42 protein-coding genes (1 of these 42 cut by a window edge) are annotated in these 43583 nt (G+C 62.0%); 23 read left to right on the top strand and 19 right to left on the bottom strand.

Annotation, left to right across the window (positions count from 1 at the left end; all coding sequences use genetic code 11):
* From AABE10_RS26995 to AABE10_RS26985, 3 genes are all read left to right on the top strand, one after another.
* A partial coding sequence (locus tag AABE10_RS26995) for a hypothetical protein (RefSeq protein WP_342936256.1) occupies window positions 1–361 on the top strand: 361 nt, incomplete at its 5' end.
* 283 nt (window positions 362–644) lie between these two features.
* Window positions 645–1541 (top strand): hypothetical protein, encoded by an 897-nt coding sequence (locus tag AABE10_RS26990; protein ID WP_342936255.1) that lies wholly within the window; start codon window positions 645–647, stop codon window positions 1539–1541.
* A 191-nt stretch (window positions 1542–1732) separates the two neighbouring features.
* On the top strand, window positions 1733–3127 hold the full coding sequence (locus tag AABE10_RS26985) for an FAD-binding oxidoreductase (protein WP_342936254.1): 1395 nt from the start codon (window positions 1733–1735) through the stop codon (window positions 3125–3127).
* A gap of 39 nt (window positions 3128–3166) precedes the next feature.
* Here AABE10_RS26985 and AABE10_RS26980 read toward each other — a convergent pair whose 3' ends face one another.
* Both AABE10_RS26980 and AABE10_RS26975 read right to left on the bottom strand, forming a co-directional pair.
* Window positions 3167–3601: a response regulator gene (locus AABE10_RS26980; RefSeq protein WP_342936253.1), complete on the bottom strand. Its 435-nt coding sequence runs from the start codon at window positions 3599–3601 to the stop codon at window positions 3167–3169.
* 109 nt (window positions 3602–3710) lie between these two features.
* Window positions 3711–4070, bottom strand: coding sequence for a hypothetical protein (locus AABE10_RS26975; RefSeq protein WP_342936252.1), 360 nt, complete (start codon window positions 4068–4070; stop codon window positions 3711–3713).
* A 10-nt stretch (window positions 4071–4080) separates the two neighbouring features.
* On the opposite strand from AABE10_RS26975, the gene AABE10_RS26970 reads away from it, so the two are divergent.
* Together AABE10_RS26970 and AABE10_RS26965 are read left to right on the top strand one after the other, a co-directional pair.
* Entirely contained in the window at window positions 4081–4341 is a 261-nt protein-coding gene (locus AABE10_RS26970; RefSeq protein WP_342936251.1) for a hypothetical protein, read from the top strand.
* A 228-nt stretch (window positions 4342–4569) separates the two neighbouring features.
* Window positions 4570–5265: a hypothetical protein gene (locus AABE10_RS26965; RefSeq protein WP_342936250.1), complete on the top strand. Its 696-nt coding sequence runs from the start codon at window positions 4570–4572 to the stop codon at window positions 5263–5265.
* 132 nt (window positions 5266–5397) lie between these two features.
* On the opposite strand, the gene AABE10_RS26960 is transcribed toward AABE10_RS26965, so the two are convergent.
* Window positions 5398–5724: a DUF4148 domain-containing protein gene (locus tag AABE10_RS26960; protein ID WP_342936249.1), complete on the bottom strand. Its 327-nt coding sequence runs from the start codon at window positions 5722–5724 to the stop codon at window positions 5398–5400.
* Between the two features lie 351 nt (window positions 5725–6075).
* Here AABE10_RS26960 and AABE10_RS26955 point away from each other — a divergent pair, with 351 nt between their 5' ends.
* Genes AABE10_RS26955 through AABE10_RS26945 form a run of 3 tightly spaced genes read left to right on the top strand, consistent with a single transcriptional unit; the run spans window position 6076 to window position 12040 of the window.
* Window positions 6076–9273: an efflux RND transporter permease subunit gene (locus AABE10_RS26955; RefSeq protein WP_342936248.1), complete on the top strand. Its 3198-nt coding sequence runs from the start codon at window positions 6076–6078 to the stop codon at window positions 9271–9273.
* A 9-nt stretch (window positions 9274–9282) separates the two neighbouring features.
* Window positions 9283–10560, top strand: coding sequence for an efflux RND transporter periplasmic adaptor subunit (locus tag AABE10_RS26950; protein ID WP_342936247.1), 1278 nt, complete (start codon window positions 9283–9285; stop codon window positions 10558–10560).
* Between the two features lie 19 nt (window positions 10561–10579).
* Window positions 10580–12040, top strand: a complete 1461-nt coding sequence (locus tag AABE10_RS26945; RefSeq protein WP_342936246.1) for an efflux transporter outer membrane subunit — start codon at window positions 10580–10582, stop codon at window positions 12038–12040.
* 279 nt (window positions 12041–12319) lie between these two features.
* On the opposite strand, the gene AABE10_RS26940 is transcribed toward AABE10_RS26945, so the two are convergent.
* Window positions 12320–13261: a LysR family transcriptional regulator gene (locus AABE10_RS26940; RefSeq protein ID WP_342936245.1), complete on the bottom strand. Its 942-nt coding sequence runs from the start codon at window positions 13259–13261 to the stop codon at window positions 12320–12322.
* A gap of 231 nt (window positions 13262–13492) precedes the next feature.
* The gene (locus AABE10_RS26935; RefSeq protein WP_342936244.1) at window positions 13493–13909 is read right to left on the bottom strand and encodes a MarR family winged helix-turn-helix transcriptional regulator; all 417 of its coding nucleotides are present in this window, start codon (window positions 13907–13909) and stop codon (window positions 13493–13495) included.
* Between the two features lie 235 nt (window positions 13910–14144).
* Between AABE10_RS26935 and AABE10_RS26930 the strand changes: the two genes are divergently transcribed.
* The 4 genes from AABE10_RS26930 to AABE10_RS26915 all read left to right on the top strand — a co-directional run bounded on the left by AABE10_RS26930 (window position 14145) and on the right by AABE10_RS26915 (window position 19563).
* Window positions 14145–14984: a MipA/OmpV family protein gene (locus AABE10_RS26930; RefSeq protein ID WP_342936243.1), complete on the top strand. Its 840-nt coding sequence runs from the start codon at window positions 14145–14147 to the stop codon at window positions 14982–14984.
* A 1007-nt stretch (window positions 14985–15991) separates the two neighbouring features.
* Window positions 15992–17347, top strand: coding sequence for a replication initiation protein (locus tag AABE10_RS26925; RefSeq protein WP_342936242.1), 1356 nt, complete (start codon window positions 15992–15994; stop codon window positions 17345–17347).
* An 84-nt stretch (window positions 17348–17431) separates the two neighbouring features.
* Entirely contained in the window at window positions 17432–18583 is a 1152-nt protein-coding gene (locus tag AABE10_RS26920; protein WP_087733162.1) for a ParA family protein, read from the top strand.
* An 11-nt stretch (window positions 18584–18594) separates the two neighbouring features.
* Entirely contained in the window at window positions 18595–19563 is a 969-nt protein-coding gene (locus AABE10_RS26915; RefSeq protein WP_342936241.1) for a ParB/RepB/Spo0J family partition protein, read from the top strand.
* Between the two features lie 2089 nt (window positions 19564–21652).
* On the opposite strand, the gene AABE10_RS26910 is transcribed toward AABE10_RS26915, so the two are convergent.
* Complete coding sequence (locus tag AABE10_RS26910) at window positions 21653–22081, bottom strand: DUF3293 domain-containing protein (RefSeq protein WP_342936240.1); 429 nt, start codon at window positions 22079–22081, stop codon at window positions 21653–21655.
* Between the two features lie 218 nt (window positions 22082–22299).
* Between AABE10_RS26910 and AABE10_RS26905 the strand changes: the two genes are divergently transcribed.
* Window positions 22300–23580 carry a DUF445 domain-containing protein gene (locus AABE10_RS26905; RefSeq protein ID WP_342936239.1) on the top strand — a complete coding sequence of 427 codons (1281 nt, stop codon included), beginning with the start codon at window positions 22300–22302 and terminating at the stop codon, window positions 23578–23580.
* A gap of 13 nt (window positions 23581–23593) precedes the next feature.
* On the opposite strand, the gene AABE10_RS26900 is transcribed toward AABE10_RS26905, so the two are convergent.
* Window positions 23594–23914 carry a hypothetical protein gene (locus AABE10_RS26900; RefSeq protein WP_342936238.1) on the bottom strand — a complete coding sequence of 107 codons (321 nt, stop codon included), beginning with the start codon at window positions 23912–23914 and terminating at the stop codon, window positions 23594–23596.
* A gap of 113 nt (window positions 23915–24027) precedes the next feature.
* On the opposite strand from AABE10_RS26900, the gene AABE10_RS26895 reads away from it, so the two are divergent.
* On the top strand, window positions 24028–24543 hold the full coding sequence (locus tag AABE10_RS26895) for an MOSC domain-containing protein (protein WP_342936237.1): 516 nt from the start codon (window positions 24028–24030) through the stop codon (window positions 24541–24543).
* A gap of 83 nt (window positions 24544–24626) precedes the next feature.
* Here AABE10_RS26895 and msrB read toward each other — a convergent pair whose 3' ends face one another.
* Window positions 24627–25079, bottom strand: coding sequence for a peptide-methionine (R)-S-oxide reductase MsrB (msrB, locus tag AABE10_RS26890; protein WP_342936236.1), 453 nt, complete (start codon window positions 25077–25079; stop codon window positions 24627–24629).
* A 291-nt stretch (window positions 25080–25370) separates the two neighbouring features.
* Between msrB and AABE10_RS26885 the strand changes: the two genes are divergently transcribed.
* On the top strand, window positions 25371–26081 hold the full coding sequence (locus tag AABE10_RS26885) for a DNA-3-methyladenine glycosylase I (protein ID WP_342936235.1): 711 nt from the start codon (window positions 25371–25373) through the stop codon (window positions 26079–26081).
* Window positions 26082–26132: 51 nt separating this feature from the next.
* On the opposite strand, the gene AABE10_RS26880 is transcribed toward AABE10_RS26885, so the two are convergent.
* The 5 genes from AABE10_RS26880 to pqqA all read right to left on the bottom strand — a co-directional run bounded on the left by AABE10_RS26880 (window position 26133) and on the right by pqqA (window position 30678).
* Entirely contained in the window at window positions 26133–26573 is a 441-nt protein-coding gene (locus AABE10_RS26880) for a zinc-finger-containing protein (protein ID WP_342936234.1), read from the bottom strand.
* A 305-nt stretch (window positions 26574–26878) separates the two neighbouring features.
* On the bottom strand, window positions 26879–28117 hold the full coding sequence (locus AABE10_RS26875) for a c-type cytochrome (protein ID WP_342936233.1): 1239 nt from the start codon (window positions 28115–28117) through the stop codon (window positions 26879–26881).
* A 68-nt stretch (window positions 28118–28185) separates the two neighbouring features.
* Window positions 28186–29913, bottom strand: coding sequence for a methanol/ethanol family PQQ-dependent dehydrogenase (locus tag AABE10_RS26870; RefSeq protein WP_342936232.1), 1728 nt, complete (start codon window positions 29911–29913; stop codon window positions 28186–28188).
* A 328-nt stretch (window positions 29914–30241) separates the two neighbouring features.
* Window positions 30242–30523, bottom strand: coding sequence for a pyrroloquinoline quinone biosynthesis peptide chaperone PqqD (gene pqqD, locus AABE10_RS26865; RefSeq protein WP_342936231.1), 282 nt, complete (start codon window positions 30521–30523; stop codon window positions 30242–30244).
* An 80-nt stretch (window positions 30524–30603) separates the two neighbouring features.
* A complete protein-coding gene (pqqA, locus tag AABE10_RS26860) occupies window positions 30604–30678 on the bottom strand; it encodes a pyrroloquinoline quinone precursor peptide PqqA (protein WP_143810907.1) in 75 nt (24 codons plus the stop codon).
* A gap of 268 nt (window positions 30679–30946) precedes the next feature.
* On the opposite strand from pqqA, the gene AABE10_RS26855 reads away from it, so the two are divergent.
* Window positions 30947–31363 carry a plastocyanin/azurin family copper-binding protein gene (locus tag AABE10_RS26855; RefSeq protein ID WP_342936230.1) on the top strand — a complete coding sequence of 139 codons (417 nt, stop codon included), beginning with the start codon at window positions 30947–30949 and terminating at the stop codon, window positions 31361–31363.
* Between the two features lie 133 nt (window positions 31364–31496).
* Here the strand turns inward: AABE10_RS26855 and AABE10_RS26850 are convergent, their stop codons facing one another.
* Complete coding sequence (locus AABE10_RS26850; RefSeq protein WP_342936229.1) at window positions 31497–33500, bottom strand: sigma-54-dependent Fis family transcriptional regulator; 2004 nt, start codon at window positions 33498–33500, stop codon at window positions 31497–31499.
* 404 nt (window positions 33501–33904) lie between these two features.
* Here AABE10_RS26850 and AABE10_RS26845 point away from each other — a divergent pair, with 404 nt between their 5' ends.
* Window positions 33905–34870 (top strand): alpha/beta fold hydrolase, encoded by a 966-nt coding sequence (locus tag AABE10_RS26845; protein ID WP_342936228.1) that lies wholly within the window; start codon window positions 33905–33907, stop codon window positions 34868–34870.
* Between the two features lie 12 nt (window positions 34871–34882).
* Here AABE10_RS26845 and AABE10_RS26840 read toward each other — a convergent pair whose 3' ends face one another.
* The 3 genes from AABE10_RS26840 to AABE10_RS26830 form a co-directional block, all read right to left on the bottom strand.
* Window positions 34883–35158, bottom strand: coding sequence for a hypothetical protein (locus AABE10_RS26840; RefSeq protein WP_342936282.1), 276 nt, complete (start codon window positions 35156–35158; stop codon window positions 34883–34885).
* A 186-nt stretch (window positions 35159–35344) separates the two neighbouring features.
* Window positions 35345–35620 (bottom strand): hypothetical protein, encoded by a 276-nt coding sequence (locus tag AABE10_RS26835; RefSeq protein WP_342936227.1) that lies wholly within the window; start codon window positions 35618–35620, stop codon window positions 35345–35347.
* A gap of 158 nt (window positions 35621–35778) precedes the next feature.
* Window positions 35779–36123 (bottom strand): cupin domain-containing protein, encoded by a 345-nt coding sequence (locus tag AABE10_RS26830; protein ID WP_342936226.1) that lies wholly within the window; start codon window positions 36121–36123, stop codon window positions 35779–35781.
* A 285-nt stretch (window positions 36124–36408) separates the two neighbouring features.
* Here AABE10_RS26830 and AABE10_RS26825 point away from each other — a divergent pair, with 285 nt between their 5' ends.
* Window positions 36409–36729: a DUF4148 domain-containing protein gene (locus AABE10_RS26825; RefSeq protein WP_342936225.1), complete on the top strand. Its 321-nt coding sequence runs from the start codon at window positions 36409–36411 to the stop codon at window positions 36727–36729.
* A 208-nt stretch (window positions 36730–36937) separates the two neighbouring features.
* Here AABE10_RS26825 and AABE10_RS26820 read toward each other — a convergent pair whose 3' ends face one another.
* Window positions 36938–37882, bottom strand: coding sequence for a LysR substrate-binding domain-containing protein (locus tag AABE10_RS26820; RefSeq protein ID WP_342936224.1), 945 nt, complete (start codon window positions 37880–37882; stop codon window positions 36938–36940).
* Window positions 37883–38081: 199 nt separating this feature from the next.
* Here AABE10_RS26820 and gtdA point away from each other — a divergent pair, with 199 nt between their 5' ends.
* The 5 genes from gtdA to AABE10_RS26795 all read left to right on the top strand — a co-directional run bounded on the left by gtdA (window position 38082) and on the right by AABE10_RS26795 (window position 43248).
* Window positions 38082–39128 carry a gentisate 1,2-dioxygenase gene (gene gtdA, locus AABE10_RS26815; RefSeq protein WP_342936223.1) on the top strand — a complete coding sequence of 349 codons (1047 nt, stop codon included), beginning with the start codon at window positions 38082–38084 and terminating at the stop codon, window positions 39126–39128.
* Window positions 39129–39216: 88 nt separating this feature from the next.
* Window positions 39217–39915: a fumarylacetoacetate hydrolase family protein gene (locus AABE10_RS26810; RefSeq protein ID WP_342936222.1), complete on the top strand. Its 699-nt coding sequence runs from the start codon at window positions 39217–39219 to the stop codon at window positions 39913–39915.
* A gap of 33 nt (window positions 39916–39948) precedes the next feature.
* Window positions 39949–40590 (top strand): maleylacetoacetate isomerase, encoded by a 642-nt coding sequence (maiA, locus tag AABE10_RS26805; RefSeq protein ID WP_342936281.1) that lies wholly within the window; start codon window positions 39949–39951, stop codon window positions 40588–40590.
* A 54-nt stretch (window positions 40591–40644) separates the two neighbouring features.
* A complete protein-coding gene (locus AABE10_RS26800) occupies window positions 40645–41853 on the top strand; it encodes a 3-hydroxybenzoate 6-monooxygenase (protein WP_342936221.1) in 1209 nt (402 codons plus the stop codon).
* A gap of 30 nt (window positions 41854–41883) precedes the next feature.
* Window positions 41884–43248: an aromatic acid/H+ symport family MFS transporter gene (locus AABE10_RS26795; RefSeq protein ID WP_342936220.1), complete on the top strand. Its 1365-nt coding sequence runs from the start codon at window positions 41884–41886 to the stop codon at window positions 43246–43248.
* Between the two features lie 56 nt (window positions 43249–43304).
* Here AABE10_RS26795 and AABE10_RS26790 read toward each other — a convergent pair whose 3' ends face one another.
* Window positions 43305–43583: the 3' portion of a phosphatase PAP2 family protein gene (locus AABE10_RS26790; protein ID WP_342936219.1), read on the bottom strand. Its footprint extends 324 nt past the window's final position; 279 of the gene's 603 nt are visible here — the last part of the coding sequence; its start codon lies off the right edge, out of view; its stop codon occupies window positions 43305–43307.

Raw genomic sequence — 43583 nt, 5'->3', positions numbered from 1 at the left:
AGGCATGCCGCCAGCGTTCAATCTGAGCCAGGATCAAACTCTTCAGTTCAAACCTGTTACTGTTTTTCGGTCTCTTTCGAAACCGGTCGCTCACTCAAAATCACTGACAGATGGCTTGATTGCTCAAGCCTTCCTCAATTTCTTTCTGTGTGAGACTCGATTACTTTCGCCTCCGGCAGCTCCGAAGAACCACCGCGCGCCATCATCGAGCACCCACATCTGTCGGCTGTTAGTTTTTAAAGAACATCCGCTAAAAGCTGCTGCTTTTTCGCGTCCCCGTCGTTTGGAGAGGCCGAATTATGCGGATCGCCATTCACCGCGTCAAGCATTTCTGCAAATAATTTTTTTCGGGCCAAAATAGGCGGTTATGCACATATAGCAATCGCATCTGTCAAGAGGCACTCAGGAATTCCTTTGTACTCTTCGTGCGCTCGACTTCATTGCGCAATTGGCAAGTCGGTTCGCCGGACCAGGTGCATCCGGCTATCAGGGAACGCTTGCCACGCGGTTGTTTAACGCTCCTCCGTTGACTAGTCTTTTGGCACACACTCGATGAACGCGGGCGCACACGCCGCGCGATCTGAAAGCGGCACGTCGGGTGTCTATCACTGTCGATACGACGAGACCGAGGATCGAGGGCTATCGTGAGCACATATGACGCCACCGCAGGGAACAACGTCTACAGCGAAACACAGCGCTGGATCGAAGAAGATCTGAAACGACGCGCGGAAGAAAATCAGGCGCGCGTCGACGAAATAAGGCAACAGCGCAGTCATCGGTCGGGAGGCCGCACTCCGTTGATCATCGTGGCCGACGGCGACTCATGGTTCGACTATCCGCTTCCGTTGATCGGTCATACAGACATCGCGGACAGCCTAAAAGACCAGGCAACACTGACGCCCGCGATGATGAAACTCGCCCACTATGGCGATGCAACGACCACCCTGATGGGCGTGACGAAACGTCAGCGATTGATCGACTACATCAGTGAACCGACACACGGCCCAATCGATGTCCTCATGTTCTCAGGTGGGGGCAACGATCTGGTTGGTGACCAGTTCCGCTTCTGGCTGGAGAATGCGGCGGACGTGAATAACGACCCGACTCAAGCCCTCAACGACGAACTCTTGCGCGACATACTGGGTGTTATCAACGGCGCCTATCTCGAGTTGATACGAATACGAAATCGATACGCCAACAATGCAACCATACTGCTTCACGCATACGACTTCGCGATTCCAACGGGCATTGGCGCGTGTCCGTTCGCAGGCCCCTGGCTTCGGCCTTCGCTAGTGGAGCAAGGTTGGCCCAATGTCGAGCAAGGCCGGCACATTGTGAAAGCCATTCTCGAAGCCTTTAAAAGCAGGCTGAACGATCTGTGCGCGATCAACAAAGATGTCGTGCTCGTCGAAACGCAAGGTACGCTCTCATCCCGTGACTGGGCAAATGAACTTCATCCCACGCCGGATGGATTCGGCAAGATTGCCGCGCGGTTCCGTTCGACATTGCAGAGCATCCCCAAATTCAGGAACAGAATCTGATTTCCGATTTCCCCGCTTCACGCACGCAAGCGCGCCCGCCACGCGCGATGACGCATCATTTTTTATCATGTATTGCATGCGGATTAATCGATTGCGCGGAACCGGCTAGTCGGCAATAGTGAGCGTCTGCCGGCGACGTGCGCGCTCGCACGTCAGCATCTGGCTGACCCTGCCGCCTCTGGAGCATTCAAGTGGAATTGCGGAACCAAGCCGACATCCTCGCCACATTGATAAAGGAACTGGGAACCGACCTCGTGACGCCGGGTATCGACGTCGCGCCGCGCTACTTCACAGGTTTCGGCAAGGCACCCGGCAGCCGTCCACTGGCGCTCGCGCGTCCACGTACGGTCGAAGAGGTGTCGCAGGTCTTGCGGCTTTGTCATCGTCTCGGCGTGGCAGTGGTGCCTCAGGGAGGCATGACGGGTCTCGCAGGCGGTGCAGTCCCGCTGGGCGGTGAGATCGTGCTGTCGATGGAGCGTTGCAGCGGAATCGAAGAAATCGACGCCGCGGCCAGCACCGTCACCGTGAAGGCCGGAACCGTGCTGCAGACGGTACAGGAAGCAGTACGCGCAGCCGGCCTGGAGTTGGGGTACGACCTCGGTGCGCGCGGCTCCTGCCAGATCGGCGGCAATCTCGCGACCAATGCCGGAGGCAACCGCGCAATCCGCTTCGGCGTCGTGCGCGATCAGGTTCTCGGACTCGAAGCCGTACTCGCCGACGGAACGATCGTCGGCTCGCTCAACAAGATGCTCAAGAACAACACCGGCTACGACTGGAAGCACCTGTTGATCGGCAGCGAAGGCACGCTCGGTGTGATTACCCGCGCAGTGCTCAAACTCTATCCCGAGCTTCCGTCGGCTTCGACGTGCCTATGCCTGGTGCCGGACTATCAGTCGGTGGTCGCGCTCTGGCAGCAGGTCCGCGCGCAATTGCCCGATGCCAGCAGCTTCGAAGTGATGTGGCCGGACTTCTATCGCTACGTGTCGGCGAATACGCCCGGCGTGCAGGCGCCTTTGCCGGCCCAGCAGGCGTTCTATGTTCTGATCGAATGCGCGACGGCCGCTCACGATGCGAAAGCGAGCGCTGCGCGCCTTGAAAACTGCCTCGGCGCCTGGCTCGAAGCGGGTCTTGTCGGCAATGCCGTCCTCGCGTCTTCGTTGCAGCAGGCGCAAGCGCTATGGTTGATCCGCGAAGGCCTCGCGATAGACGAGTTGCCCAATCTGATCAACTACGATGTAAGCCTGCCGATAGCGCTTATCGGCGAATTTGCCGAGCGCTGCGAGAAGGCGCTGATCTCGCACTGGCCGCAGGTTGTCAGTCTTTTCTTTGGACATCTCGCCGACAGCAACGTACACATCGGCGTATCCATCGAGGTACTGCCAGCCGAAGGCGTGCATGCAGTCGATGTCGTCGTATATGAGGTCGTGCGCGCGATGGGAGGCTCGATCTCTGCCGAACACGGAATCGGTACGCACAAGAAGCCGTTTCTCGACTATTCGCGCTCGCCCGCTGAACTCGCACTGATGCGCACGCTCAAGAACGCGCTCGATCCCAAAGGCATCCTCAATCCGGGAAAAGTACTGTAAGCGCCTTCGCTGACGAATGCGACACCAGGCCTGTTTCAATCAGCTGTCTGTTTTGCGTATCGACTTTTGCGCGGGCGCATTGCGGTGAAGGCGCGCTTCACCCAAACCGCGATACACGCGCTCGGTACTGAAACGCAGACGATGCATCGTTTCGAACAGGGCCGCGAGGTCCAGCGGCTTGCGAAAGTAGCCGTCGTAGCGGACGAACGCAGGCGGCGTCAGTTCGCCCGAGACGAGGATGAAAATGGCGTCGGCGATCGTCGCATCGTCGCGCATGCGCTCGCATAACACGCCGCCCGACATGCGGGGCATGCGCAGATCCGCAATGACGTAATCGACGGCCGATGCACACAGCAATTCGAGTGCCTCGACGCCGTCGGCGGCCGTCAGTACCTCATAGCCCGCCTGCAGAAACGCGCTCGCCCATGCATCGAGCGTGGACGGCTCGTCGTCGACGAGAAGGGCGCGTTCCATCGCAGCAAACTCCGCGAATACGGAAAGATTCAATCATATGAATAAAGCCCGATCTGTTCAAGGAATGTGGTCATAGAGTGCGATTCATTGCGCTCTGTGACCTTGCGCGTCAACCGCCGTGATACATCGGATCGAGGGTATCCGACGGTTCGCGATGGCCCGACTGCGAACGCGTGAACTCGTCGCCGCCGACGTCGCCCTGGTTCCGATCGTCCATGCTGCCCTGCTCGTGTTTCATCGTCCTGGTGCGAACGGCTTGAGCATGATGAGATACGGGATGAGATGCGGACTGAGATCCGGATGCATGGGCCGCGGGGTAATCGGAGGAGGATGCTGAGCCATAGCCGCCCGCGAAAGACGGAACAGCCAGCGTAGAAGCGCACGCGGCCAGCAGCGCGGCGAGGGATTTCGCTTTCATGACGACTCCAATAAGCGTGTCGAACATCCCATGCACCCGGTTCAGGTCCATTGCGCGCGCCATGTTCAACGTTGATGGAACGATCGGCCAGGCCGCGCACCAGCAAAGAGGCTCGAACGAACAACTCGCTTTTCGGAATCCGATCGATATTGCCGACGCCGTAGCGGCTGCACGAAACCGGTCGTCGTTGCGCCCGCATCCACAATTGCACGGCTTATGCCAATGCCGGGATGCGTATCGTCTAAACGATCCTGAGTGCCTGAAAATTAAAGGACTTCGCGCGCAATCAGGGCGTTGCGATGCGCGGGTGATGAGCGCGTAGTGTCTGACGATAGCCAACGATTGGCGATCGTCCGTAAGTACGCATCCAACAGAAGAAAGCGTGCGCTTCGTCGAGAAGTCGATGCGTGTCTATCGCCGGTTGCTGTCCGACCGCGACTAATCATTGTCGGACCCGGCGTCGCAAGCGCCGCACACTGACACTTACCATTGAGGGGAAACCGCGCCGCGTAGATCAGATCAATGCTCACATTCTGATGGGATGGCCAGCATGATCAGTCAGACAAAAAGTCTTGCCCTAACGGGGCTGCTGATCGGCGGCGCCGTCGTGGCGGCGTGGCTGATCGACCCCGACAGGCATCATCCGTCTGACGTGAAAACAGCGGCGGCTGCCAGCGCGCGCGACAACACTTACCTGCCGCTTCACGACACAACAGCCGCTGACATAGACGCGATCTCGCCCGGACGCCCGCTCGATCCGCGCTTTGCGTCCACGTTGCAAGCGGCGCGCGACAGCCTGGACCGTCACGACCGCGCATCCGCGAAAGTGCTGGTCGACGCGATCCTGATGCTCGACAGGAACAATCCACAGGCACTGGCACTACAGCGCGAACTGCAATCGCACGATGCCGCGCCCGCTGACAACAATAAAGCCGCCGCGGTCGTGGCGGATGCGCAGCCCGCCACGCAGGCCAGCGCAAAGGCCGCAAAGAAGACGACGGCCCCGCATCGCCATCGCCCCAGGACGCCGCGAGCGAATCCCGCAACGACGCCCGATGACGTGATGCCGATTCGCGGCATGGCACCCACTCTCGGCGAAACGGTCGATACACCCGCGACGGCGGCCGCGGAGCAAGTCAGTACGGGAGCGGAGCGCACAAGCGAGCACGTGAAGCCGGCGCGCACCGGCTCGCAAGGTTCGGATGGCGCGACGGGCGAAGCCGCTCACAGCGGCGACGATCAGTGAACGTGCTGCGACGCTGACGATCTGCTACGAGCGTTCGCCTCGCACTTTGTTTTCCTCTCGGTCCTTGCCGCGGGATTCCGGCGCGGACTTCTCAAGACATGCGGCGAGCGTATTGCGCTCGCCGCGTCGCGCTCATTGCCCGCCGAAGAAAATCGACTTCGGATGTCCGTCCGTCGTGTTGGGCGCACCCATCTGCATCGAGCCATTCGGCGCTACGCCACCGACGGCCGTGCGCTCCATCGGCTGCTGCTCGCCAGACGATGCCTTCGCTTCGGCTGCCTGGATATCGGCAGGATAAGTCGCCTCGTCGCCGCCCGGACGATAGCCCGCCTGTTCGACGCGTTGCAGATCGTCACGCACCTGAGCGCGCGTGACCGGCCCTTGATCGGCCTGAGCAAAAGAGAGTGCCGGCGCAGCCAGCGCGCACGAAACGATTACGGCCTGAATCAGTGCTTTCATGATGGTTCACCTGCATGTGAGTCGTTGACCAGCGCCACCTTCCTGTCGAAGGCGGCCCCAATGCCCTTCGCCGCAGATTCGCGTGGTTCGTCTCTTGTCGGTTTCGGTTCGCAAAGGGTTAACGTCATTGTGTGCAATGAGTGCTGACCTAAGCCTGTCTCTCACATGACAAATGCGTCATCTACTCAATGGGCATGCATCACGGTCCATCAATCGCCGCGCAAGATGTCGGATTTGTAATGTGCCAGTCACTAATGAGTAAGTGCGCCACCGCCACACTGCGACCCCATGACATGCCCGCGCGTGAACCGCGCATGCGCATGCCGACAGTTCATCGTCCAAGGAAACGTCATGTGGATCGTCAAGCTGGCCCTGCGGCGGCCCTACACCTTTGTCGTGCTGGCCGTGCTGCTCTTTATCGTCGGGCCGCTCGCGATCCTGCGCACGCCGACGGATATCTTCCCGAACATCGACATTCCCGTCGTCAGCATCGTCTGGTCGTACAGCGGCTTCTCCGCCGAGGACATGGCGCATCGGATCACATCGAACTACGAGCGCGCGCTCACGAGCGACGTCGACGATATCGAGCACATCGAGTCGCAATCGCTAAATGGCGTGTCCGTCGTGAAGGTGTTCTTTCATCCGGGCGCCGACATCAATCGCGCGATCGCCGAAGCCGCGTCCAACTCCGCATCGATCCTGCGCGTCCTGCCGCCGGGCACGTTGCCTCCGAACATCATCACGTATAACGCGTCGACGGTGCCCGTGCTGCAACTGGGTCTTTCGAGCCCGACGCTGCCCGAACAGACGCTCTACGATCTCGGCAACAGCTTCATCCGCACGCAGCTCGCGACCGTTCAGGGCGCCGCCGTGCCGCTGCCGTACGGCGGCAAGATCCGGCAGATCATGGTGCAGCTCGATCCGAAGGCGCTGCAGGCGAAAGGCCTCGCGCCCAGCGACGTCGTCAATGCCGTCAACGCGCAGAACCTGATCCTGCCGGGCGGCACCGCCAAGATAGGCTCGCGCGAATACAACGTCGAGATGAACGGCAGCACCGACACGGTCGCCGCGCTCAACGATCTGCCCATCAAGACCGTGAACGGCAGCGTGATCTATGTCCGCGACGTCGCCCACGTGATCGACGGCTACGCGCCGCAAACGAATATCGTGCGCAGCGACGGCAAGCGCGCGGCGCTCTTGCAGGTGGAAAAGACGGGTAGCGCATCGACGCTGACGATCATCCAGCAGGTCAAGTCGATGCTGCCGAAGATCGCGGCGGGCCTGCCGAGCGCACTGCACATCACGCCGCTTTCCGATCAATCCGTGTTCGTGAAATCCGCTATTTCGGGCGTCGTGCGCGAAGCGCTGATCGCCGCGTGCCTGACGGCCGCGATGATCCTGCTCTTTCTCGGCAGCTGGCGCGCGACGCTGATCATCGCCGTATCGATTCCGCTTGCCGTGCTCACGTCGCTAATCGCGCTGTCGGCACTCGGGCAAACGATCAACATCATGACGCTCGGTGGGCTGGCGCTGGCGGTCGGCATTCTCGTCGACGATGCGACCGTGGCAATCGAAAACATCACGCATCACCTTGAAAAAGGCGAGCCGCTGCACGACGCGATACTGAACGGCTCCGGAGAAATTGCCGTGCCGACGTTCGTGTCGACGCTCGCGATCTGCATCGTGTTCGTGCCGATGTTTCTGCTCTCGGGCGTCGCGCGCTATCTGTTCGTGCCGATGGCGGAAGCCGTCGTGTTCGCGATGTGCGCGTCGTACTTCTTCTCGCGCACGCTCATTCCGACACTCGCGATGTACCTGATGCGCGCGCCTTCGAAGAACGGTGATGCCGCGCGCGGCCGCCTTGCGATCTTCGCGCGCTTTCAGGCCCGCTTCGAACACCGCTTCGAAGCATTGCGCAACGGCTATCGCCGCGTCTTGCGACGCGCGATTTCGAGCCGCCACCGCTTCATTCCCGTCTATCTTGCGCTGTGCGTGGGATCGCTCGCGCTGATTCCGTTCGCGGGCCGCGATTTCTTTCCCGCTGTCGATACGGGCGAAATCCGTCTGCATCTTCGCGCGCCGACGGGCACGCGCATCGAACAGACGGCCCGCTTCACCGACGAAGTCGAAGCGAAGATACGCACCGTGATTCCGCAGTCGGAACAGGCGGCCGTGCTCGACAACATCGGCGTGCCCGTGAGCGGCATCAACCTGACCTACGACTCGTCGGACCCGATCGGCCCCGAAGACGCCGACATCATGGTGACGCTCAAGCCCGATCACAAGCCCACCGCTCAATACGTCGCGCGGTTGCGCAACGTGCTCGCCGCATCGTTTCCGGGCGTCACGTTCGCGTTCCTGCCCGCCGACATCGTCAGCCAGATACTGAACTTCGGCCTGCCCGCGCCCATCGACGTGCAGATCGTCGGCAACAAGCTCGCGCAGAACCGCGTCGTCGCGGACAAGCTGCTTGCGCGGATGCGCAGCGTGCGCGGCCTCGTCGACGCGCGCATCCAGCAGCCCGGCGACGAGCCGACCATCGACGTCGACGTCGATCGCACGAAGGCCATGCAAGCGGGGCTCACGCAAAAGGATGTCGCGCAGAATCTGCTGATCGCGCTGTCGGGCAGTTCGCAGACCACGCCGAATTTCTGGCTCGATCCGAAGAACGGCGTCAGCTATCCGTTGATGGCGGAAGTCCCGCAGTACGACATTCATTCGCTGCAAACGCTCGCCAACATTCCGCTGACGACGAACCAGGTCAGCGTGAATCCGCAGAATCAGCTGGGCACGCTCGGGACGATGTCGCGCAGCTCGCAACAGGCTGTCGTATCGCACTACAACGTGCAGCCCGTGCTCGACATTTTCGCGTCGACGCAAGGGCGCGATCTGGGCGGCCTCGCTGCGGACGTGACGAAGCTCGTCGATGCGGCGCGCGCGCAGTTACCGCCCGGTTCGTCGATTGTGATTCGCGGTCAGGTGCAGTCGATGAACGAGTCGTTTGCCGGCCTCGGCGCAGGGCTGGTGTTCGCGATCGCGCTCGTCTATCTGCTGATGGTCGTGAATTTCCAGTCGTGGCTCGATCCGCTCATCGTCGTCAGCGGCTTGCCGGGGTCGCTCGCGGGCATCGCGTGGATGCTGTTCGCCACGCATACGACGCTCAGCGTTCCCGCGCTGACGGGCACGATCCTGTGCATCGGCATCGCGACGGCCAACAGCATTCTCGTCATCAACACTGCGCGCGAGTCGCTCGCCGCCGGCATGGAGCCTTTCACCGCCGCGCTCGATGCGGGCTTCAACCGCTTCCGCCCCGTGCTGATGACGGCGCTCGCGATGCTGATCGGCATGTTGCCGATGGCGCTGGGCCTCGGCGATGGCGGCGAACAGAATGCGCCGCTCGGCCGCGCGGTGATTGGCGGCCTCGCGATCGGCACGCTGTCGACGCTGATGTTCGTGCCCGTTGTCTTCGGGATGGTGCATGCGTGGCTCGCGAAGCGCCGCGCCCATGCCGACGCAAAGCGCGCCGACGTGACCACACACGCTCAATAAGGACATGCCATGACCACGCCCAATCTGTCGACGGAGCGCGAACCGTCCTCCGGCACGAACCTCGCGCTTGCCGATTCTGCCGGCACGCAGCAACCCGCCATCGCCAGCAAGCGCATGCGCTTCGTCTTGCCGATTCTCCTCGCGGCCATTGCCGCCGCGCTGCTCGCGATCGGCATCGTGCCGCGCCTGCACGCAAGCACAGCGCTCGCGGATCAGGCGAACGCGCAGCGCTATTTGACCGTCGATGCGGTGACGCCGAAGCGCGCGCCCGCGTCGCAAGAACTGCTGTTGCCGGGCTCCGTGATGCCCTGCGCCGATGCGTCGATCTACGCGCGCACGAGCGGCTATATCCAGCGCTGGTATGCGGACATCGGAGCGAAAGTGAAGGCGGGGCAAACGCTCGCGGACATCGATACGCCTGAGCTCGACGCGCAGCTTCAGCAGGCGCGCGCCGACGAGGCGAACGCCAAAGCGAACTACCGCTTTGCGAGCAGCACTGCGCAGCGCTGGCAGACGATGCTGCAAACGCAGTCCGTCTCGCAGCAGGACGCCGACGCGAAGACGAGCGACAGCGCGGCGAAACTCGCTGCGTGGCAGGCGGCGCAAGCGAATGTCGCGCGGCTTACGGAGCTGGTGTCGTACGAGAAAGTGACAGCGCCTTTCGACGGCGTGATCACCGCGCGCAACGTGAACGTCGGCGCGTTGGTGACGGCGGGAGGATCGCCGGGACTTGCGGCCAACGCGGGCGAACTCTTTCACATCGAGCAGACGGACCGCTTGCGCGTCTATGTCGACGTGCCGCAAGACGATGCGAGCAGCGTGTCGCCGGAAACGAAGGTCTATCTGACGACGCAGCAATATCCCGGCCGCCGCTTCGACGCGACGGTCGCGCGCAGCGCCGGTTCGATCGACCCGGTGAGCCGCACGTTGCGCGTCGAAGTGGACGTCGACAATCGCGAGCGCGCGTTGCTTCCGGGCGCGTATGCGCAGGTTCATCTCGCGCTGCAAACGGCGCATCCGGCGCTCGAACTGCCCGCGAGCGCCCTGCTCTTCCGGCCAGATGGCGTCATCGTCGCAGTGGTCGGCAACGACGACAAGGTGCAGTTGAGGACGGTGACGATCGGCCGCGATTTCGGCACCTACGTCGAAGTCGCGACCGGGCTGGAAGCGAACGACCGCGTGATCGACAATCCCGGCGACGCGATCAGCAGCGGCGACACCGTGCATGTCTCGACGGCGCCGACCACGCCGACGGCGGCTGTGAAGTCTGCGCAGCAGCACAGTTGAGCGCAAGGCGAGGCTGATCATGTTCAATGTCCGCGTATCGTTTTTCCGCAAGGCGCTCGTCATCGGCATCGCATCTGCGTTGAGCGCGTGCTCGACCTTGCCGCATTATTCGCAGCCGCAAGCGGCCGTGCCCGATCGCTATGCAAGCACGCCGCAGGCGGCGTCCGGCTGGACCGTTGCCGCGCCCGCCGACGCGCAGCCGCGCGGCCCGTGGTGGGCGCTTTACGGCGATGACGAGTTGAATCGTCTCGAAGCACAGGTCGACGTGTCGAACCAGACTGTGCGCAAGGCCGTCGCGCAACTGCGAGCGGCGCGCGCGATGGTCGACTATCAGCGCGCGGGCTACGCGCCTGTCGTCACGGCGGCCGCGGCGCAATCGCGGGCGCGCACGTCGCAGAATGTGGCGGGCAAGTCCCTCGCGGGCAAGACCGTGCCCGACTATTCGGTCGGCGTCGCGGCAAGCTGGGAGCCCGATCTGTTCGGCCGCGTGAAGGATGCGACCTTGAATGCGCGCGACAACGCGCAGGCGAGCGAAGCGGATCTGCAATCGGTGCGCCTGTCGGTCGCCACCGATCTCGCGATCGACTATTTCGACTTGCGCTCACTCGACCGCCAGAAGAAGCTGCTCGACGATACCGTGACGGCCTACGCCGCCGCGCTGCAGATCGTGCAGCAGCAACTGAAGGACGGCGCGATCGATGCGTCCGCCGTCGCTCAGGCGCAAACGCAGCTCGAAAGCACGCGCACGCAGGACAGCGATATCGACGTGCAGCGCGCGCAGCTTCAGCACGCAATCGCGACGTTGATCGGCAAGCCGGCTTCGTCGTTTGCGTTGCCGCCGAAAGTGCAGGCAATCGCGTCGCCGCAGATTCCGACGGGCGTGCCGTCGCAACTGCTCGAGCGCCGCCCCGACATTGCCGCCGCCGAGCGGCGCGTCGCGGCGGCGAATGCGCAGATCGGCGAAGCGCATGCGGCGTTCTATCCGGACTTGACGCTGTCGGCGGCGGCCGGTCTCGAAAGCACGTACTTCGCGCCGTGGTTCACCGCGCCCAGCCTTTTCTGGTCGCTCGGCGCGCAGATCGCCGGGACGCTCTTCGACGGCGGCCGACGCACGGCCGTCCTGAAGAATGCAACTGCACAATATGACGGCGCCGTCGCCGATTACCGGCAAGCAGTGCTGGTCGCGTTTCAGCAGGTCGAAGACAACCTGGCCGCGCTCAATACGCTCGCGAACGAAGCGGACAGCCAGCAACGCGCGACATCGGCGGCTGAGCTTTCGCTGAAGCTGACGACCAACCGCTATCAGGCAGGCGCCGTCAGTTATCTCGACGTGGTCACCGCGCAGACCATCGCGCTCACCAACGAGCGCACGGCGGATCAGATCGACGCGCGTCGAGTCGACGCAAGCGTGCAGTTGCTAAAGGCGCTCGGCGGCGGATGGGATCGCGGGACGTTGGCGGATGCGCAAGCGCCCGAATGACGAAGCGCCGCGTTAGCATGCTGCGTGTGATTGTGGTCGCAGTCCAGGCCGTCGTGAATGGATACGCATTTGCGACGAGATCGGGGCGCGCGAGCCGTTGCTATCCGGGCTGCGCCGCTCCTGATCGTCGCGGCGTACTCGGTTTTCACGTATCCAAGCTGCCCCGAGCACAGGACCGCGTGGTGTCACAGTACGGTCGAACGTGCGGCTCTTCGTGCGGCGGCAGAACTGCCGCCTTGTTCGTCTGTGCGGATTCGACCGCCCTTCCCGCTCTTTTCGTTACGCGCCCTCTTCCAGCGCGATATCATCATGCTTGACGTGCGCTGCGAGCGAATCGTATGCGGACTGCGCGGCAAGAAAATCGACGAGCGCTCGCACGTTCGGCGCGAGATTGCGGCGGCTGCCGTATGCAATCGACAGCCCCATCGAAGGCAAATCCGTATCCGGCAGCACCTGCATCAGCGTACGGCCGTCGATATCCTCCGCAACGATTGACGCCGGCAGCAGCGCGATGCCCATGCCCTCGAGCGCCATGCGTCGCAGCATGTCGCTGCTGTTCGCGCGGATGTGCGTCGCGTGCGGCGCGTTTGCATCGAGCCATCGGCGCCCGGGATCGTGCTCCGCCGACGATGCGCCATCTTCATGCGAAAGCATCACGAGGCGGTCGAAGTCCGACAGATGTCTGATGCGGCCGACGCTCGCGAGATAGCGCGGTGACGCGACCAGCATCGTCTGCGAGCGCGCGACCACGCGCACCACGACCGATCCGGGATGCGGATAGTAGTCACTCGTCAGTGCTGCATCGAAGCGCCCTTCCACCAGAGCGATGGGACCGTCCGCATAGATCACTTGCGGCACGACAAGCGGATAGCGCGCCGTGTAGGCGCCCAACAGTCTCGCCAGATAACCCGCGCCGACCGTGCCCTGCACCGCAAGGCGCAGCGTGCCCGAGGGCACGCCTGTCGCCGCCAGCAGCCCGCCTTCGACGTCGTCGATATCCGCGACGATCGCGCGCACGCGGTCCAGAAACAGCCGGCCGGCTTCCGTGAGCGTGACGCTGCGCGTCGTCCGTTGCAGCAGGCGCGCGTCCAGACGCTCTTCGAGAGAAGCCACGCTGCGCGTCGCGACCGCGCTGGAGACGTTCATCTGGTCCGCCGCGCCCGTAAAACTGCCAAGCTCCGCGACCTTTACAAACATCCTGAGTGACTGCAGATAGTCCATCGTTGCCGCCTCTGTGAAGTCGTTTGCCGTGAGGAAAACGAGAGTCAGAGATTCGATGCTGGACTATACAAAGGTAAAGCGCACGGATAAAGCGCCTGCGATTGAATTGACTGTTCAGGCCGCTCCTACAATTTCATGACCTGAAATGTCGGCTGGATGCTAAAGCTCTGTGGTGAATGGCGAATGGGCGCTTGATTAGCAAGACAACTTATTTTGAGCGAAAGCGCTTCGTCATCTGAGGGCCTTGCGTATTTTGCGCATGCCCGTCACCGTGGTTTCGACGACGTCCGGTCCGATCCGCGCGCGTAGGCGCCTTGCGAGGTGCGCGCTTGCGTCGGCGATCGATTTTTCTAGCGCCTTGCCGGAGCGCGTCGGATGGACGCCCCATTCGCGCCCATCCGATATGCCCTGCCGGCGCTCGACCAGCTTCTTTTCGGAAAGGCTGTCGATGAGCCGCGTCGCCGTAGGACGCGCTATGCCCATTTGATCGGCGATTTCGCTGCCCAGACATCCCGGCGATGCCAGCACGACGCGCAAGACGAAACCCTGCGCTGGCGTCAGTCCAAATTCCGCATAAACGGGTGCCCATTCCCGCTCGACAAGACGGGCCAGCGCCGATGCATTGAAATAGAGGCATTGATCGAACATGGCGACCATTCGAGCACGATTTGATTAGCATGACAACTATATAGATGAGTCGCGGGGCCTTTGTCGGATGATCTGTCGCGTGCTTGGCAAGTCAGGCGATGGATGGCGTATGCCTTTGGACGCAGGCACGAGGCTTGCTGCTTTCGCGAGACCTCCACTTGTCGTAAATTGGGGGCGTTGTGTGTAGCAACAATGAGTCGCATCCCCGAACTCGCAACCCGTGACGTTCGCCGACATGACAAAGCTACCCGTCTACGCCAGCCTCGCCTATATGATCTGCGGCGCGCCCGCCGCATACCCGCAAACGCCGTCGCCGCTTGCGGAATGGCAGTATTCCGCAGGCGTTCCACTCGAAAAGGTGTACCAGCCAAGCCGCCCCGGCTGGGAAGTTCGACTCGGTATCGGTTCGACGCTGGAGCCGCGGTACGACGGGTCGGACCGCTATCACACGCTGGTCGGGCCCAGCCTCGACATCCGATATAAGGACCTCGCGTTCCTGTCGACGGGAGAAGGCGTGGGCGTGAACGTGCTGCAAGGGAACAACTGGCGCATCAGCATCGCGGCCGTCTACGACCTGGGCCGGCGCGGGCACGATGATCCGTCGAGACTCGACGGACTCGGCAACATCAATCCCGCGCCGGAGGTCAAGCTGGCCGGGGAGTATGTGATCTCCAAGGAATTCCCTCTCGTTTTCCGCGGCACCGTGACGCGCAGCTTTGGCGGCTCGAACGGGTGGGTCGCCGATCTGGGCGCGTACATGCCACTGCCGGGCAGCTCCGAGAATTTCGTCTGGTTTGCGGGTCCATCTGTCACCTTCGCCGATTCCAAGTACATGAATAGCTGGTTTGGCGTGAATGCGGCGCAGGCGGCTGCCTCTCAGTACGCACGGTACGATGCAAGCGCTGGATTGAAGTCAGCGGGATTTGGCGTGACGCTGATCTGGTTCGTCGACAAACATTGGTTCGTCACCGCTGACGGCGCGCTCAAGCGGCTGCTCGGCAGCGCGGCGGGCAGCCCCATCACGCAGTCGAAAACCAACGGCGTGTGCGACGTATCGATTAATTACCAATTTTGAGGTGAATGACGGTGGGGTTGGGAGGGAATGGCTGCTGGCCGCTTTCCTGGTGATCCTTACTATTCTTGTATTGAGTGCGATTCGGCCAGCCGACAGTTTCGCGTGTAAAGGCCGGCGCTGCCGTTTGTCACACGCGATTTTCGTTTCTACTGAACCGTGCGAAGCGATCTGCATGCGCGCAGCGACGGTTGATCTGCATCGTGAAGCCCCGCAATCTATTTACGGTAAATAGACGGTGCCGCGTCGATGTCCCCAGTTGGGGTGGCGAAGTTACGCGGAGGTGGATAAAGAAAAGGCACGACAGCGCGATCGTCCCCATTTGGGGTGATGTCGGAAACGGATCTGTCCGACTCGCCTAACTACGTTGCGGCAAGAAACGCTGTAACTGCCTGATTCTCGGACGTTCGTGGAAGAGAATTGTCGAATGTCCCCGATTGGGGTGCGTCATACCGTCCCGGAACGCTCGGAGTAATTGTCCCCAACCAGGGTGACATCGATGGGCAATGAAGAGGAATTTGGCCGGCGCTTATTTACGATAAATACATATGTGCGGAAAGCGCGCTCGGGTGAAAAGACGAAAAATTGTTTTTTAGCTCAGAGAGTTAGCGCGAATTTTTCGCGATGTTTCGAGTTTCTCGGGATCAAACGTAATGTCCCTCGGTATGGTTGAGACGGTGATTTTCCAATGAAAGCAGCAACAGATTGCGGCTAGTTGTCCCCGTGTGGGGTGTCTTGAGGTTTGTATACCGTTTGGTAAACAACGTTTACACCGTTTACAGGGCTCAATTCCTTATCAGACAAGGGTTTCGGCGCCTTTATGTCTCCATTTAGGGTGGCTGGCGTCCCCCATCGGGGTGTCATTTCCGGCTAAACGTCCCCGTTCGGGGCGCCTCGCGCCCCCAATCGTGGTGGAATTGTCCCCGTCTGCGGTGAATTCGTCGAAAAGAAGGTTGAGCTAGCCAAATCGCGCGAACGGAACCGGCGAATTCGGCAGATGCACGCTTCACATGTCCCAGACGACGATTGCACGCTGGGGTCATTTAGCGCACAATCACGGCATGCCCAAATCTTTGTCGAGTGAGGTTCGTAGCGAGAGCGTCAAGAAGCACGTCGCCGCAATTCATACGAGCGGCGAGCTTTCGCTGCTGGAGCGGAAGCTTTCCAACGTGCTGCTGCTGCACTCTTACGACAATCTTCTGACCACGAGAACGCACCGCCTCCCGGTGCGGACGCTCATGCTCGTGCTCGGCTGGACGGAAAGCGAAAATACCGAGAAGCTCCGCGAAGCGTTGCGCCAGCTCGCCACGACGGCTGTCGAATTCAACGTCATGGATGACGGGCGGGAGCGCTGGAGCGTGATGCCAATTCTGTCCTTCGCGGAAATCCGTGCAGGCGTGTGCTCATATCGCTACGACGAGGCGCTCGCCGAGAAACTCTACGATCCGTCGATCTACGCTACCGTCAATCTCGGCGTGCAGCGCAAGTTCTCGAAATCGCACGCGCTGACGCTCTACGAGAATTGCCTTCGTTTTCAGAAGGTTGGCTCGACCGGCTGGATCGAACTGCCGGTGCTGCGGAAGCTGCTCGGCGCGACCCGGGATTACTACGACGATTTCCGCAGGCTGAATAGCAAAGTCATTCAGAAGGCCGTGAAGGAAATCAACGAAGTTTCGGACATTAACGTCGACGTCGAATACCAGCGGCTTGGCCGCTCCGTGACGGGAGTGAAATTTCTCATTCACCAAGGCGCTCAGCAGTCGCTTCTGACACCGGAGACAGAAGACGAGTTCGCACACGTACGCGATACCGAGATTTATCGGAAACTTCGCGCACACGGAATCGGCGACAAGCTCGCGCTCAGTTTTGTCATCGAAGACGAAGAGCGCGCCCGTCTAGTCGTTCAACTTGCTGAAGACAAGGACCGCAAAGGGCAGATCAAGCGGTCGACGGCTGGCTTTATTCGCACGCTGATCGAGAACAAGGCGGACGTCTCCGAGCCCGAGTACGAGAAGGAAAAGCGCGAAAAGGCGCAGAAGCAGGCTGCTGCCGCCCGTTCGAGGGCGCTGGATGCGCGCATCCAGGAATTGCGAATCGATTTCGATCGGCTGCAGTGCGCCGCAGCCGTCAAGGCGTTGACGCAGGATGAGAAGCGTACGTTCGCGCGGCAGTTCGTCGAGGGTGATGGCGCCAAATACGCTCGCGAGTTCCGGCCTGACAGTCCAGGACTCTTTTCGGGTTCTGTCGGTCGCGTGAATTTTGCGTCGTGGTTGAGAAATCGCGTGCGGCCGGAATTCGACGTTGCCAAGTTTGACGTATGGCTTTCTCAAAATCACCAGGACATCGCGTCGCAACGAAATTCCTGAAAATCGCGTTTTTCCGTTGAATTGATGGCTTTCTGTGGAGCCATCTGATATAAGCTGACTGCATCGTCTCCTGCGGATCAGCCAATGAACATTACCATTCAAGACATCGTCGATCAGGCCGCTCGCGCGACTGACATCGTCTCGCAGGTTCGGGGCCGCATGCTGGCGCCGAATGCCCGCAAAATCCCGCCCGTTTTCAACGCTTCACAACTGGCCGTACTGTGTGAAGTCGACAAGAGTCAAATCACCTATCGCGCGTCAAAGGGCGATCTTCCGCCCGGCACGGTGAATGCCACGGGGTCGCGGCGCGAATTCTCGTTGCCGGAAGCGCGCGAATGGGTGCGCGCCTATCGCAACAATGCGCTGCGTCCGGACAGTGCGCCGGCGATGACCGTCGCGATCGGCAACTTCAAGGGCGGTGTGAGCAAGACGACCACGGCGATGACGCTCGCGCAAGGGCTGAGCTTGCGCGGACATCGCGTTCTGGTGATCGACACCGATCCGCAAGGGTCGCTGACCACGTTGTTCGGAATTTTGCCGGACACAGAGGTCGAAGAAGATTCGACGATCACCGCCCTTGCCACGGGCGATCAAAGCAGCATCGAGTATGCGATCCGCGAGACGTACTGGGACGGGATCGATCTCGTCCCGGCTTCGTCGTCGCTGTTCAACGTCGAATTCATTTTGCCGAGTCGCCAGATGAAGGAGCCGGACTTCGAGTTCTGGAACGTGCTCAACACCAGTCTCGAGCAGGCGCGCAGCAACTACGACGTGATCATCATCGATACGCCGCCCGCGCTGAGCTACGGCACGGTCAACGCGTTCATGGCCGCAGACGGCCTGATCGTTCCGACACCGCCGAATGCGCTCGACTTCGCCAGTTCGGCACAGTTCTGGACGCTATTCAGCGATCTCGCCTCGAATCTGACTGCGGAGACGAACACCGACAAGTCATTCGAGTTCATTCATGTGCTGCTTTCGCGGGTCGACCCTGCGGATGCGGCGGCGGGCGTCGTGCGCGAGTGGATCTCCGCGACGTATGCGGAAAAAGTACTGCCCGTCGAAATTCCGAAGACGGCTGTGACGGCGGCGAGTTCGGCGGAATTCGGGACGGTATACGACATCTCGCGATATGACGGCAATGCGAAGACGTATCGCCGGGCGCGGGAGGCGTATGACCGTGTGACCGAAATCGTCGAGCAATCCATTGTGGCCTTTTGGGCAAAGTCCAAATAAGGGAGGGTTAGATGTCGATCAAGGACCGGCTTGCAAAGAAGACTGGTGATCTGATGGTGCCCGCGCCGGCGTCTCCCGAAGGGGGACGCGGTGCTTCTCCTCGCACGGCGCCCGGTCAGATGCTCGCGTTCCGTAGCGCGATGCGCGAAAGTTCTGATCGCGTCTCGCAGCTGGAGGCGCAGCTGAAAGACTACGACGGAACCGTGCCGATTCGCGCGCTTGATCCCACGACGATTCACGCATCGAAATGGGCGAATCGCCAGGACTTCGGCGATGAGAGCTTTGCTGAATTGAAGGCGCTTATTTCGGAAGCGGGTGGCAATACGCAACCGATCAAGGTTCGTCCGGACGCCGAGGGCGAAGGGTACGAGATCGTGTTCGGTCATCGACGCCATCGCGCGTGTCTGGAACTGGGGTTGCCAGTGAACGCGATCGTCGATCGTGAAATCACTGAGCAGAATCAGTTCGTCCAGATGGATCAGGAAAATCGGGCTCGCAAGAACCTGAGTCCGTGGGAACAGGGCGTCTGGTACAAGCGTGCGCTGGATGACAAATTGTGGCCGTCACAAAACGCAATGGCGAAGGCGTGCGGGCTGTCACAAGGAAATATTTCGAGTGCGCTGCTGGTGGCTGAACTGCCCGAAGAAGTCGTCGCCGCATTCCCTTCGCCGCACGATATTCAGTTTCAAGGCGCCCGAAAATTGGCTGGCGCAGTCAAGAAGGCGCGGGACGAGGTGGTGCAGCGCGCGATCGAGCTTGCGGAGGATCCGACGAGAACGGCGCCCGAAGTGTTGGCTGCGCTGTTGGGGGCAACGCGTCCTACTGCATCTGCGCGCAAGGAAGAGGAGGTCGGTATCGTGCGAAAGGGTGATTTGCTCGTGATCCGGCTCCGTGCGAGTGGCGTTCCGCAAGATCGCGTCGAGGAGCTTCGACAACTGATTACCGGGTTTCTCGAGGACATGCAGTCGTCGGGGGCTTGATGACGTACAGGTGCCTGCCGTTTGGCTGCGGCAGGCGCCGATGGATTCTTTGAAGCGTTTTAGGGGCGGCGCTGTTTAGTCCGACGCCGCCTTGATTCGAAGTGGTCTCGTGGTTCTCGCCGCATCGGTCGATAGCGAACAATCCCTCGTATTACACCCCCTTCCTTTCCCGCGTTCGCGGGAATTGCCCCAATGGCAGTTCCTTCCCTGCTCACCATTCCTGTTTTTGGATTCACTTAGCGGCGCGCCTCGTCGGCCCGTAGCTTGGTACGCCAATGTTCACGATGGGATAGATAGACGCCCATCGCGGTTATTTACGGTAAATAGGGTGGCGACTGGGTTCCGCGTTGCCATCGGCGCATAACCGGAGCGAGCGTCGGATCTCGTGCTTAGGAACGCCCTATCGAGAAACCGATCTGCCGTTATTTACGGTAAATAGGTGAAAGCGGGACGAGCCGACGGTCGTATGATCCAATGGGCTATTTACGGTAAATAACCGGTCGCGAGTGACACGCCTACAGTAGCTGAAGCACTTCGAGGTGAATTCGAGCGCTTAAGCTCAGCGATGCATTTTGGTCGCAATGAGCCGAGCGCCGTCACATTAAAGCATCGGTACGTATTTGCGACGGGCGCGAAATCTGATCTGCGGGCAGCGATGAGCGGCTCCTGGTCACAACGTCTCGATCAGTTGGCGGGGACGGTCAGCGCTTATTCGCGATAACGGGAAAACGCTACTCTCGGCATCTTGGGCTCAGGCGGGAGATGACGTGGAACTCGGAACGCTCGTCATCGACACTTGGCAGGTGCACGTCGACCGAAGGCCGCAACGACGAGTCGGAATGCGCCCGAGCGCTAATACCTCATTCGGCGTGCGCCGGCGCTGCACCGCGCTCATTCCCGGGCGAAAGCGTTCGGGTCATACTGGACGGCCGTGCGATCGCTGCGCACGGATTGCGAGGCTCGGCAGCGCGCACCCTTATGCCGAAAACACAACTCCACGGGGCTGATGTAAAGCTGTCCCATGGTTCGGCATAGCGAATCTACTCGGCTCGCCAAATCTAAAACGCTGATTCAAGATCGTCGAGAGTGTCCCGACAATTCTCACTTGCCGCTAGGTAGATGAAGAATGGGAGATACGCGTCGCGCGTTCGGCGGAGTGTATGAAGCGCGCCAGGACTGACAACGCAAAGATGCCTTGCCAACTTTTCAGCAAACCTTCGCATATGACCAAACGTGCCCAGTTGACCTGTCAATTTGGCGCCGGCTCGCCAACACGTTACAAGCGACTTGAAATACGCGCTGCGTGTCGATATCGACCGGGCGCGCAACGCTGCAGGCCGCCTCTCTCAGACCGACTCGTAATCCGATCTGCTGCGCGCACCGAACGACCACCGGCTCCCGAATGCAGCACACATCGAATGCAACAACCGCGACTCGAAGTCAAAAAACTGACGGTGGATCGACAACGCCCCCGCACATCGGTCGACAGCCGCAACGCCTATGCGCCGGCCACAACCGCGCGCAACGGCGACGGATGGACAGGGCGGTCTAACTGAAAGCGCCGCCGATTCACCAGCGAGGCTGTCCCCGGACGTAATCGGCAGAGCCGGTCTCTCATTGTTATCTCAAAATTAATAAGCTATGCGAACTAACTTTCGTAAAAAGTCAGACAGCGATCCCACATGCATTTCAGCCACGACGCGACAGTGGCAGTAATGTGGATCCTTGCGGTCGGCGTCTTCCGGATGACGCGCGACTCATAGAACGCAAAAAAACACCGCTCACGCTGAAAATCTTTAAGCAGCAAGCACTTGCCGCAGAATCCGTGAAACAACCTTAAGTAAACCGTCCAACCGAAGAAACCATTACAATGCAATGACTTAGCCGATCACCCGCCGTATGTTTCACGGCATTTCCGCTTCGGCGCGAGATAATTTGCATCAAATGCGGTTTTCGCTGATTTTCCGATGCAAGTCCGCGCATACGTACTTTTCGATACGTGATCCGTGGTGTCTACTACATATTTCGAGGCGGCTTGCCAGCCGACTCCGCCCCTCAGCGTCCGAAAGCGTAGAAAATCCGCGAAGACCTACCGCAAAAGAATCAACTGAGGCACCGCATCGCCGCCGCACCAGACGACCGCGTTCTGCCCGAACTGTAGCCCAAGCGCCTTGGCATCCTGAAGCGACACTCCCAGCATCAGAAAACTCGGCTCGCCGGGCCAGCCGTTGGATGGATGCTTGCCGATACCATCGATAAACGTGAATCCGCGCTGCGAGAGCTCGCGAGCGAGCTCAATCTGCAGGCTGACATTGGCCGCATCGTCGAGCATCTGACCAAGCGGATTGCACGCGGTGACGAACGCGCTGCTACGCACAGCGTACGCGTCGTGAATGGCAGCCAGCGACGCGTTGAATTCGCCGATCCTCAGCGTCGCCGGCATGGCACCGCGTACGCAATAGTGCGTCTCCAGATAGGCCTGGATCGTCGCGTGGGAAATCTGCGAGTCCGAAAACAAGAGAGCCTCCGTTGAACGAAAGTCGACGCAGTGCCGCACCGCAGAGCTCTCGCAACTGATCATCTCGCGCGGGCGGGAGTGGCAGGCACGGGCGTCGACTGATCTGTGACGACGCGGCAGTACAGCACGGCGGTTAATCTAGTGTCAACGCGTCGAAGACCTGACGCGCGAATATCTGCCGCGTCCCGAAGAGCAACGAACCGACACGATCCAGTCCAATGAACAAGGTAGCCGAACTCAAACATTCGAAGCGTCGCGCGACGCTTTTGCTTTTGATCGCCACAGCCGTCTTCGTTACGACCGCGTTCATGCGCGCGAGCATGTGGGTCGATGGCATCAAGGCCGTCGCGGAAGCGGCGATGGTCGGCGCGCTGGCCGACTGGTTCGCCGTCGTCGCGCTGTTCCGGCGCGTGCCGATTCCAGGCGTGGCCGCGCACACGGCCATCATTCCGCAGAACAAGGACAAGATCGCCGACAATCTCGCGCTGTTCGTGCGCGAAAAGTTTCTGGACGAATCGTCGATCGTCGGTTTGATCCGCAAGCACGATCCCGCGCAGAGCGTCACGAACTGGCTAGGCGTCGACGCGAACACGCAGCGACTCGGCGACTATATGGTCAAGCTGACGGCCGGCATACTCGAACTGCTCGACGACGCCCGCATCCAGCGTTTCATCAAGGATGCGCTCGACGCAATGCTCGACAGAATCGATCTGTCGAAGGCAACGGGCGCGATTCTCGATACGTTGACGCGCGATAGCCGGCACCAGCAACTGCTCGACGATGGCATCGAGCATCTGATGGCGCTGCTCCGCGAGCCGGATGTCCGTGCGTTCATCGCCGAGCAGATCGTCGACTGGTTCAAGCGGGAGTATCCGACGCTGGAAAAGCTGATGCCGTCCGAGTGGCTCGGCGAGAGCGGCGCGAACGTCGTCGCGCAGGCGGTGAACAGCATGTTGCTGCGCGTGAGCGACGAGCCCGAACACAAATTGCGTCGCAAGTTCGATGAAGCGGCGGCCCGCATGATCGTCAGGCTGAAGTCCGATCCCGTCTTTCTGCAGAAGGGCGAGGAGATCAAAAGCTATGTGAAGGACAGCGAGAATCTTGCGCAATACGTCCGCGACTTGTGGAGCCAGCTGCGCGACTGGCTGCGCGTCGATCTCGAGCGCGGCGACTCCGTGCTGCGCACGAAAGTGTCCGAGATGGGGCAGTGGATCGGCCGCGAACTCGCGAACGACCAAACGTTGCGCCGCTCGCTGAATCAGCATATGGAAGAAGCGGCGCGCGCAATGGCGCCGGATTTCGCCGACTATCTGACGCGCCACATCAGCGACACCGTGAAGAATTGGGATTCGCGCGACATGTCGGAGCAGATCGAATTGAACATCGGCAAGGATCTGCAATACATCCGCATCAACGGGACGATCGTGGGCGGCTGCATCGGTCTCCTGCTCTACGCGAGCTCGCAGATTTTCGCGTTCGTGCGTCTGCACGCGTGGTAACGCGCGCGTGACATTACTGCGCGCCCGACGGCTTCTTCTGTTGCGCGCACTGCTGCGTGAAGACCATGCTGGCCTGGTCCGGCGTCATCGCCGCGCCGCTGTAGACCCGATCGATCACCGCATCGATGGCCTGACGATCCGACGCGTCCTTGTAATACTTCCGCGCCTGGTCCATCGCCTGCGCCCTGGTCTTTTTGTGTAGGCGCCAGGAGGCCACCTGACCGGCAATATCGCCGATCGCGAAACACTGATCGGCGACCGTCTGCGCGAACGCATGCATCGATGGTTGCACGAGGCCGACGGCGAGCGCCGCCGCGAGTACTGCTCGTTTCATTTGCGGGTCCTGTTATCCGATGGGCGATAGTATAAAGATCGGCGCATGCGCGATGCACTGTGGCGCACGCTCCGCTGATCCATATCGACTTCATCCGCATCCGCAGGTTGCCCATGCCGCTCAATCCCTCGTCGCCGCTCGCCAGGCTGATCAACGGTCCGATCCGTCCGGGCAGGATCGTCTGGATAGGTTTGCGCACGCGGCGAAAAGTCGCGATGACCGTCGTCGAAATGGCGCGGATCGACGCAGACACGGGTCTCGTCGGCGATCACTATGCGAGCCGCAGCGGCGAACGGCAGGTCACGCTGATCCAGGCCGAGAGTCTGCGCAGCATCGCGAGCCATCTGGCGCGCAGCGATGTTGCCGCGAGCGACCTGCGGCGCAACATCGTGACGGAAGGCATCAATCTGATGGCGCTGAAAGACCGGCAATTCCGGATCGGCGGCGCCGTGCTGCAAACGACGGGCGAGTGCCATCCGTGTTCGCGCATGGAAGAAGTGTTGGGTACTGGCGGCTACAACGCCGTGCGCGGATTTGGTGGCATTACGGCGCGTGTCGTGAAGGGCGGGGAGATACGGATCGGCGATGCGATCGAAGCGCTGCCCGTAGCGTTGCACGCGACGAGCTAGCGCCGCCGCGATTTGCGTCGTCACCGCGCGCGACAGCGGCGTGGACCATCGGACCGCCGCCAAGCCGCATCGCGCGAGCTTACTTACTTCTTCGCATCGTCGAAGAGGCTGCGGTATTGCCCATAGCCTTCCTCTTCGAGACGCGATACAGGAATGAAGCGCAGCGACGCCGAGTTGATGCAGTAGCGCAGCCCGCCTGCTTCGCGCGGACCGTCCGGAAAAACGTGGCCGAGGTGACTGTCGCCATGTTTCGAGCGCACTTCCGTGCGGATCATTCCGTGACTCGTGTCCCTCAATTCGACGACGTGTTCGTCTTCGAGCGGCCTCGTGAAGCTCGGCCAGCCGCAGCCGCTGTCGAATTTATCGAGCGACGTGAATAGCGGCTCGCCCGATACGACGTCGACGTACAAGCCCACGTCCTTGCTGTCCCAGAACTCGTTGTAAAAGGGGCGCTCCGTCCCACTCTCCTGCGTCACGCGACGCTGCTCAGGCGTGAGACGGTCCAATGCTTCCGGAGTTTTTGCGTACGTGGGCATGTGTGAATCTCTCCTTGATTTGCACGGCAGCGCTGCTTGCGTCTGCCGCTTTTGTCGGGCCTGAGAGGCTTGACGCGGCCAGCTGCCGGCACGTCCGGCGCCGGCCTCTCGCACCCTCTCGCACCCGTACATATGGGCACTTTCGATACGCTCAAGCATACGCAAATGTCAGCGTGCTTGCAGGAGCCGCGTCATTCGCCGCCGCAACGCTTGCCGTCGATGGAAGAGCGATACGACAATAGGCGCGCGTCGGCGCACAGTACGCGCATCGAGCAAACCCACTCATTCGACATGAAGAAAACCAGCCCCGCCACAAAGCCCGACGCGAAACCCACCATCGCGAAGTCGGCCGTCAAAAAAGCGCGTGCTGCCGCGAAGAAGGCCGTGCGCCCGAAGAAGCCACAGCCGCTCGATGCCGTGATCGGTGCCGATGGCCTCGCGCGTCCGCCGTGGGCCGCTGTCGATCCGCTGCTCAAGCACTACTACGACACCGAGTGGGGCATGCCCGTGCGCGACGAGCGCGGACTGTTCGAGCGGTTGAGCCTGGAAGCGTTCCAGTCCGGGCTTTCGTGGGCGACGATTCTGCGCAAGCGCGAGGCTTTCCGGGAGGCATTCGGCCACTTCGATCCCGACGTGGTGGCCGCGTTCGACGAGAACGACGTCGAACGATTGATGGCCGACGAGCGGATCGTCCGCAACCGCGCGAAAAGTCTGGCGACGATCACGAACGCCGCGGCGACTGTCCGCCTGCGCGAAGAGGGCGGACTCGTTGCGCTGATCTGGTCGTTCCAGCCGCACGCGACGCCGGCTCCGCGAACGATCGCTGAAATTCCCACGACATCGGACGAATCGGTCGCGTTGAGCAAGGCATTGCGTAGGCGCGGTTTCGTCTTCGTCGGACCGACGACGATGCATGCATTGATGGAAGCGACAGGCATCATCGACACGCATCTCGTCGACAGCCATCGGCGCGGCAGTTCGGGCATCTGGCCACGCGAGTGAGCGCCGCGTGCGCGACATCGCGATTCGGGATCACGCAAAAGGCCGACGCAATCAGCTGTTGCGTCGCGCGGCCATGAACGCCTCGACAAAACGAAGCGCCTGCTCGCATTGATCGAGCGTAAGCATGTGAATCGAATTGGGCAGCAGATCGAAGCCGAGTTCCGTCGCGACCCACCGGATCGCTTTCGCGCGCGCTTCGAATGCGTTGACGCCATCGCGCCGCACCTTGCCGGCGACGAGCGGTTCGAGCGCATCGTGCAAACGGCTTTTCGCGTCGCGCAGCGCGGCGTCGGCGAGCCGTCCGAGCGGCACGTGACGCGTGCTGCGCGCGTGAATGCCGATCCACGCCTGGCACGGCGCGCAGATCCACACGGGACCGTGATCGTCGCGATACGGATAGCTTTCGTCGCCTGCGCGCGCGAGCACGGCTTTCGCCCCGCAGTAATCGCATAGCGGTTGCGGCAGCGCCTTTACCGGTTTGCCTACGCGCATGGCAATGTCTCAGTCGGTTTCACTGGCTTCATACAAAGGTTCGCCCGATGGCGGAAGCACACGGGTCGGACAAAAGCACTAGCTTACCGAAACATATCGAACGAGGGCACGGCTCGTCGAACCGATCGCCCGTACGAGCAGCACGCCGTCACATGAGTTGATGAAGCACGCGCGCGGTGCCGGTCGCCGTGAGATCGCGAACTGAACCTGGCCCCTTGAGCCGATCGCGCTGCCGCGCGCCATAAAGCCGCAAGCCGCGCCCGATCCGAAGCACGAGAATCGCGGCGCGGCCTACGCACCCGACGTCACTTCCCGGCATTGAGCGGCGTCGCCGACGCGCGCGCATTGTCCGCCGTCATCTTCGCACCGCTGGGCTTATAGCCGTTCGAGTAGAGCAGGAACGCCATGATGTCGGCGTAATCCTGATCCTTCATCTTGCCGGGTTTGTCGGCGGGCATGTTGGTCGCCATATACGTGTACACGCCGCCGATGGTCAGATGCGCATTCGACGCGGGCGCAAACGCCGGACCTTGCAGCGCGGGCGCCGTCACGCCTTGCAACTGCGCGCCATGGCACTTTGCGCAAGCCGACGAATAGAGCATCTTGCCGTGCGTCGCCTGCGCCTGATCGAAGGACGGCGCGCCGCTTGCCGCGTCCGAGGCGATCTTGACGAAGCCGCCCGCGCCGTGCTCATTCGCTGCCGCGAGCAGCGCTGGCCGAACGACCGCACGCGATCCATGCGATGCGCGCGGACCATCACGATAGCGTGCCGCATCGTCGGAGGAGGTTTCGGCGATCGCATTCGCGGGCATCGTCCAGTCGCGTGTCAACGCGAGCAACTGGCCATTGTTCGACAGCGTGTCGAGCGCCGCGTCGATCCGTTCGCGCAAGGCAGCCGTGCGCGTCCCAAATGCGAACACGAGTTGCCAGTCCGCATACGGCGAGCGCGCGCCGGCGACCGTGAAGCGCTGCTGCGGATGCGCAAGCCGATAAGCGACGACAGCGGGATACCAGACGATCGCGCGCTGCGCATGTCCCTTCGAAACGGCATCGACGGTCAATGCAGACGTGTTTTCCAGATCGAGCGTGACACTCGGTTGCTGCACGGCGATCAACTGCGCGGGACTCGCGTACATCGCCGCGACCGTGTTCTTTGCGGCGCCTTGCGGATTCGCATCGGGCGCTTCGATGCTCACGTAGCCCGCGCGCAGATAGCCGCGCGAAAACTGCAGCTTGCTGCTCGAAGCATCCGCGACCGTCGAGCGCGGAAAGCCGGCGATCACGTCACAATCGCGTGCGAGCGTCCTGTCGAGTTCCTTCAGCGAGATGCCATCGTCGTCGCCATCGCCGATGCCGTGCTTGACGAGCGTCGCGGCGATGCCCGCCTGCGCGAACACGTCGCGCGCGACGGCTTGATCCAGTGCCGCGGACGGGCTGCCGGGAAACGTGCAAACTTTCACGCTTGCCATCGATGGCACCGATGCGAGCGCGAGGCAGGCAGCAAGCGCGCTCGCTGCCGGAATACGATTGAGAGAGTGGTTCATGTCGAAGCGTCCGGAAAGATCGGGAGGGGCGCGACGCGCTGCGTGCGCCGCGTCCCGGTTCTGCGAAATCACGAATGGCTGAGCGCGAACACGTAGAGCGTTCCGCCGCGCGGCACCTTGTCCGCGGCCTTGGCCATCGGGCCGCCCCAGATCGGGTTGGCGCCGCCGTAGCCCGCGAGCACCGCGACGTATTCCTTGCCGTCGATCTCGAACACCGACGGCTGCGCGATGATCCCGCTCGCGAGTTTCGGGCTTTGCCACAGCACCTTGCCGCTCGTGACGTCGAACGCGTACAGATGGCCGTCGAGCGATCCGCTGAATGCGAGGCCGCTAGCCGTAGTCGCGACACCGCCGTTCCACGGCAGCTTGCTCCAGTGGCTCCAGAGCTTCTTGCCGGTGTTCACGTCGATGGCCTGCAGTTCGCCGTATCCCTGGCTGCCCGGTTCCGGCTTGATCTCGAAGCCTTCGCCGAGATACGGCAAGCCTTCCATGTAGTTCACCGACTTGCCGGACAACGACATGCACGCGTGCAGCGTCGGCACGATGGCGATGTGCTTGTCCGCGTCGTATGAAACCGACCACCAGTTCTTGCCGCCGAGGAAGCTCGGACAGGTCTCGATGGTCGTGCCCGTCTTCGGATACTTCGACTCGTCCTGCACGGGCTTGCCATCGGCCGTATAGCCGGTGACGGAAGTCGCCTTCACGAACGGACGCGCGTAGATCAGCTTGCCGTTGCTTCGATCGATTGCGTGGAAATAGCCGTTGCGGTCCGCGTGAATGATCGCGTCATAGTCCTTGCCTTCATACTTGATGTTGGCGAGCACGGGCGTGTTGACGCCGTCGTAGTCCCACGTGTCGTGACGCGTGTACTGGTAGTGCCATTTGAGGTCGCCCGTCTTCGGATCGAGCGCGAGCAGCGAGTCCGAATAAAGGTTGTCGCCGGGACGAAGATCGGCGAGCCACGGTCCCGGATTGCCCACGCCCCAGTAGAGCGTTTTGCTATCCGAATCGTAGGTGCCCGTCAGCCATGCAGGGGCGCCGCCATGCTCCTGCATGCCGTCGGGCCACGTGTTGCCGCCTGACTCTTTTGCGCCGGGCACGGTGTAGCGCTTCCACAGCACGTTGCCGTTCGCGGGATCGAGCGCGGCGATGAATCCGCGCGCGCCGTACTCGCCGCCCGAGCTGCCGATCACAAGCGCGCCGTCCAGCGCAAGCGGCGCGAGCGAGAACGCGTAGCCCGTGCCCGGATCGAACATCTGCTTCTTCCACACGAGCGCGCCGCTCTGCGCATCGAGCGCCGCCACTTCACCGCTCAGCATCGCCACATAGACGTTCTTGCCGTACAGCGCCACGCCCCGGTTCACGACGTCGCAGCACGCGGTCTTGAACGACTCCGCGCCGAGCTTCGGCTCGTACTTCCACAGCGTTTTGCCGGTCACGGCATCGAAAGCATAGACGTTGTCCTTGGGCGTCGTCACGAACAGGTAGCGTCCATTGATGAGCGGCGTCGCTTCGAAGCCTTGCTGAAGATCGGCGGGAAACTTGTAGGCCCATGTCTGCTTGAGACCCTTCACGTTCGACGCGTCGATCTGCTTGAGCGGCGAATGCGCCTGGCCGTTATAGGTGCGGTAGTAGGTGAGCCAGCCCGGATCGCTTTGCGCCGACGCGAGCCGCTCGTACGTCACAGCGGGATAGTCGGCCGCGGCGGCAACGGGCCCCGGTCTCAGGCTGATGGTTGCCGCGACGGCAGCGGCCATCATCACCAGCCGCGCGGGCGAAGCCGAACTTGTCTTCATCGTTGTCTCCAGTTGAGTTATCGGTGCGACGCCTGTCGGCAGAAGGTTTTTGCTCTGCGTGTCGGCTGCATGGCCGTTAAGGCAAGTCGCATGCCATTGCCTTCTCATTACCTGGCGATCCTTTCGAATCGGTGCGGAGCCCCCGCGTTGCAGGCGTGCATGACGACAAGGCGCGCGGCGGGGCAACGCGTGTTGTGTTGCATCGTGGAGCAGTGGACAGATCGCGTGTTGCCAGACGTGACAGCGCGACGACGTTCAACGCGCCCGTCGAAACGCGACGAAACAGAACATGAGGTAATCCTCACGTCATGCGCGGGAAGATGAAAAGTCAGTCGAGCCAGCCGCGTTGTCGTGCGTGGTGGATGAACTGATAGACATCCGGTGCGAGGCCGGACGCGTTGAAGAGCGCTTCGAGCTCGTCGATGATTTCATCGAGTTCGCGCGTGCCGTCGCAGCGCGAGAGAATTGCGCCCGCACTCGGATTGAGCTTCACCATCCCTTGTGGATAGCGCAGCACATAGACATGCTCGCCGGGCTCCCAATGCAGCCGGAACAGCGGGTTGAGGCGCGGGCGCGCGTTCGGAACGGCATCGGCGGGCATCGGCATCATGGCGTGTCGGCCTTTTTGTTTGCGTCGATGATGCGCCGTCGCGCGCCGCGTGCAACGCGCGACGGCATTTCAGCATGACCTCAGCGAACGGCGATGTACATCGTCACTTCGAAGCCGAAACGCAGATCCGTGTAGGCGGGTGTGCTCCACTGCATGGCTGTCTCCTGGATGGTTTGACGAACGACCGCAGCTCGATGGCGGTCGGGGCCGAGAAACGCAAGCTCCATGCCGGAAGCTTCCACGATGCGCATCGAACAGCGCTCGCATAGGTGTCGGAATAAATCGCTTGTGGCCCGCGTTTAGGTGACACGCGTGCCGGCGCGCAATTGGCCTGCATCAACACGCTTGTTTGCGTGTACGGGCCGGTCATTGTTCTATGGAGAATCAGTCGATTGCCCCAGTCGCTTGATGAAAGGTGCAGCCATGAGATTCGTTCAACAGGTGATGATTCTCGCCAGCACGATTGCGCTTGGCATTTTCCCGGCTCGCAGTGACGCCCAGCAACACGTCAGCGCGACATTGCTCTCGGATGCAATTCAGCTCGACACCAGCCAGGTCAAAGCTGGACCCGTGACATTCGACGTCCACAATGCCGCGGACAACAAGATGGTGCACGAACTCGTCGTGTTGAAGACATCGCTCGCCGATAACGCGCTTCCGGTTCACAAAGGACAAGTCCCGGAGCAGAAGTTCACGAAGATGGGCGAAGTCGAGGACGTGGCGCCAGGCAAGAGTCGACGCCTCACGATCAAGCTCGCGCCGGGCCACTACGTGCTCGTCTGTAACAAGCCCGGTCACTATTCGATGGGCATGCATGCGTCGCTCGCTGCAACGCCGTGAAGGAACTCGCGGCGCGACGGTGAACAGGCTGTTTAGATTTGGAGCACACGTGTTGCAAAAAGCAACAGCGGGTGCAACAGCGCGCAGCACGTTGCAAATAGACAGAGGAATGCGGATTAGCGAACGCGGCGTGCTACGTGTCGTCGCCTGTTGAGTCCACTTGCGCGCCGCTTCCGTTGCCCAACGTCGGCATCTTGCGATAGACCGTGTTGCGCGAAATGCCGAGCGCGCGCGCAGCCGCCGACACGTTGCCGTTGTGTCGCGCGACAGCCGCCGCGATCGCGCATGCCTGCACGTCCTGGAGCCGTGCGCCCGGCAACGGCAACGCATCGCCTGCGGGCTGTGGCGCGGGGGCGGGCTTGGCGCGCAGATCGTCGAAGAAATCTTCGGGCAGATGCTCGCGCCTGATCTGGCCGTCGTCGTCCACCATCGCGGCGGCCGTCCGCAGCAGATTGCCGAGTTGCCGGAAATTGCCCGGCCACGCGCATTGCTCGAAGAGCGTCATCACGTCGTCGGCGACGCTGAGCCGCGAGCCTGTGATTTCGTCGGGCGGCGTCAGTTGCAGCATCTTTTCGATTACGACGGCGAGATCCGTGCGCTCGCGCAACGGCGGCAGCTTGACGACGAGGCCGTTCAACCGGTAGTACAGGTCCTCGCGAAAACGGTTCTGCACGATCATCTCGCGCAGATTGCGGTGCGTCGCGCAGATGATCGCAATATCGACGGGAACGGATTTGCTCGAGCCGAGCGGATCGACGACGCGCTCTTGCAGCACCCGCAGCAGCCGCACCTGCAACGGATACGGCATGTCGCCGATTTCATCGAGAAAGAGCGTGCCGCCATTCGCCTGCAACAGCCTGCCGACGGCGCCCTTGCGCCGCGCGCCCGTAAAGGCTCCTTCCTCATAGCCGAACAGTTCCGACTCGATCAGATTCTCCGGTATCGACGCGCAATTCACGGCGACGAACGGCCCCGCTCGGCGCGGCGAATCGTTGTGGATGGCCTGCGCGAGCAGTTCCTTGCCGGTGCCCGTTTCACCCGTGATCAGAATGGGAATGTCCTTGCCGATCACCTTGCGCACCTTCGCGATCACGGCGGAAATCTGCGGATCGCCCGTGTCGAGGCAGTCGAGACGCGATGGCGCGTTGGCGGCTGACACGCTTCTCGCCTGCTGCGCGCGCGACGCGGCGGGCGGTGGCGCGGTGACGGCATCTGCGGACCACGCGTTCTGGTCGTGCGTCGCGCGGCGAAACTCGACGCTCGCGCAAACGACGGTGCCGTTGTTCAGATCGAGCGATATGTGATGACCCCGGCTCGCGCGCAGACGGTCGATCAGTTGCGGCGTCGTCAGGCCGAACAGCGACGACAGCGTATGCGCGCGCATCGCCGCGAGCGGCAAGCCGACCTGAAACTGCGCGCTGCGATTCGCGGACAGAAAGCGTCCGTCGCACGTGAAGGCCATGATGCCTTCCATAAGCGTGCCGAGAAATTCCGGCCGCCCATGAAACGCGATTTGCAGTGTGTTGCGAAAGGTACTGGTAAACAGGTGGTTTTCGATCATCTGCACCGACATCTTCGCGAGCGCCATCGTGTGTTGATGGTAGCTGCGATGATCGCCCGTCACGTCGAGCACGCCGGCGACATCGCCATACGGATCGAGAATCGGCACGCTGGAGCAGGTCAGAAATCGGTTTGCCGCGAGATAGTGCTGGTCGCCGTGCACGACGGTCGCGCAGCGCTCGGCGATCGCCGTGCCGATTGCATTCGTGCCTTGCCGTTCCTCCGCCCAGTTCGCGCCTGCCGTGAGCGCGACCTTTTCGGCGCGCCGCAGAAAGTCGTCGTCGCCGATCGAATGAAGGATCAGCCCTTGCGCATCCGTCAGCACGATCATGCTTTGCGTGTTCGCGATCTGCTCGCGCAGCGTTTCCATCACAGGCGTCGCATGCGCGCACAGCGCACGGTTCTGCTCCAGCTTCATCCGCAATTCGCTTTGCGTCAGCACGTCGTAGTCCGGACGCATCGTCGCGTTGAGCCCGAACGTTTCGGACCGCTCGTGCGCTTTCTGGATCGACGGCGTGAGCCAGCCGCAGTCGCGGCTGACAAATGATCCGGCGATCGGGTGGGCTTCTTCGCGCATTGTCTCCTCCGTCCCATTCAAGATGGTGGCTGGGGTCGTGCCGGTCGTGTGCCGGCATCGCCGGATTAAAAGCAAGACCTGCGCCAAATATCCGATACTCTCTTCAGCAGCGGATGAAGCCGTCAGCCGAACGAAAGGGTAACGTCGTGGCCGATGCGGTCGTCGTGGGGGCAAACTCGCCTCGGTCTTTGCGGGAGGCGAACGGGCGCGACGCAGTGGTCAGCTCGCGGGAGGCTGTGCGCCGGTGGGCCTTCATGATGGCCTGGCTATGGTTGTAGCTATCGCGACGTTACGGTTGCGCGACGGCGGCGAAAATTGGTAATTACGCGGACTGCGGCGATATGCGCGCATAACACGCACAACTCGCTATGCCTGTTCGCCATGAAGAAAACGGATGACTCGACATGACCCGGACTCGCGCGGCATCGCGCATCAGATCGCACGACACGACGCATCGCACACTGACTCGCGACGGCCATACGATCGCCTACACCGTGCATGGCGACCCTGCCGGCGTGCCCGTCGTCGTGTTGCATGGCGGGCCGGGAAGCGGCAGTCAGCCTGGCGCACTGCGTCTGTTCGATCTTGCGCGCATGTGTGTCGTGATGGTGGATCAGCGAGGCACCGGCGCATCGACGCCGCGTGGCCGTCTACGTCACAACGACACACATCGGTTGATCGGCGATCTCGAAGCGATACGCGGCGAACTGGGCATCGTGCGATGGGGCGTCGTCGGCGGATCGTGGGGCGCTGCGCTTGCGCTGGCTTATGCGGGAACGCATCCGGCATGCGTCAATGCCGTCGTGTTGCGCGGACTCTTCCTGACGTCGAAGCGCGAAGTGCGCCGACTGTTCGTCACGCCGCGTGCGCGTGCGCCGCGAGCCTGGCGCGCGTTGATGCACGCGGCGCGATGCGAGCGCGCGTCGTCGTTGCCGGCTGCGTGTGCGCGGATGCCCGCGATGCGGCGCGTGCAGGCCGATGCCGTTGCGTCGGCGTGGCGCGCGTATGAAAACGCGATCCTCATGCAGGCGTCGTCGCAAGCTTCAGCGTCGCGCAAGACCAGAGCGCACGGCCGCGACGATGCGATAACGGCTAAGTACCGCATCCAGGCCCACTATCTGATGCACGACTGCTGGCTTGGCGAGCGGCGTCTGATTGCGTTGGCAAAGCGGGCCGTTGCTGCGGGTGTTGCGATCCGCGCAGTGCATGGTCTGCGTGACCCTGTATGCCCGCCGGAGAATTTGCATCGACTGATGCGAGCGATTCCTGCCGTGCATGGACGCTTCGTCGATGCGGGTCATCTCGCATCCGATCCGCGTCTCGCACGCACGCTGATCGCAACGATTCGCGAAGCGTTTCCAAGCCGATAAACCCGCCACGCCTTAGCTATCGTGTTCTGCGAAGATGCCGCTGAAGAGATCGGGCATCGGAACTTCGGTGCGCTCGCGCGGCGGCAACGTGCCGTCGCGAACCTGTGCGAGTACGGCGGGCGGCAGCCAGGCCTCTTCCATCGCGCTGATGCCGCTTTCGATCATCTGTTGCAGGAAGAACGATTGCCTGCGCCCCGTGACTTCGGCCAATAGCCGCAACCTTCGTTCGATCGCCGGGTCCACCCGTACCGCAACCACCTTCAACTTGTTTTCGGCGGTCCTCTTCACCGTATGCTCCTGTTCACTGACTTCGCGCCGGAAACGGGCGAGCGGAGCTTCTACCACGACGGTTCGTCGGATGGCAATGCCTTCCGGAGTTTCCTTGTCGAAAATCGTGGCGCGGCTGTCATCGAGCTCGACGAATGAAGGATGGCCCGATCGACTTCGAGACGATTCAGGCGCGTTCAAGCACCTTCAATCATCGTCATCGTCGTGATGATGATGCCAGCCGCGATGACGGCCGTGATCGTGCCGCCAGCGTTCGTCGCGATAGTCGTATCCATAGCCGTAGTAGACGGGCGCAGGCGCATAGACGGCGGGCGGCGGCGCTTCGTAGACGACAGGCGGCTGCTCGACATAAACGGGAGCAGGGATGCCGAACGTCACGCCGACATCCACATGGGCGAATGCGGCCGTAGACGTACAGGCGGCGACGAGGCCTGCGGTGCAAATGAGAGTTAGGCGTTTCAACGTGTTGCTCCGTTGCGGGCGTTCGCGCAATGAATGCCATGACGGCGAGTGATGGCATTCTATAAATGCAGCCGTTCTCATGTTGCATCGCGCATGTTGCGTCTGTAACGGGCAGTAACGGGCGGCTGCCTCCGCTTGCGCGTGTGATAGACGCGCCACTAGCAGAAGCGCTGCGTCAGCTCGTAGATCAACAGGAAAACGCAGCCGGTATCGCTTTTGAAGCCCGTATCGACGGTGCCCGATTCGGCGATGCCGACCCAGCCCGGCAACAGACGCTGCCCGTTCTGCGTCGCTTCGCCTTCGAGCATGTAGATGAACTCCGGGCCTGTATGCAGATGCGTGGGAAAGACTGTGCCCGGCTCGAACCGCACGAGCTGCATCGCGCGGCCGTCGGCCTTGCCGAGATTCTTGATCTGCACGCCGCTCGCGCAAACCGATTGTGTCCACGGCAGCGCTTGCGCATCGACGGAAGAAAAGTGCGGTGGCGCGTGTTGGCCGTTCATTTCGTCTCCTTTTTTGTATGGCATCAAGGCGTCGGCGCGCAATCACTTCTGCGCAATTTGCCTCAGTGTGCGTAGTCGAAGTGTAGACGCGGCTCAGAATGCAATCGACGGCGAGCCCTGTCGCGATGGAAATCGCCGACATACAGCGATTCCGATTTGTCACGTTTGGCGCAACTGTGAGTTGGTCGATTAAGTGTTTATCCCAGGTGCCGGCACTCCTAGACTGTTTTCAACGCAACGAACAAATCGTTCGAAGCATTCAAAATCAATCTGGAGGTAATGATCATGAAATCGCTCATCAAGGCTGTTGCACTTGCTGCCGTCCTCGCTGTTCCGGTTGCATCGTTCGCGCAATCCAGTCAGCCGGTTAGCCGTGCACAGGTTCGCGCCGAACTGGTGCAACTCGAAAAGGCCGGTTATGTGCCTTTTAACAGCAGCGACACGCAATACCCCGCCAATATCCAGTCGGCCGAAGCAAAGGCTCAGGCGGCCAATGGCGCCGAAACCAGCGGCGTCGGCGGCACGGCGGATGGCACGTCGCAGGCGGGACAACGCGCATCGTTCGCTGCAAGCTCGTACTCGGTTCCCGTCTTCCAGCATCACTGATCGACGGCGCTGGCTCGATGCAGTCAGCGCGATGTAGCAAACCAGCGAGCCGCGACACGCGACGTCAGACGACGGGGCGCATGTCGCGGTTTCTTCTTTTGACGAGCGTCGCTTGCGGTGAGCACACGCTGTTCGCGGCATAGCGACGGCTGCCCGGTCTGCCGCGTTTTTTTCCACGTTCGCATCAGTCATTGCGCGAGCGCACGGATCAACCTTCGCGCGCCATATGCCATCCGCCCGTCTTCGGATCGGCATAGGCGCGCAGCGCTTCGAGCGCGGTCGCCACGGCTGCGCGATTCTCGTTCTCCGCGTGCCAGTACATCGACACAGAGCCGAAGCCTTCGAGTTGCATCGGCAGAATATGGACGGCATTCAACTGCTCGAAGCGCAGCGCGGCCCGATGCGAGGCGACGCCCACGAGGTCCGTGTTGTTGAGCAGCGTGAGATTGAGGATCGACGAATTCGTTTCGACGCAATGGTTTGGCAACGCGCGGCCCACAGCCGAGAGCGCGGTTTCCAGCGCATTGCGTACGGGCGTGCCCTGCGGCCAGACGATCCACGAATACGCGAGCACGTCGTCCCAGCCTACTTTTGTCTTGCCCGTCAGCGGATGATGAGGCCGCGCGACGAAGTTGATGGGCTCGGTATAGAGCCGCTCGGTCTGCAACTGCGGATCGTCGTATTCCTGACCCGAGCGGCCGACGACGATATCCAGCTCGCCGCGCGCGAGTTGCGGCATCAGCTGGTTCATCGTGCTCTCGATGATCCGCACATTCGCGCGCGGCATGCGTTCGAGCAGGCGCGCCACGGCGAGCGGCACTGTGTCCGCCGCCGATACGCCCGATGTGCCGATGCTCACGAGTCCGCTGCCGCCTTCGCGCAGCGCGAGCATGTCGTCGCGTGCGTTGTCGAGATGCGCTTCGATGCGGCGCGCGTGCTCAATCAGCGCTTCGCCATAAGGCGTCGGCCGCAAGCCGCGCGCATGCCGCTCGAAAAGCGCCAGGCCGACGTCCTCCTCCAGTTCCTTCAGCCATTTCGACAGCGCCGGCTGAGTCGTATTGAGGGCGGCCGCCGACTGGCTCAGGTTGCCCGTGCTCGCAACGCTTAGCAGCACCTGCAGATGCCGCAGACGCAGGCGGTAAGTCCAGTCCATCGCGCAGTCCTCCCATGACGAACCGCCCATCCGGCATGGATTTGCGGAGGTATATCCAAAATTATATGGATTAGATTAATTCGCCATTTTACCGGGTATAGCTCCGTCGCATATAAATGATGCACAGAGTCCGGGAAACCGACGCGGCCCGCCGACGCATCTGGCCCGCGAGACACCGAAAGCAAGACAGGAGACGCAAATGGCGAACAACAATCCGGGCGCATCGCGCGCGGCCTATTACGAGCACATCGCCCGCCAGCGTATGACGCCGCTGTGGGAGTCGCTGCACAACCTCGTGCCGAAGTCGCCGCAGCCGAAAGCGCAGCCCGCGATCTGGAAGTATGCGCAGGTGCGCGACCTCGTGATGGAGGCGGGCTCCGTGATCAGTGCGGAAGAGGCTGTGCGTCGCGTGCTGGTGCTCGAAAACCCCGGCTTGCCCGGCAAGTCGAGCATGACGCCGAACCTGTATGCCGGACTGCAACTGATCCTGCCCGGCGAGATCGCGCCGAGCCATCGGCATACGCAATCGGCGCTGCGCTTCATCGTCGAAGGCAAGGGCGCGTGGACGGCCGTCAACGGCGAGCGCACGACGATGCATCCCGGCGACTTCATCATCACGCCGTCGTGGACGTGGCACGATCACGGCAATCCGTCCGTCGAAGAAGGCGGCGAGCCCGTCGTGTGGCTCGACGGCCTGGACATTCCGCTCGTCGCGCAAATGGATGCAGGCTTTGCCGAGAACTATCCCGAAGCGACGCAGCCTGTCTCGCGCCCCGAAGGCGACAGCTTCGCGCGCTTCGGCCACAACATGGTGCCCGTGCGGCATCGCGTGTCCGATCCGACGTCGCCGATTTTCAGCTACCCGTACGAACGCAGCCGCGAGGCGCTCGACGCGCTGTACCGCAACGGCGAGCTCGACGAATGGGACGGCGTGAAGCTGCGCTACGTGAACCCGGCGACGGGCGGCTGGCCGATGCCGACCATCGCGACTTTCATGCAATACCTGCCGAAGGGCTTCAAGGGCCGCACGTATCGCAGCACTGACGCGACGATCTACTGCGTCGTCGAAGGCAAGGGCACGGCGAAGATCGGCGACGACGAATTCGCGTTCGAGCCGCACGACGTGTTCGTCGCGCCGTCGTGGGCGCCCGTGCAACTGTCGGCGTCGGCGGAGAGCGTGCTGTTCAGCTATTCCGATCGCCCTGTGCTCGCCGCGCTGAACCTGCTTCGCGAAGAACGCAGCTAGACGTTCGCATCGTCCCGGCGCTTTTTGTCTTCGCGCGCTGCATCGGCGGCGCGCGCTCCACCCTTTAATCTGTCGAGTCGAATTCATCATGGCTTTTGTTTTCCCGCCCGAAGCGCCCGTCGCTGTTCCCGTCGCAGGTAGCGACGCTCAATTCGCGGTGCGCCGCGTCTACTGCGTAGGCCGCAACTACGCGGCACATGCGCGCGAAATGGGCTTCGATCCCGATCGCGAGCCGCCATTCTTCTTTTGCAAGCCCGCCGATGCCGTCGTGCCCGTCGCCTATGGCGAAACGCTCGAACTCGCGTATCCGTCGCAGACGCAGAATTACCACTACGAAGCGGAACTCGTCGCGGTGATCGGCAAGAGCGGCTCGGACATCGCCGTCGAAGATGCACTCGATTATGTCTGGGGCTACGCAGTCGGCCTCGACATGACGCGCCGCGACTTGCAGATGAAGATGCGCGAAATGGGCCGTCCGTGGGAAATCGGCAAGGCGTTCGATCGCTCCGCGCCGATGGGCCCGATTCATCCCGCGAGCACGGCCGGCCACTTCGAAAACGCCGGCCTGTGGCTGACCGTCAACGGCGAGACGAAGCAGCAGAGCGATGTGTCGCATCTGATCTGGTCGGTTGCCGAGACGGTCGCGTATCTGTCGAAGTTTTTCCGACTCGAACCGGGCGACGTCATCTTCACGGGCACGCCGGAGGGCGTCGGCGCTGTGAAGACGGGCGACACGATGAAAGTCGGCGTCGAGCGTCTGGGTGAACTGACTGTGCGCGTCGTTTGACGCTTGTGGATGCAATTGATGGAAGACTCTGCCGTGCAACTTCATAGCTTCTTCAACAGCTCGACGTCGTACCGCGTGCGCATCGCGCTCGCGCTCAAAGGCCTCGCGTACGACACGCTGCCCGTCAATATCCGCGTCGGCGAACATCGCGCGGCGGACTATATGGCGAATGTGAACCCGTCGGCGTCGGTGCCCGCGCTGCTCGACGGTGACTTCAGACTCGGCCAGTCGCTCGCGATCATCGACTATCTCGACCACAAGTATCCCGAGCCGCGCCTGATTCCGCTTGATCGCAAATTGCGCGCGCGCGTGCTCGAACTCTCTGCGCTCATTGCGTGCGATATTCATCCCGTCAACAACCTGCGCGTGCTGCGCTATCTGGAAATGGAATTGAAGGTCACGCCGCAGCAAAAGACCGCGTGGTACCGGCACTGGGTTGCGGAAGGGATGGCGGGCGTCGAGCGCCTGCTCGAACGCAGCAACGCGGGGCCGTGGTGCTTCGGCGCGCAGCCGACGCTCGCCGACGTGTGCCTCGTGCCGCAGATCGCGAACGCGCTGCGCATGGACTGCGATCTGCGCGCGTATTCGCGCAGCCTCGCCGTGTACGAGCACGCATTGAAACACCCGGCATTCGACGCCGCGCAGCCGCAGCGCCAGCCCGATTACACCGCTTGATTGCAGGTCGGCGACCCTCTGCAACGAGATCAGAAGCAAGGCATGGAGACAGTCATGAGTGAGACAAACAGCAAAGGCGGGCGCGTGCTCGTGATCGGCGGCGGCATCGGCGGCCTTGGGGCAGCGCTGGCGCTCGCGCGTCAAGGCATTCGCGTGCAACTGCTCGAACAGGCGGCCGAGATCAAGGAAATCGGCGCCGGCATCCAGCTCGGCGCGAACGCGTTCAACGCGCTCGATGCGCTCGGCGTCGGCGAAGCGGCGCGCAGCCGAGCCGTGTTCACCGACTACATGAAGCTGATGGATGCGCTCGACGCGCAGGAAATCGTGCGTATCGACGTCGGCGCGCCGTATCGCGCGCGCTTCGGCAATCCGTACGCGGTCATTCACCGTGCGGATATCCATCTGTCCATTCTCGAAGCCGTGCAGGGCCATCCGCTGATCCAGTTCCGCACGAACACGCAGGTCTGCTCACTCGAACAGGACGAGAGCGGCGTGACCGTCACCGATCAGCACGGCGAGCGTTATCGCGCGGATGCCGTGATCGGCTGCGACGGCGTGAAGTCGGCGATACGCAACACGCTGATCGGCGACGACCATCGCGTGACGGGGCACGTCGTATATCGCGCCGTCGTCGAAGTCGATAACATGCCGAAGGATCTGCAGATCAATGCGCCCGTCGTGTGGGCCGGGCCGCATTGTCACCTCGTTCACTATCCGCTGCGCGGCGGCCAGCAATACAACCTCGTCGTTACGTTCCATAGCCGCGAGAAAGAGGAGTGGGGCGTGCGCGAAGGCAGCAAGGCGGAAGTGCTGTCGTATTTCGAAGGCATTCATCCGCTGCCGCATCAGATGCTCGACCGGCCGACTTCATGGAAGCGCTGGGCCACGGCTGATCGCGAGCCCGTCGAACGCTGGAGCTATGGGCGCGCGACGGTGCTCGGCGACGCCGCGCATCCGATGACTCAGTACCTCGCGCAAGGCGCCTGCCAGGCGCTGGAGGATGCCGTCACGCTCGGCGCTGCCGTTGCCGCGACCGATGGCGATTTCGAAGCGGCGTTCAAGCTGTACGAGACGGCGCGCATTCCGCGCACCGCGCGCGTGCTGTATTCGACGCGTGAGATGGGGCGCATCTATCACGCGAAGGGCGTCGAGCGTCTGGTGCGCAATTCGCTGTGGGTCGGCCGCACGCAGGAGCAGTTCTACGACGCGCTGCAATGGCTGCATGGATGGCGCGCGGAAGATTGCCTGAAGGGCGTCGCCTGAAGAGCGAAGTGAATTGGGTGGAGACAGGTGATGGTGTACGCGCAGCCAGTCAACGTCACGGACGTAATCGATCGCAATCGGGTTTCGCCGTTTCAGCTGACGATCGTCGTGTTGTGTTTTCTGATCGTCGCAATCGATGGCTTCGATACGGCTTCGATCGGCTTCATCGCGCCCGTCATTCGCGCGCAATGGCAGTTGTCGCCGGCGCAGCTTGCGCCTGTGTTCGGCGCGGGGCTCGCGGGCTTGATGGCAGGCGCGCTCGTGTTCGGTCCGTTCGGCGATCGCGTGGGGCGCAAGCGCCTGTTGCTCGCATGCGTGTTGTGCTTCGGCATTGCGAGCGCGGTGTCGGCGTGGTCGGGCGGATTGCATGAGCTGATCGCGTGGCGCTTTCTGACGGGACTCGGGCTCGGCGGCGCGATGCCGAATGCGATCACGCTGACGTCCGAGTATTGCCCGTCGCGGCGCCGCTCTTTTCTCGTCACGACGATGTTCTGCGGCTTCACGATCGGCTCGGCGCTGGGCGGCATCGTCGCGGCGGAACTGATCGAGCATTTCGGCTGGCGCTCAGTGCTGCTGACGGGCGGTGTCGCGCCGCTTCTGCTTGTGCCCCTGCTCGCGTGGCGGCTGCCTGAATCCGTGCGCTATCTCGTCAGCGCGGGAAAGCGCGCGGAGCACGTGACGCGGCTGCTCGCGCGCATCGCGCCGCACGAAGATTTTTCGCAAGCGACGTTCGTGGCGCCGCATGGCAAGCCGGCGGGGTCGCCCGTCAGCCATCTGTTTCGCGCGGATCTGCTGCGCGGCACGCTGCTGCTGTGGCTGACGTTCTTCATGAGCCTGCTCGTGATCTATCTGCTGTCGAGCTGGCTACCGACGCTTCTGCGCACGACGGGCGTTTCGCTGCATACGGCGGCGCTCGTGACGGCGATGTTCCAGGTCGGCGGCTCGGTCGGCGCGATCGTGCTCGGCTGGCTGATGGACCGCTTCAACCCGCACTACGTGCTGGCCCTCGGGTATGCGCTGGCGGGTCTTTTCACGGCGGCTATCGGCAGTCTTGCCGCGTCGCCGTGGCTCGCGGCACTGGCTGTGTTCGCGGCGGGCTTTTGCGTGTCGGGCTCGCAGGTGGGCGCGAATGCATTGTCGGCCGTGTTCTATCCGACCGACTGTCGCGCGACGGGTGTCAGCTGGGCGAACGGAATCGGACGTAGTGGATCGGTCGTCGGTTCGCTGGCAGGCGGCGCGATGCTGGCGGAAGGGTTGTCGCTGCCGGCGATGTTCATGCTGATTGCGATACCCGCTGTCGTCGCTGGCGCGTCGATCTTCGTGCTGGGGGCTTGGGTGACGCGGGTTGCGCGCGGCGAGACGCTGGATACGCTGGCGCCGGAGCAGACGGGCTGATGGAAATCATCCAGGCGCATGCGGTTTTTTGCACGCGCCATGACTTGCTTCAACGCCTACTGCGAAATCCACCCCCGCCCGATTGGCCACGCGAGCAGCTTGCGATAGAGGGCGATCAGCACGCCCATCACCGCTTCGCCTGCTGACGACCAGAGCGGCGTCACAACGACGTACGCCGCGCATGCAATCACCACCGCGCCCGCCATATCGAATGGAAAGTGCACGCCGATGAACACGCGCGCCCAGGCGACGGCAAGCCCAGCCATGAGGATCAGCGCGCCGTGCCATCGAATACGAGCCAGCAGCAGCGTCAGCGCGACGCTGGCGAACACGGT

Origin of the sequence: Paraburkholderia diazotrophica, assembly GCF_038900755.1 — a bacterium.
GTDB lineage: Bacteria > Pseudomonadota > Gammaproteobacteria > Burkholderiales > Burkholderiaceae > Paraburkholderia > Paraburkholderia diazotrophica_A.
The sequence above is the reverse complement of the archived record's forward strand: the minus strand, read 5'-3'. Positions and strand labels throughout refer to the sequence as shown.

What these genes read in the sequence shown, in the direction of transcription:
- AABE10_RS26800 (WP_342936221.1), top strand. Translation starts at nt 40,645, where the DNA reads ATGAGTGAGACAAACAGCAAAGGCGGGCGCGTGCTCGTGATCGGCGGC.
- AABE10_RS26950 (WP_342936247.1), top strand. Translation starts at nt 9,283, where the DNA reads ATGACCACGCCCAATCTGTCGACGGAGCGCGAACCGTCCTCCGGCACG.
- AABE10_RS26795 (WP_342936220.1), top strand. Translation starts at nt 41,884, where the DNA reads ATGGTGTACGCGCAGCCAGTCAACGTCACGGACGTAATCGATCGCAAT.
- AABE10_RS26850 (WP_342936229.1), bottom strand. Translation starts at nt 33,500, where the DNA reads ATGCGCGAAGAAGCCCACCCGATCGCCGGATCATTTGTCAGCCGCGAC.
- AABE10_RS26980 (WP_342936253.1), bottom strand. Translation starts at nt 3,601, where the DNA reads ATGGAACGCGCCCTTCTCGTCGACGACGAGCCGTCCACGCTCGATGCA.
- AABE10_RS26920 (WP_087733162.1), top strand. Translation starts at nt 17,432, where the DNA reads ATGAACATTACCATTCAAGACATCGTCGATCAGGCCGCTCGCGCGACT.
- AABE10_RS26880 (WP_342936234.1), bottom strand. Translation starts at nt 26,573, where the DNA reads ATGCGCGTAGGCAAACCGGTAAAGGCGCTGCCGCAACCGCTATGCGAT.
- AABE10_RS26940 (WP_342936245.1), bottom strand. Translation starts at nt 13,261, where the DNA reads ATGGACTATCTGCAGTCACTCAGGATGTTTGTAAAGGTCGCGGAGCTT.
- AABE10_RS26810 (WP_342936222.1), top strand. Translation starts at nt 39,217, where the DNA reads ATGGCTTTTGTTTTCCCGCCCGAAGCGCCCGTCGCTGTTCCCGTCGCA.
- AABE10_RS26845 (WP_342936228.1), top strand. Translation starts at nt 33,905, where the DNA reads ATGACCCGGACTCGCGCGGCATCGCGCATCAGATCGCACGACACGACG.
- AABE10_RS26875 (WP_342936233.1), bottom strand. Translation starts at nt 28,117, where the DNA reads ATGAACCACTCTCTCAATCGTATTCCGGCAGCGAGCGCGCTTGCTGCC.
- AABE10_RS26975 (WP_342936252.1), bottom strand. Translation starts at nt 4,070, where the DNA reads ATGGACCTGAACCGGGTGCATGGGATGTTCGACACGCTTATTGGAGTC.
- pqqD (WP_342936231.1), bottom strand. Translation starts at nt 30,523, where the DNA reads ATGATGCCGATGCCCGCCGATGCCGTTCCGAACGCGCGCCCGCGCCTC.
- AABE10_RS26895 (WP_342936237.1), top strand. Translation starts at nt 24,028, where the DNA reads ATGCCGCTCAATCCCTCGTCGCCGCTCGCCAGGCTGATCAACGGTCCG.
- AABE10_RS26830 (WP_342936226.1), bottom strand. Translation starts at nt 36,123, where the DNA reads ATGAACGGCCAACACGCGCCACCGCACTTTTCTTCCGTCGATGCGCAA.
- AABE10_RS26820 (WP_342936224.1), bottom strand. Translation starts at nt 37,882, where the DNA reads ATGGACTGGACTTACCGCCTGCGTCTGCGGCATCTGCAGGTGCTGCTA.
- AABE10_RS26925 (WP_342936242.1), top strand. Translation starts at nt 15,992, where the DNA reads ATGTCCCAGACGACGATTGCACGCTGGGGTCATTTAGCGCACAATCAC.
- AABE10_RS26930 (WP_342936243.1), top strand. Translation starts at nt 14,145, where the DNA reads ATGACAAAGCTACCCGTCTACGCCAGCCTCGCCTATATGATCTGCGGC.
- AABE10_RS26905 (WP_342936239.1), top strand. Translation starts at nt 22,300, where the DNA reads ATGAACAAGGTAGCCGAACTCAAACATTCGAAGCGTCGCGCGACGCTT.
- AABE10_RS26965 (WP_342936250.1), top strand. Translation starts at nt 4,570, where the DNA reads ATGATCAGTCAGACAAAAAGTCTTGCCCTAACGGGGCTGCTGATCGGC.
- AABE10_RS26885 (WP_342936235.1), top strand. Translation starts at nt 25,371, where the DNA reads ATGAAGAAAACCAGCCCCGCCACAAAGCCCGACGCGAAACCCACCATC.
- gtdA (WP_342936223.1), top strand. Translation starts at nt 38,082, where the DNA reads ATGGCGAACAACAATCCGGGCGCATCGCGCGCGGCCTATTACGAGCAC.
- AABE10_RS26825 (WP_342936225.1), top strand. Translation starts at nt 36,409, where the DNA reads ATGAAATCGCTCATCAAGGCTGTTGCACTTGCTGCCGTCCTCGCTGTT.
- AABE10_RS26855 (WP_342936230.1), top strand. Translation starts at nt 30,947, where the DNA reads ATGAGATTCGTTCAACAGGTGATGATTCTCGCCAGCACGATTGCGCTT.
- AABE10_RS26900 (WP_342936238.1), bottom strand. Translation starts at nt 23,914, where the DNA reads ATGAAACGAGCAGTACTCGCGGCGGCGCTCGCCGTCGGCCTCGTGCAA.
- AABE10_RS26960 (WP_342936249.1), bottom strand. Translation starts at nt 5,724, where the DNA reads ATGAAAGCACTGATTCAGGCCGTAATCGTTTCGTGCGCGCTGGCTGCG.
- AABE10_RS26935 (WP_342936244.1), bottom strand. Translation starts at nt 13,909, where the DNA reads ATGTTCGATCAATGCCTCTATTTCAATGCATCGGCGCTGGCCCGTCTT.
- AABE10_RS26870 (WP_342936232.1), bottom strand. Translation starts at nt 29,913, where the DNA reads ATGAAGACAAGTTCGGCTTCGCCCGCGCGGCTGGTGATGATGGCCGCT.
- AABE10_RS26915 (WP_342936241.1), top strand. Translation starts at nt 18,595, where the DNA reads ATGTCGATCAAGGACCGGCTTGCAAAGAAGACTGGTGATCTGATGGTG.
- msrB (WP_342936236.1), bottom strand. Translation starts at nt 25,079, where the DNA reads ATGCCCACGTACGCAAAAACTCCGGAAGCATTGGACCGTCTCACGCCT.
- AABE10_RS26945 (WP_342936246.1), top strand. Translation starts at nt 10,580, where the DNA reads ATGTTCAATGTCCGCGTATCGTTTTTCCGCAAGGCGCTCGTCATCGGC.
- AABE10_RS26955 (WP_342936248.1), top strand. Translation starts at nt 6,076, where the DNA reads ATGTGGATCGTCAAGCTGGCCCTGCGGCGGCCCTACACCTTTGTCGTG.
- AABE10_RS26970 (WP_342936251.1), top strand. Translation starts at nt 4,081, where the DNA reads ATGTTCAACGTTGATGGAACGATCGGCCAGGCCGCGCACCAGCAAAGA.